The 44,974-nt window shown below is 56.0% G+C and carries 26 protein-coding genes; 8 read left to right on the top strand and 18 right to left on the bottom strand.

What is annotated here, in order from left to right; genetic code table 11:
• Nucleotides 1–676 precede the first annotated feature (676 nt).
• Both NB063_RS28840 and NB063_RS28835 read left to right on the top strand, forming a co-directional pair.
• Nucleotides 677–1,195, top strand: a complete 519-nt coding sequence (locus NB063_RS28840; RefSeq protein WP_250932627.1) for an EF-hand domain-containing protein — start codon at nucleotides 677–679, stop codon at nucleotides 1,193–1,195.
• Nucleotides 1,196–1,559: 364 nt separating this feature from the next.
• Nucleotides 1,560–2,735: a methyltransferase domain-containing protein gene (locus NB063_RS28835; RefSeq protein ID WP_250932625.1), complete on the top strand. Its 1,176-nt coding sequence runs from the start codon at nucleotides 1,560–1,562 to the stop codon at nucleotides 2,733–2,735.
• Nucleotides 2,736–2,795: 60 nt separating this feature from the next.
• Here the strand turns inward: NB063_RS28835 and NB063_RS28830 are convergent, their stop codons facing one another.
• Both NB063_RS28830 and NB063_RS28825 read right to left on the bottom strand, forming a co-directional pair.
• Nucleotides 2,796–3,920 (bottom strand): hypothetical protein, encoded by a 1,125-nt coding sequence (locus NB063_RS28830; protein WP_250932623.1) that lies wholly within the window; start codon nucleotides 3,918–3,920, stop codon nucleotides 2,796–2,798.
• A gap of 218 nt (nucleotides 3,921–4,138) precedes the next feature.
• Nucleotides 4,139–5,626: a PQQ-binding-like beta-propeller repeat protein gene (locus tag NB063_RS28825; protein WP_407652743.1), complete on the bottom strand. Its 1,488-nt coding sequence runs from the start codon at nucleotides 5,624–5,626 to the stop codon at nucleotides 4,139–4,141.
• A 217-nt stretch (nucleotides 5,627–5,843) separates the two neighbouring features.
• Between NB063_RS28825 and NB063_RS28820 the strand changes: the two genes are divergently transcribed.
• Together NB063_RS28820 and NB063_RS28815 are read left to right on the top strand one after the other, a co-directional pair.
• Nucleotides 5,844–6,731, top strand: a complete 888-nt coding sequence (locus NB063_RS28820; RefSeq protein WP_250932621.1) for a dienelactone hydrolase family protein — start codon at nucleotides 5,844–5,846, stop codon at nucleotides 6,729–6,731.
• A 606-nt stretch (nucleotides 6,732–7,337) separates the two neighbouring features.
• The gene (locus tag NB063_RS28815; RefSeq protein WP_250932619.1) at nucleotides 7,338–8,831 is read left to right on the top strand and encodes a sialate O-acetylesterase; all 1,494 of its coding nucleotides are present in this window, start codon (nucleotides 7,338–7,340) and stop codon (nucleotides 8,829–8,831) included.
• Between the two features lie 105 nt (nucleotides 8,832–8,936).
• On the opposite strand, the gene NB063_RS28810 is transcribed toward NB063_RS28815, so the two are convergent.
• The gene (locus NB063_RS28810) at nucleotides 8,937–11,177 is read right to left on the bottom strand and encodes a glycosyl hydrolase family 95 catalytic domain-containing protein (RefSeq protein ID WP_250932617.1); all 2,241 of its coding nucleotides are present in this window, start codon (nucleotides 11,175–11,177) and stop codon (nucleotides 8,937–8,939) included.
• A 432-nt stretch (nucleotides 11,178–11,609) separates the two neighbouring features.
• Here NB063_RS28810 and NB063_RS28805 point away from each other — a divergent pair, with 432 nt between their 5' ends.
• On the top strand, nucleotides 11,610–13,358 hold the full coding sequence (locus tag NB063_RS28805; protein WP_250932615.1) for a sulfatase: 1,749 nt from the start codon (nucleotides 11,610–11,612) through the stop codon (nucleotides 13,356–13,358).
• A gap of 62 nt (nucleotides 13,359–13,420) precedes the next feature.
• On the opposite strand, the gene NB063_RS28800 is transcribed toward NB063_RS28805, so the two are convergent.
• Together NB063_RS28800 and NB063_RS28795 are read right to left on the bottom strand one after the other, a co-directional pair.
• Complete coding sequence (locus tag NB063_RS28800; RefSeq protein ID WP_250932613.1) at nucleotides 13,421–14,794, bottom strand: outer membrane protein assembly factor BamB family protein; 1,374 nt, start codon at nucleotides 14,792–14,794, stop codon at nucleotides 13,421–13,423.
• The gene (locus NB063_RS28795; protein ID WP_250932611.1) at nucleotides 14,791–15,936 is read right to left on the bottom strand and encodes an FG-GAP repeat domain-containing protein; all 1,146 of its coding nucleotides are present in this window, start codon (nucleotides 15,934–15,936) and stop codon (nucleotides 14,791–14,793) included. The genes NB063_RS28800 and NB063_RS28795 overlap by 4 nt, the downstream gene beginning before the upstream one ends.
• Nucleotides 15,937–16,194: 258 nt before the next feature.
• Between NB063_RS28795 and NB063_RS28790 the strand changes: the two genes are divergently transcribed.
• Complete coding sequence (locus NB063_RS28790) at nucleotides 16,195–17,730, top strand: hypothetical protein (protein ID WP_250932609.1); 1,536 nt, start codon at nucleotides 16,195–16,197, stop codon at nucleotides 17,728–17,730.
• A gap of 112 nt (nucleotides 17,731–17,842) precedes the next feature.
• Here the strand turns inward: NB063_RS28790 and NB063_RS28785 are convergent, their stop codons facing one another.
• The 13 genes from NB063_RS28785 to NB063_RS28725 all read right to left on the bottom strand — a co-directional run bounded on the left by NB063_RS28785 (nucleotide 17,843) and on the right by NB063_RS28725 (nucleotide 40,840).
• The gene (locus tag NB063_RS28785; RefSeq protein WP_250932607.1) at nucleotides 17,843–20,086 is read right to left on the bottom strand and encodes an APC family permease; all 2,244 of its coding nucleotides are present in this window, start codon (nucleotides 20,084–20,086) and stop codon (nucleotides 17,843–17,845) included.
• Nucleotides 20,087–20,473: 387 nt separating this feature from the next.
• Nucleotides 20,474–21,829 (bottom strand): MFS transporter, encoded by a 1,356-nt coding sequence (locus NB063_RS28780; RefSeq protein WP_250932605.1) that lies wholly within the window; start codon nucleotides 21,827–21,829, stop codon nucleotides 20,474–20,476.
• Nucleotides 21,804–22,592 carry an N-formylglutamate amidohydrolase gene (locus NB063_RS28775; RefSeq protein WP_250932602.1) on the bottom strand — a complete coding sequence of 263 codons (789 nt, stop codon included), beginning with the start codon at nucleotides 22,590–22,592 and terminating at the stop codon, nucleotides 21,804–21,806. Before NB063_RS28775 ends, NB063_RS28780 begins: the two co-directional genes overlap by 26 nt.
• A complete protein-coding gene (locus NB063_RS28770) occupies nucleotides 22,559–23,791 on the bottom strand; it encodes a glutamate-cysteine ligase family protein (protein ID WP_250932600.1) in 1,233 nt (410 codons plus the stop codon). The genes NB063_RS28775 and NB063_RS28770 overlap by 34 nt, the downstream gene beginning before the upstream one ends.
• A gap of 20 nt (nucleotides 23,792–23,811) precedes the next feature.
• Complete coding sequence (locus NB063_RS28765) at nucleotides 23,812–25,287, bottom strand: RimK family protein (protein WP_250932598.1); 1,476 nt, start codon at nucleotides 25,285–25,287, stop codon at nucleotides 23,812–23,814.
• Nucleotides 25,288–25,291: 4 nt separating this feature from the next.
• The gene (locus tag NB063_RS28760) at nucleotides 25,292–26,122 is read right to left on the bottom strand and encodes a C39 family peptidase (RefSeq protein ID WP_250932595.1); all 831 of its coding nucleotides are present in this window, start codon (nucleotides 26,120–26,122) and stop codon (nucleotides 25,292–25,294) included.
• Between the two features lie 174 nt (nucleotides 26,123–26,296).
• Nucleotides 26,297–27,763: a sulfatase family protein gene (locus NB063_RS28755; RefSeq protein ID WP_250932594.1), complete on the bottom strand. Its 1,467-nt coding sequence runs from the start codon at nucleotides 27,761–27,763 to the stop codon at nucleotides 26,297–26,299.
• A gap of 236 nt (nucleotides 27,764–27,999) precedes the next feature.
• Nucleotides 28,000–31,500 (bottom strand): PVC-type heme-binding CxxCH protein, encoded by a 3,501-nt coding sequence (locus tag NB063_RS28750; RefSeq protein WP_250932593.1) that lies wholly within the window; start codon nucleotides 31,498–31,500, stop codon nucleotides 28,000–28,002.
• An 891-nt stretch (nucleotides 31,501–32,391) separates the two neighbouring features.
• Nucleotides 32,392–34,956: a cyclic nucleotide-binding domain-containing protein gene (locus NB063_RS28745; protein WP_250932590.1), complete on the bottom strand. Its 2,565-nt coding sequence runs from the start codon at nucleotides 34,954–34,956 to the stop codon at nucleotides 32,392–32,394.
• Nucleotides 34,957–34,968: 12 nt separating this feature from the next.
• Nucleotides 34,969–36,732, bottom strand: a complete 1,764-nt coding sequence (locus NB063_RS28740) for an NAD(P)H-dependent oxidoreductase subunit E (protein ID WP_250932588.1) — start codon at nucleotides 36,730–36,732, stop codon at nucleotides 34,969–34,971.
• Nucleotides 36,729–38,165, bottom strand: coding sequence for a cytochrome c family protein (locus tag NB063_RS28735; protein WP_250932586.1), 1,437 nt, complete (start codon nucleotides 38,163–38,165; stop codon nucleotides 36,729–36,731). The genes NB063_RS28740 and NB063_RS28735 overlap by 4 nt, the downstream gene beginning before the upstream one ends.
• Entirely contained in the window at nucleotides 38,165–39,829 is a 1,665-nt protein-coding gene (locus tag NB063_RS28730; RefSeq protein ID WP_250932629.1) for a cytochrome c3 family protein, read from the bottom strand. The genes NB063_RS28735 and NB063_RS28730 overlap by 1 nt, the downstream gene beginning before the upstream one ends.
• 33 nt (nucleotides 39,830–39,862) lie before the next feature.
• A complete protein-coding gene (locus tag NB063_RS28725) occupies nucleotides 39,863–40,840 on the bottom strand; it encodes a hypothetical protein (protein WP_250932584.1) in 978 nt (325 codons plus the stop codon).
• Nucleotides 40,841–41,114: 274 nt separating this feature from the next.
• On the opposite strand from NB063_RS28725, the gene NB063_RS28720 reads away from it, so the two are divergent.
• Nucleotides 41,115–42,947 (top strand): hypothetical protein, encoded by a 1,833-nt coding sequence (locus tag NB063_RS28720; RefSeq protein ID WP_250932582.1) that lies wholly within the window; start codon nucleotides 41,115–41,117, stop codon nucleotides 42,945–42,947.
• The gene (locus tag NB063_RS28715) at nucleotides 42,940–44,739 is read left to right on the top strand and encodes a cytochrome c family protein (protein ID WP_250932579.1); all 1,800 of its coding nucleotides are present in this window, start codon (nucleotides 42,940–42,942) and stop codon (nucleotides 44,737–44,739) included. The genes NB063_RS28720 and NB063_RS28715 overlap by 8 nt, the downstream gene beginning before the upstream one ends.
• The last annotated feature ends 235 nt before the right edge of the window (nucleotides 44,740–44,974 follow it).

Raw genomic sequence — 44,974 nt, 5'->3', positions numbered from 1 at the left:
CGATCCCACGTCGCCTCGACCTCGAATCCACCGTCCGCCCACGCGGAAGGCCCAGGTAAGCAGGTACATAGAAGTGATTCGGTATAACGACAATTCAGCGGATCGTGATCGGTTCGGCGTAGGCCGGACCAAGGAGCCTAAGCGACGCAGTTCCGGCACGACTGAGCAAGTGAATGCCGGAACTCGCAAAGCCTCGTTCCGGCCTACAGTTCGCGGCAGTTTCGCCAGATGATTCCTGCAGACCTGCTTAAAACAATCGACGTCCCATAGGAATGAGTTGTGGCACATCGCATCAAGTTGGGAGGTCCGAAAACCACGACGAGTTCCAATACCGGTTGTCTTTATCAATGAGTTCTGCAGTGCTCAAAACGCACCTTCAGCCGGCTTGTAGGTCGAGAGCCGGAGAGTTTGTCTGGGGCAATTCATTGGGGTGAAACATCCCGAAGACTTAAGCGGAATCGTAGGTGCGAGATCTAAGGTGAGTGTGCGGTTTTGACGCACGTCGTTTGCTTATGCGTTGAACGCCTCGTTGTCGGAGCATTTGTTGGGAAAATGGAGATTGAAGGCGAATCTTTCGAAACCTAAGGGCTTCCGCGGTGCTTAAGACGGCTAGCAGAAAAATCCTTCTGCTGCTTTTTCTGTCCGATTCTAGGACGATCCCTTAACGGAGCGAATTATGAAGAATGAAACAATCGATGCCCTTCAACTGGTTGATTCTCGACGACGTGGTTTCCTGAGCAAAATGCTGGTCGGTGGAGCGGCACTTGTTTCTTTGCCCGCGATGTCGACGGTCGTGCTGGGTGACGACGAGGACACGGGGGCCGCATCCGGTAAGGGTGGCAAAGGCAAAGGCGGTGGCCGGGGTGAACGCGGTGAAGGTGCCCGGGGCGAGGGTGGCCGAGGCCAAGGTGGCAGGGGCGAAGGCGGCCGAGGCGAAGGTAAAGGCACTGGTGGCGGCCGAATGGATCCGAAGGCATTGGCTGCTGAAATGATGGCTAATTTCGACAAAGACGGCGACAACAAGCTGAGCGAAGCTGAACTTGTCGCGGCCTTGACGGCATTCGCTCAACAACGTGCCGCTGGGCGGGGCGGAGCGGATGGTGAAGCACGTGGCCGAGGTGGAGCTGCCGGTGAAGGTAAAGGCAAGGGCGGCAACGCCGGTGGAGGCAAGGGGAAAGGCAAAGGTAATCAGTAGGCCTTTGGGGCATTCCCTGTCCATCGTTTTTGATAAACGAGGCTATTAGGTTCTTGAGCCCTGGATGTGAATTCAGGGCTCAAGTTGTTTTGGGGGTGCGTAGGCGAGGTTGCCGTTTGCCGCTGATCCAAAGTGCGAGCGACGTTCAGTTCTTTGCAATCAGACGGGTGGCCGCCATGTAAGACCCTCGCACTGTAGAATGTGTGCTCCCATTTCTGTGTCGCGTGTTTTCGGCCGATCGGTTTTTCATTGCAGTCGCCGAACTCGGCGCAGCGCGTCTCTTGCCATCCGTTGACCGTTCGCTCCCGCTTGTGGTAGGTGGGCGGTGACGTGTCTCCTCATCTACTCAGCACCTCGACGTCCAATGCCGTTTCTCTCAGTCAATCCCAATGTGCTGCTCTCGCCTGTCGCTGACGGATACATCGCGTATCACACCACAGCCAACCGGCTGCATGAGCTGAATCCGACGGCTGCGCTGTTGGTGGAACTTTGTGATGGAAGCAGAGACGCGGACGCTGTTCTCACAATCGCATCGCCTCTGTTGCCGCCGAACTCTGAAGCGGCTGTGCGAGGTTGGATTGATCAGGCGGTCGCGTCAGGAGTATTAGTCGAAGGGAACGAAGCAATTGTTGATGGCGAAGTTCGAGAATTGCCCGCCGATCAACTCAGTGAACTTGCGTGCCAGTTACGAAGTGAAGGCAAGGTGCAGGCAGCGTATTTGTGCCAGGACCGCGCCACGCAGTTGCTCCCCGACAACAACGCCTATTGGCGGGAACTGGGTGAGCTGGCGCACATTGTTGGCAAGCGGCCCGAAGCCAGAGAAGCGTACGAACATTACATGCAGTTTTGTCCTGATGACGCAGAAGTTCGGCATTTACTGACTTCGCTCCGTGACGATGAGGCACCGGCCCGCGTCCCCGATGAGTGCATCAAGCAGCTTTATGAACGCTTCTCGGCGTTTTACGACTCCAACATGTGTGACGAGCTTGGGTATTCGGGGCCCGAGCATCTCAACTCGGTGGTCGGCGAAGCTCTTGGTGAGCGTCGAGGGTTGTCGGTGCTCGATCTTGGCTGCGGGACTGGATTAGCCGGTCTGACCTTGAAGGATCGGGCGTCGCGGCTGATTGGTATCGATCTTTCCGCGGAGATGATTTCGCGGGCCGAAGAACGAGGCGTCTATGATCATCTGCAGGTCGCCGAGATCACTGAATTTTTGCGTAGCGTCACGGAGACATTTGATTTGATCATCGCTTGCGATGCTCTGATCTATTTCGGTGATCTGTCGCAGGTGATTGCACCAGCCGTCAAGCGTTTGAACGCCGGCGGTGTGATCGGCTTTTCCGTCGAAGCCGCATCTAAGCCGCCGTGGTCACTCACCGACTCGGGGCGGTACGTTCACCACGCCGATCATGTCAATGAAGTTGCACAGGCTCATGGCCTGGAGGCAACCTATCGCGAAGAATTCTTGAGAATGGAGTACGGCAAAGAAGTCACGGCGTTGTACGTCACGATGACAAGTGGCGATCCATCGGACTCTTAATTCGCGGGAATCGCTGAGAGCTACAATCGAGTCGGACTGTTTGCCGACAGATGCAAACAATCAACGACCGTCCGGCAACCCGCTTGTTACCTCTCGGACTTCCAACGGCCCAAATCCGCCGACCGCATGACGGTGCGTGTTGAGTTCGATTCGGGATACCTCTCCTGTTGACGAGGTGAGTGTTGATTTGACGATGCCGTTTTGGGTGATGTATGTGTCAATCTCATGCTCGCGATATCGCTCGCTCAAGCTGGTGAGTTCGGCCATGAGTTCAGCGAAGCGATCCGAGAACCCGGGGGTCTGGTTCCATACCTGTTGATTGAAGTCAAAGAAAGAAAGCGTCTCTGCTCCGGCAAGCATGGCTTGGTATGCCATTACCCGGAGTTCATCAATTTCGGGCAGTTTGCTTTTGGGAGGGTGAATCCACGTTTGCAGAATGACGACCAGCGGCAATTGACGATCGGCAAGCGTCATTATTTTGCGACTCCGCTGCATGATGAAAAAAACGTCATCAAGCGGCGCTTCATGAATGTCCGGATAAGGCATGATTCGCATCACGTCGGCTGCGTTGTAAAGCAGCGAGTAGTACTGAAGCTGCGCATCCGTTAACGCAGCCATCGGTCCCCAATGAGAGATCTCGATACGAGTGGTGGGGAACTCTTTGCGGAAGACCGGTTTCAGACGTTTGTATAAATCGACGTAGAAGTCGAAGTGCGTTTCGGGTGTATTGCGTTCAGGTTCGTCCTGCACACTGAAACCAACGAGGGTTTTCGGGTCGACCGCACGAGCCCATAAAAGCCCCCGTTCAATCTCGTCAGGCGTGGTTTGATGTGACCACCAATTTCCCAGCACAACTTTCAGGCCGATGCGGGTCGCCATTTCGTGCAGTTCCACGCGGTCCAAGATCACCTGCGTGAAGCCCATCGACTTGAGCTTCCGAAGTTCTTCTTCGGAATGCGGGCAGTACATTTCGAACCGCTGCGTCATGCGACAGGCGACATGAGCGTCGATAAACTGGGCAATGTTTCGCGCGCGTATCTCGTCGGGGTCTTTGGAGGACAGGGGCAGCTCGGAGCTGGGTGAGGCTGGCTCTTTGACGGTGTCCTGAGCGATCACGCACGGCGATGTCGAAAGGCAAAGTGTCGCGAAAACGAGAAGGTAGGTGAGAGTAGAAACGTTACGCATGCAAAAAGCCTTCGCCACGCGGGCAAGTGATCGCCGTGCGGGGATGAAATGGCGTTGTGGATTTCGCCAGAATTCTTGAGGTGCAGAATGATAGCGGATCCCACAAGCAAATCGTATCGAATTTTCTTGCTCGATACCTAGCCGTTTGGACGCTAGTCGTGGTGGTCGGTGAGAACCGCGAGTAACGCCGCTGGGCTAATTCGCTCGTCGCGAACTTGCTACTGGTTACGGATGCAGTACAGGTGTTCTTTGCCACGCAGGAAAATTTCGTCGCCGACAATCGCTGCGGAGGCGTCGATGGTATCGTCGAGTTTGTTGGTCGAGACGACTTCAAACGTTTTGCCGTGTCGAAGTACGACGGTCGTTCCATCGCGGCCGGTCAAGTAGATGTGGCCTGCGGCGGCGACGGGTGACGCGTAGACGGTTGAAATGTTGGGCAGACGAGTTTGATCGATCAGCAGCTCACCGGTTTTGGCATCTCGCGAAACCAGAACGCCGTTGTTGGCTTTGACGAAGTAGAGTTGGCCTTTGTAGAGAACTGGTGACGGAACATATGGAGCCGCGTCTTCTTCGATCCAGGTGATGGAATCGCTGTCGGTGATGTCGCCCTTCGAGCTCAGCGGAATGGAGTAGATCGCGTACCCACGGTAACCCGTCATCACGATCACGTTGTCTTCGAATCGGACCGGCGACGGGATCGGGTTGCTCGCCTGTCCGCCACATTCCCAAATGACTTCGCCGGTTGCCAAGTCGTAGCTGCGCACGCGATTGGATCCGTTCGCGATCACTTGGGTGCGTCCGTCGTATTGTGTGATCAGTGGCGTGGACCATGTGGTTTGTTCGTCGCGTTGTTGCCGCCATTTCTCAGATCCGGTTTCGGCGTCCAATGCAACGATGAAGGAATCGCCTTCGTGATCGAAGGGAACGACGAGGGTTCCATCGTGAACGGCCGGTGAGCTGCCTTCGCCGAACTGTGCCCGCGTTTGCATCTTACCGAGGTCTTTACTCCACAGCAGTTTGCCGTTGAGGTCGAGACAATGAACGCCTCGTGAGCCGAAGGAGACGTAGAGTCGTTTTCCGTCGGTTACAGGCGAAGACGACGCGAATGTGTTGGTATTGTGTCCGGCTTCGTGGGGGACTTGCTCGGTCGCGGTGGTTCGCCAGATCTCTTCGCCGGTCGCTTTGTCGTAGCACAGCACCATGAACGCGTAGTAATTGGTCGGCGCCGAACCGCCACCGCCACCTCCGCCACGTCGGCCGCGAGCACCACGTGATCCACCGCCGGGACCGCCGCGGTCTCCACCACGGTTTTCGGCACCCGGGCCGCCTTCGCGTGCTCCACCATCTCGTGGGCCGCGAGGGCGTTCATCGGTGTTGGATGGCGAGTTTTCAGCGGTATCGGTTGTGGACGCGCCCGCTGTCGCGTCTTCTTTCACGCGGTCAGTCTTCATGGCGGTCGACACGTAGACGCGGTCGCCCAAGACGATCGCCGTTGAGCTACCCGCGCCAGGGACGGCGACTTTCCATGCGACGTTTTCTGATTCGCTCCACGAAATCGGCGGGTTTGACGCGGTAGCCGTTCCCGACGCGTCAGGGCCACGCCACTGGGGCCAATCCGTTGTGCTTACTTCGGCCGATACGTTTGTGCAGGTTGCGTACATGCACAGCAGCAGGAGAGCGAATCGCGTGTTCACAATGAATTCCATTGGATAGGGGAAGGTGTAGGACGAGACGCGGATTGAACCCCGACGCGTTCAAGAAGTCTCGTTTTCAACAGCGGATTCGAAACCTTGTCCAACGGGTGGGGTTATTCTTTGCACGACGGTTCTCCCACGAAATGAAACGCTGGATCGTGAGATCGTTCCCGTCGATTTACAAACGAACACCAGCGGCTCATGCATTCTCCCCAACGGAATCAAGCACATGAAACGCGCCACCGCGAACGAGATCGATCAACGTCTGCTCGATATTTACGATGATTACGCGCACGGAAGATTGACGCGACGTGAGTACGTCAAACGATTGGCGGCGTTCGCTGTGGGTGGGCTGACCGTCGAAACGATCGAGCAAACCCTCGCCCCCAACTACGCATTGGCAGAGCAAGTCGCACCGGACGACGCTCGTATTCGAGCCGAAACGATCGAGTATGCATCGCCTCAGGGCGGCGGCACGATCAAAGGGTTGCTGGCGCGGCCCGCTGTCGGCGAGCGGTTTCCGGCAGTGTTGGTGATCCATGAAAACCGAGGTCTGAATCCCTACGTTGCTGACGTCGCACGGCGTCTCGCGGTGGACGGTTTTCTCGCTCTCGCGCCCGATGCCTTGTCGCCGCTCGGAGGTTATCCGGGGAATGACGACGATGGACGTGCGATGCAAGCGAAGCGGGACCGCGGTGAGATGTTGGAAGATTTCATCGCCGGTGCAAAACTGCTCGACACGCACCCGAATTCGACGGGCAAAGTTGGTGCGGTCGGATTTTGTTTTGGCGGCGGTATCGTCAACCAACTCGCCGTCAATCTTCCCGATGTGCTCGATGCCGGCGTGCCGTTCTACGGTAGCCAACCGAACGCGTCGGAGGTATCCAAAATTAAAACGCCGCTCCTGATTCAAAATGCCGGACTGGATCGTCGCATCCTGGCGGGGGCACCCGCGTTTGAAAAAGCTCTTCGTGATAACAATGTGCCTTTCGAGGCTCACGTTTATCCCAATGTGAATCACGGTTTCCACAACGACACAACGCCGCGATATGACGACGCTGCCGCGAAGCTCGCGTGGGAACGCACGATCGCGTGGTTTAAGAAGTACCTCGGCTAGCAGTCGTTCGCCGCGATTGCTTTGGTAATTGCGATGACGAACACCGGGTGTGTTGCGACTACCACAGGAATCACCCATCGGCGAAGGTGATTCCTGTTATGCGCCGATCGTCGCGCGAGCGGCAAGCGTGGCACATCAGGTTGTTTCTATGAGTGTGCCACCGGAAAATATCGATAGTCTTGCCCGGTTTCCGGTGCTGAAACTTGCTCAATAGTATGAGAAAGATTAGCTTCATCGACGATCGTTTTCTGGGAAACATCTTCCAATAAGCAGGTCGGTAGGAGTCTCTCGACGCGTCAACTGATTTGGCGTTGGCGGTAGGTTGCTCTCATCACCCTAAGCATGAATGGATCGTTAGCTCACGCATATTGACTAGCTCACCACGCTCGTCGGTACGGTTGCAACCTTCATGCCTGGGCTAGCATGCATGCAACGGAGAAGGGGTGACTCACTGAGTCTTGCGTAGCTGCGTAGTAACGACAACTTTGACGTTGCAATGATGTTTTCGGTAAGCGATTGAGTCAGCCATGACGAGGACCCACTCCGCCCGCGAGTGCGTGTCCGATGCAAACTTGAAGTTCGTCGATACTATTAAGGATCTAGCAGATGCATTTGTCCGTCCGAGTGGCCCAAACAACGATCACGTGTGTGATGTTGTGGGCATCCATGATTTCTGGCGTGGTCGCCGCTGAAGAAAAAACACTGCAAGTCGCAGGTATTTTCGGCGACCACATGGTCTTGCAACAACAGCGAGACAATCGCTTTTGGGGGACGGCAAAGCCGGGCGATGAAGTTTCGGTGACCGGATCATGGTCCGATGAGACCTCGACGAGCGTGGCCGATGAGCAAGGGAATTGGCACGTCTCGCTCATGACGCCTGCCGCGGGTGGTCCGTTTGTGGTCACGATCAAGACGGATGATGACTCCGTTGAACTGAACGATGTCTACGCCGGTGAAGTTTGGATTTGTTCCGGCCAATCGAATATGCAGTGGAGAATGCGTGGCTTCGGCGTGGATCATTTCAAAGAAGACGTGGAGAAAGCAAACTACCCACGTCTGCGCTACTGCGAAATCCCCGCCGTGGTGTCTTTGGAAGGACAGGACGACGTCAAGACGCAATGGACGAAGTGCGATCCGCAAACGGTGCTGAACCTGAGTGCCGTCGGATTCTTCTTCGGTTCACGATTGCATCAGGAGCTCGATGTGCCGATCGGATTGGTCTCGTCGAATTGGGGCGGTTCGAGTGCGGAAGCATGGGTGAGCCCTGAGGTTCTGCGTGAACAATTCCCTGAGTTCAACAAAGTGCTCGACGGATATCCCGCGATCGCGGAGGAGTCAGGCCTGACTTACACACGCAGCGAGAAGAAACCGAAAGGATTGAAGCAGACCAGTCCGGCGGTGTTGTACAACAGCATGATTCGCCCGCTGATCCCGTACGCGTTTCGCGGTGTGATTTGGTACCAAGGCGAATCAAACGTGCAGAATCCGAAACAGTATCAAACGCTGTTTCCAGCCATGATCCGCGATTGGCGGACACGGTGGGGGCAGGGCGATTTCCCATTCTACTACGTTCAAATCGCTCCCTTCGCGTACAAGACGAACCCGATGAGCGCCGCGTTCCTGCGTGAGGCCCAAGTGATGGCTCTGTCGGAACCCAACACCGGGATGGTGGTGACGATGGATATCGGTGATGCCACCAACATTCACCCGAAGCAAAAGAAACCGGTCGGTGAACGTCTCGCTCGCCTCGCGTTGGCACGCGACTATGGACGTGAAGGTTTGGTCGATTCAGGACCGCTCTACAAGAGCCATGCTGTCGAAGACGGTGCGATTCGCTTGACCTTCACCGACATCGGTAGCGGCCTCGTTGGTATGGATGGAAAGGAACTGACCCATTTCACCATCGCGGGGGCAGACAAGCAGTTCGTCGACGCGGAAGCGGTGATCGACGGCGACACGATTGTCGTCCGCAGTGATGCGGTTGCCGAACCCGTTGCCGTGCGATACGGATGGGGCAGTGGCGACATTCCAAACTTGGCAAACCAAGAAGGTTTGCCTGCGTCTTCGTTCCGCACTGATGATTGGCCGATCACTGAATAAGGCGATCACTGAATAAGGCGATCCCTGTTTAAGTCAGATCCCAGAGTTTGGGGTCTGACCGAAGTCTGCAAGACGATGGCGTTTGATTCGTTGAACGCTGTCAACCTAACGCGACGTGAGCCCGAACGGATTCGGGTTTGTGTCGTTGGGCGAGGTTTCGATTCGCGGTGTCGGTTTGGTTTGTCCTTTCGGCCAGAACAATACCGTGGCGCCTTTGGACAACGAAACCTGATAAACACCGTCACGCTTTGATTCGACGGTGCTGTTATCCGAGGTCGCCCACTCGGCGTCGACCAGTTGAGGTTCCACCTCGACACTCCCGCCGACTTCCGCGGTGACTTCAACCCAGCTCGTTTTACCGGCCTCGCGTCGGGCGCTGACCAAGAACGCTCCTTCGCATCGGAACTGGTCGAACTGTGCGCCAAACCAGGGTTTCGGCATTGCTGGGAAAACACGGATCCTTCCACCCCAGCTTTGAAGCAGCATTTCCTGCATCGTGGTGGCGCCATGGAGCGGTGTTTCGATTACCGGTAACACACTCAGTTCCGTGTAAAACGTATTGGGGTGAAGAAACGACTTGAGGCGGTTGAGGAAATCGTAAGCTCGATCGCCATCTCCTAACAATGCGGAAATGCAAGCTCCGCCGGTGACCGAATATCCCGCCATGGGGCGTCCGTGATCGTGCCAGTTCGAAAGGCTCAACTTGATGAGGTCGCGATCACTCTGCGACTCAGGCGTCAACGTGTGGAGCGGGTAGATCGCGAGTAAATGCGACCAGTGACGGTGGCCGCCTACGAGTGATACGTCTCGACCGATCATTCGCCCGGTTTCATTGATGTGTACCGGGACGAGCTTTTCTTGCACCGTTTTCCAGTACGCGATGAGTGGTTCAGTCGACTCGTCGAGATTCTTTTCTGAAGCAAGCTCCAGAAGTCTCCCCGTTGCCCATCGCAGCAAGTCGAGATCGTAACTGCAGTCTTCGGCGATCCGATATTCGGGGCTATATGTTTTCGGCAAATGCAGAAGTCCATCGGATTCTTCGACCAAAAAATATCGGTAGTAGTTCACCGCACGAACCAATAACGGATACAGAGTCTCATCACGCAGTTCTTCGTCCTGCCAATAAAGATATTCGAGATCCACATTGTGGAGTGCCCACAACAGGTTGCCGCATTCGAGGCCGATGTTGGCGTCTTTGGGCGGACGTCCCGTTCCGGGTTGCCCGGCGTGTCCGGCCAAATCCCATCCTGAAGTGGAGCGGCTGATCGCGTAAGAATCACTGCGGTATTCTTCGGCGACGTTCAGTGCCAACTGATCGCGGCACTCGCTCAACCGACGCGAGAGGGCGGAGCCCATGCCGCGACGATTGGCGGTCGCAAATCCACTGTGCGAGAGCTGCGCGTTCAGGTTCCACCAAATCGCATTCCATGCCGTCGGCTCCAACCAGGGGCCTTGATTGTCGATGATCCATTTTTCGGCTCGAGTGGCACAGGCGAGCTTGTATTGCTGGATCCAGTAAAACGCATCCCAAAAGGGATCGCCTGTCGAGAGATAGCTGAGTTGGTAATAGTCATGCCACCACTGTCGGTGCTCAGCGAGCCACTCGTCCTGATCCGCCGCAGCGGCTGCGCGAACGGCTGCCACGGCGAGACTTTCGGCATCGTTGCCGGGAAACGAGTGCATGACGCTGAGCCAAAGCCGCGTTTGTCCCGACGATTGCGACTGGTACCACGCAACGGCGGTTTGGCCACCGGCGTAGAGATTGTGCACTGAAGTCTGGACGCCATCGTCTAACGTTTTGTGTACGGCAGGAGGGTTGGACGGGGTACGTGGTAGTTTTGCTCGAAGAGCTCGCGGGTTTTGTGCCTCTTCCGCAACGTAGACAAACTTGGTCGCCTCGAGGTCACCGGTTGCCGCCATCTCGAACCGCATCACGGGGGAGTTTGCGTGAACGACCGTTCTCCATTGGGCCTTGCCCGACTTCGATTGATATTCGCCGGTTGCTTGGGCGTCCCACAGCGAGAGTCGTGAGGTGCTGCCGACTAGCTTTTCGGGGCACTCGACCCGCACATGTCCAATGAAGAGTCGGCCGCGATTGAGCACTTCGACGTTCTTTTCGCTGAGGTCGTCCTCACTCGCCGGGCGGTGATCATGAGCCGCGGAATTGCCGACCGTCCATCGTACCGCTTGGTCGTCCTCCCGGTACATCATCGTTCCCTGTTCGCCGTTGCCGAGAAATGGAGATTCCATCCAAGTTTTCGGCAGTCGCTCCCAAATCAAATCGTATGCGGCCAGTTCGTCAGCCCATGCGATCTTGTTTTCTGCAGCAAAGCTTGGAGATGCCAAACATAAGATTCCTGCGCAGACAAACGTAGAAGCAAGTAGCCGCGCATAAACAATGTGGTTTGTTAGCGATGCGATGGTATTAGTCACACGTGTCGAGAGTGTATCGTTCTTCATAGGGAGTGTTCAGTTGATACGATCGGAGCGGTTGGAAGTCTCCGTTCTAGTCAGACACGGGACGATTTTCTAGGAGTGGCTTCATCATGCCCCAGGGCGGTGCATCCCTTATCAAGCCAGGAAGGTGACGCAACTGTCATTGATTTCGGATTGATAGAATGATTGTTCGGAACGATTCATTTTGTTGTTTCATGGGATCGCTGGGGATTGATTCTTTGGAGTATGCTGGCTCGAGTCTGCCTGTTTGAGCGGACTCGATTCGACGTCGTTGTTGACGTTCGGTGTTTCACTCTCATGTAATTTGCGATGCGTCCTGCCATGCAAAGATTCTGTTTTCAAAACGTCGTGTTGATTGCCCTGCTGGCTATCGTCCACGGTTCAAGTCACGCCGAGCAACGTCCGAACGTGCTGTTCATCGCCGTCGATGACTTGCGGCCGTCGATCGGGTGTTATGGGGACCCGCACGCGATCACGCCGAACATTGATCGTTTGGCGTCGAAGGGTGTGCAGTTCAACCGGGCGTATTGCCAAGTCGCAGTGTGCAACCCGTCGCGAGCGACGTTGATGACGGGGCTTCGTCCCGACAAGCTTGGCGTGTGGACGTTACCGATTCACTTTCGCGAAGCCATGCCGGATGCCGTGACGATGCCGCAGTGGTTCCGAAAGTTTGGTTACACGGCTGTGAGCCACGGCAAAATCTATCACAACCCGACGCCAGATCCGCAGTCGTGGAGCGAACCGATTCGCAATCTTCCGCCGCTGCCATACGTTTATCCGGAAGGCACCAAGACGCAAATTAAGAAGGCACAGGATGCGTTGCCCCCCAACGATTGGAGAAAGAACAATCTCCGCGGGCCGAGCACAGCCTCTCCGGAGCTGCCCGACGATCAAATGCTCGACGGCGCTCGAACAAACATGGCGATCGAAGATCTGCGACGATTGGCGAAACAGTCCGAGCCGTTCTTTCTGGCGATGGGTTTTATCCGTCCTCACTTGGCATGGGTTTCGCCGAAGAAGTACTGGGACATGCACGACCCGAGCAAACTGCCGGTGCTCACCAACCAACAGATCACTCCCAATACACCACCCTACGCACTGCATAACAACAGTGAGCTGACGCACTATGTCGATCTAATTGATCTCCCGCGTCCTTGGGATGACCGTGAAGTATCAAGCGACAATGCCCGGCATCTGATGCACGCGTATTACGCTTGTGTCAGTTACATCGACGCACAAATCGGCAGGTTGCTAAACGTTCTGGAGGAGGAAGGTTTGGCCGGCAATACGATCGTGGTGCTGTGGAGCGACCACGGTTGGAAGCTCGGAGAGTATCGAGGTTGGGGCAAGATGACCAATTACGAAATCGATGCTCTTGTCCCATTGATTGTGGCTGGACCGGGAGTGGACGAGGCTGGAAAGCAAAGCGACCAGTTAGCGGAACTGCTGGACCTGTATCCGACGCTGTGCGAATTGGCTGGCATCGAAGTTCCTGAATTCATCGACGGTGTGAGCCTCGTTCCTAACTTGAAAGACGTTTCCGCGAAGGTTCACGACGGTGCGGTCAATCAGTACTACCGCAATTTCGAGGGGAAACAGTATATGGGGTATTCGGTTCGCACGGATGACTATCGTTTGGTCGAGTGGCGAGACTTTTCCACCGGTGAGGTGACCGATCGAGAGATGTACGATCACCGTACTGAACATTCTGAGACCGAAAACATCATTGCGACTGCGGACGCGGAACTCATCGATGAACTCACCGAATTGCTGTTAAAAACGCATCCGCGAATCGGATTGGTGATGACGCCAGCGATTCATTCGAAAGCGACCGGCGAGCAAGGGCGTACGGAGATCGCGTTTGAGAACCAGAGCGACACATTGATCCACGTGTACCCGATCACTCAAGGCGGACGACGTGGCAAGGTTCGTAGAATTCCGCCAAGTGGTCAGGGGAAATTTAATACCAACGTTGGCAGCGTTTACGTCGTCGAGAGTCACGACGGCACGATCCACGAGATCCACACGACGACGGAATCGGTGGAAAAAATTGTGATCAAACGCGACTGAGGACCGAGCGGAAACGATTTAGCGAATCCCGCTAGGGGAAAACCCCCCGTCCAACTCCTGTATCAGTTCGTTGGTTCGGAGTTTCCGATCGCGATCAAACGTTTGGTGGTGCGGAGGTATAGGACGCCGTCGGAGATTGCCGGGGTTGCGAAACAGGGTTCGCCGACGGGATTTTCAGCCACTAATTCATACTCGGGACCAGTCGCCAAGACATAAACGGTGGCGTTTTCGGATGCGCAAAGAACGTTTCCATCGACGGCGACGAGTGATGCGATGATGCCCGCGTCTTTACCCAAGCGTTTCTCAAACATCTTTTCGCCGGTCTTGGCGTGAAAACATCGCACGACTCCGTTGGAGTTGCCAAGGTAGAGGTAATCGCCTGAGACGACGGGCGTCGACATGTACGACCCTCCACGCTCGGTGTTCCAGACGATGGCCTCGGATGGTTCCTCTTCATCGAGTGACAACGTCCCACGGGCGTCAGGGCGAACGACGTAGATCGGAGCTTTGCCGCCGTGGGCGTTGGTGATGTAAATCCATCCGTTGGCTACAAACGGAGTCGGGATTGGATTGTCACCGCCGCCCTCGAGTCGCCAAATTTCTTCGCCGGTTTCGAAGTGATAGGAAACGATCCAAGGCCAACCGTTAACGATCATTTGAGTAACACCATCGCTTTCGTAAACCAGCGGCGTGCCCCAGCTGCGTTCGCACTCGTCGGCTCGATCGACCTTCCAGACTTCCTCTCCATCGGCCAGACGTAGGACCGTTACGAAAGGATGGTCGGGATCGTCACAGATCAATGCGACGCGATCGCCGTGAATGACCGGTGAACTCGCGTAGCCCCATCCGATACCGTATTTGCTGACATCGATCACGCCGAGGTCGCGTTTCCAGATCAGATTTCCGTCGAGGTCGTAGCAATACACACCTTCTGAACCGAAGCAAGCCACCAGTCGATTGCCACTGACGGCGACGCTCGTGTTGGCGTGTGTCGCTTTGCTGTGTCGGGTCGCCCGAGGCATTCCTTGGTGAGCCGTTTGTCGCCATATCTCTTTGCCGGTCGTCTTGTCGTAGCAGAGCACGATCCAGCTTTGCGAGCCGTCGTCTTCGGCGGCATCGATGTTTCCTCCGGCGGCGATGTTGAGTTCCAAGTCGCCCTTATCGGCAACCGCCGTCAGCAGAAAGATGCGGTCGCCTTGAATGATTGGGCTCGAATGACCAAGGCCTGGTACTTCGGTATCCCACAGCATACCTTGGGTGGGTCCGTTTTCGGTATCGGCGTTCCAAGTCGTAGGAATCGAACCACCCTCGGAAACGCCGCGAGCACGGGGGCCCCGAAAAGACGGCCAATCCGTTGTTGATTGTGCGTGTGCGGACGATGTCAGCGTGAAAGCGCATGCAAACAGAACGGAAAGTTTCACGGTCAACGTCTTCATGGATTCAATCGTGGTTTAGCGGGGCGGTTGAGAAAGATACGGTTCATGGCATCCGAATTTGCCACGGCGATGTCGGCGTACCCATCCCCATCGAGGTCGCCAACGCTCAGCCCGTAAGTGGCTGACGGTTGTCCGAAGGGGACTTCGTCGAAGTCGGTTGGGTCACCTCGGCGAAGGAATACCGAACACGGTTGATTCAGATTGCCAGCGATAATGTCGAGTACGCCGTCGTTGTTCATGTCGGCAACCGCGATCGCGTATGTTTGACTGTCCGAGCTTCCAAACGGAATCGATTGTGAGACGCCGCCGGCACCATCACCAAGATAGAGTTGGTTCACTTGGCCGATGTTTCCGATCACCCAATCCAATTTTCCATCTGCGTTGAAGTCAGCGATCGCAACGGCTCGCGATTGGTCGTTGCCGCTGCCAAACGGAACGCGTTTCGAAAAGTCCAGGTTGGCAGCGCCGAGCAATACTTCGTTGGGTTGGCGATCCCGATTGGCGAGAACCAAATCGAGATATCCGTCGTGATTGACATCGCCCGCGGCGACATCGATTGTCGAATCGTTATCGCGTCCGAACGACGAGGCGAGTTGAAAGTTGGCGTTGCCGTCGTTGACGTAAATGCGATTGGGACGCCCGCGACAGGTTGTGATGATGTCGACATCGCCGTCGCGGTCGAGGTCAACCACCGTCAAGCTGCGAAGACTCGAGACGTCGCCGAACTCGGTGTGCTCGGCGTAATTACCCGCGCCGTCGTTTAAGAAGATTTGGCCGCGAGCCATGTCATTTCCAACGGCAATGTCCAAATCGCCGTCACCGTCGAAGTCAGCGAGTTCGCACGCATAGGTGGTTCGCATGTCGCTACCGAGTGGGCGGACGACCGAGTATTTAGCGTTGCCTTGATTGATGAACAGATAATTGCGTTGCGGCCAGTGGCGACCGTTCGCGACGACGATGTCCAAATCTCCGTCGGCATCTATGTCGCCGATCCGAGCGGAGGCGGAACGAAGACTTTCCGTACCCAGCGTCATGCGTTCACTGGTTACAAAAATACGGTCTTGCGCGACGACGGATTGCCCGACCAGGATAGCGACCGTGGTCGCCATCAACCAACGTGCGTGTCGACCGGTTGCTTGCATGCTGTTTGTCCGTGTTCGTAGCGAACAATTGGAAATCAATGGATTGGCGTTCGGCGTAGTCTAGTCGTACTTCTTTGACTTGACCACGCAATCGACGCCGCGAAGCGACTTCGCGAATCATTTCATGGCGAACGGGCGTTCATCCGCCGTTTTGCAAAACGTTATGTAAGTCCAAGATTCCTTAGTAGGCGGAGTCAGCCGCGCGTTAGGATAGACTTCGGTTGAACGAACCTGATTCGAATCGAAAGGGGATACAAAATGGACGGTCGGTCGGACAAACAAGGACGGCGAACGTTCTTGCAATTGGCGGGTGCTGCTGGGGCCACGTTGACGCTCAATGAATTCGGGTTTCTCGGAAGTCTTCCAAAGGTGTCGGCGGCCGAGTCACGGTTGCCAGCGGACGCGGTTCAGTTTTCATCCGACATTGAACCGTTGGTGAGGTTGTTGGAGGAAACGCCTCGCGAAAAAGTGATTCAGACATTTGCAGCGAAAATTCAAACCGGAACCAGCTACCGAGAAGTTTTGGCAGCCCTGCTGTTGGCGGGGGTTCGAAATGTCCAGCCTCGGCCGAGCGTTGGCTTCAAGTTTCATGCCGTCTTGGTGGTGAACTCGGCGCACCTCGCGAGTCTCGCGGCTCCCGATACCGATCGTTGGCTGCCGATCTTTTGGGCGTTGGATTATTTCAAATCGTCTCAAGCTCGCGACGTCAGGGAAGGCGATTGGACGATGGCGGCGGTGGACGAGTCGAAGGTTCCTCCGTCGCATCAAGCCGAGCAGGCGTTCCGTGATGCGATGGACGCGTGGGACGTTGAGGCGGCCGATGTGGCGGTGGCGGCGTTATGTCGATCGGCATCGGCAGACAAGATTTTTGATTTGATGTCTCATTACGGATGTCGGGACTTTCGCAGTATCGGGCACAAAGCAATCTACGTCGCGAATTCCTATCGAACGCTCCAGTGCATCGGTTGGCAGTACGCCGAACCCGTGCTGCGGTCGCTCGCCTACGCGATCCTCAACCACACCGGCGATCCGAATCCGTCGACGAGTGAACTCGCCGCGGACGCGGCCTGGCGGGTGACGATGGAAAAACGCGGCGAGCTTGGTGAAAAGTGGAATCACGGTCGACACGACCCAGCGGCCACGTTGTCGCTGTTAAACACGCTACGTGGATCAACTCCTGGTGAAGCGGTGGAAGCGACCGCCGAAATGCTGGCCCGCGGAGTGTCGCCACAATCGGTAAGTGATGCGTTGTTCTTGTCCGCCGCCGAAATGCTTGGGCAGCAACCTGGGATCATCTCGTTGCATTCCGCGACGGCGACGAATGCGATGCAGTATTCATTCCGAACGGCCTATCGCGATGAAACCCGCCGCGAGTTGTTGCTGCAAAACGCAGCCTTCATCCCGTACTTTCGAGATTCGATGCGTTCACGAGGAAAGGTCGGATCTCAGAAGATTGACGGCGAAATGGCGGTCGATGAATCGGCCGGATCAATGAACGTAGACGAAATGTTTCGCACCGTTTCCGAGGATCGGCAAAAGGCCGCAGGCGCGATGAGGGCGTTTTTGAGCAGTGGCGGTCGCCCCGAGTTGCTTATCAATGCCGCCCGGCGACTGGTGTTTCTCAAAGGAAACGATTCGCATGACTACAAATTCAGCTCCGCGGCGTTGGAAGATTTTTACGCGATCTCGCCCGAGTTTCGATCCGCGTACCTCGCCAATGCGGCTTACCTGCTGCCGGGCAGCAAAGATCGCGACAACGGGTTGGTCAATCGGGTACAGGAGGCGTTGGCCTGAAGCGTTTCACGCGGCGAAACGCAATGCCTTCCCGTGGGGAGACGGAGGCGATCCTCCTGCCTCCCTTTATTGTCTTGGAAGCGAAACGGTCTGCTGACCGCGGTGACCTGTCCTACGATTCCAACGCCATGCCGCCGGCGCTGTCGATGAAGAGTACCCGGGGGAGGTCGCCGGCGATGGATTCCATGCGGAGGTAAAGTTCCATCTCGTGCCCCTCTTCGGGAGTTTGAAAGCCGAGTAGCACGATCGCGGCGTCGGCGGATTCTTTGGGGATGACTTCTTGTGGGGGACGATCGGTAATGACGACGGTGGGAGTGAACGTGATCCGCGACGCGGCCCCCAGTTCGGCCATGCTGCGTTCGACTTCGGGTTTGGCTTCGGGAGCCGAGACGACACGCATCACACGGATCTTGTTGTTTCGCCAGCCCGGATTTTTTTGTAACAGGTGAGCCAGCAACAACATCAATGCTCCGTTGGCCATCCCACGCCACCAGACGTCGATCGTTCCTTCGGGGACGCTCCAGTGTTCTTCGAGTTCGGAAGACTCGTCTGCGGTTTCGGACCTCTGGCGATGGCTCATGAAACGTGCCGCCAGAATGCTGCGTCTCATCTGGGCGATAACGCGAATGTTGGCCCCGAACGATTCGGCACGTTCTTCACGTGGCCAACCTAACAACACAGTGTTGGGGCGGATGCCGCCGATTCCGTGGCATTGGATCAGAGACTCGATACCATCGGAGAGCATTTGATTGCATGTGACCACCGGGAACGCTTCGAGCTGTTCTTTGGCGATGAAGTTGCGAAGCGTTTTTTCATATTGCTCGCGTCGCTCCGCGTGGACTTCGATGTCCCCGCAAACGACGTGCGCGAGTGTCAGAATGCCTTGCCCCGAAGTCAACCAATAACCGTAGATTGGAATGTGCGGGCGGGTCCAACCCGTGCCACTGAGGGCCATGATGACCGGTCGCCAGTTCTTGGGGTGGTAAACTTCGGCCTCTAATCTCAACAATGATTTGCGTGCCCGCTCAAACATCACGCCGCTCTGCAAATCGCCCCAGCGGGATTCGATTTCCTTGGAGCGGATGTACCAGTGCAACGCGGCTATGAACGCAATCGAAACGCTGGCCCAGATCCAATTGATGAGGAACATGACACCAAGACAACCGATCGTCCCGGCGAGTGACGTGATCCAGTGGCAATAGCGAAACGTGGGGCGATAGCTCGGGTTTTTGGTGATCGCTTCGTAGAAGGTTGCCAGGTTGAGCAACCCATACGTGATCATGAAGAACATGGTGATGATGGGCGCGATTGCATCGAGATCGCCCAGCAAAATGCACGCTTGGGCGACGACGAATGTGAGCACGGTCGCTCGACGAGGTTCGTTTGTCGGGCCGCTGCCGGAGCCGAAGAACTCGAGCGATTTAAAGATTTTGTCATGCGCGAACGCTTGCAAGATTCGCGGCGCGCCCATCATGCTGCCCAGCGCAGACGACAGAGTCGCCGCGAATACGCCCGCTGTTATCGCCAGTGGCCACACCGCGATGTCACGGATCACCATGTTGTTGCTGATCAGCTCATCTGCCGGGCGGGCACATCCGAGCAAGATGGCTTGCGAGAGGTAAACCAATGCTGTGACCAGGATGGCGAGCAGCGTTCCTTTGGGGATTGATTTGGACGGATTTGCCAAGTCGCCCGACATATTCGCGCCTGCCATGATCCCGGTCACAGCGGGGAAAAACAACGCGAACATCGTGTACAGATTTTCGCCCTCGGCGAATTTTGGTGTCAGGTTCGCTCGCAAGTAGTCAGGATTAAAATCCGTGATCGCGCCAGCATAAAACGATCCCAGTGCCATCACCAAAATGGCGAGGATGAAATACTGCACCCGGATCGTCCAACCGGCACCGATGTAGACGCAAACGAACGTGCCGAGGTTGACCGCCGTGGCGACCTCGGTGAAGTATGGATCCCACTTGGGGAAGGTGAACGAGAATGCTTCGGTGAAACCGATCACATACATCGCCACCGAAATCGCTTGAGCCGAAAAGAACAGCACTCCGATCGCTCCGCCGAACTCGACGCCAAGACTGCGGCTGATCAGAAAATATGCCCCGCCGCCTTTGACACGCGTGTTGGTCGCGATCGATGAAAGCGACAACGTAGTCAAGGTCGTGATCGTTTTGGCGGCGAGCACGATCAGGATGGCGTCGAGGATTCCCGATTGTCCGACCACTTGGCCGAACCGCAGGAACATGATCACGCCCAGGATCGTGAGCGTGCATGGCGTGAAGACGCCACCAAACGTCCCGAATTTCGTAGCTTGCGATCCTTGCTGGGTCGTGACTTGCGTGTACAACGGTTGGACTTAGTTGATGGGAATTCAGTACGCGATCGGTATTGGTATTCGCCTTGATTCATGCCGCCGGCGGGGCGGTCGCTGTGCGGTAGCGAAATTCGGCAAGCGTTTCGACGGAAGCGATATTTGCTGAACGTCTTGACGGATTGTTGATTCAATCAAGTCGTGCGAATGATCGAGCCGATCGTGGCCGGACGTGTCATTGACCGGATAGCTCGATCTATCGCTGACACATTTGGTGGTGGAATCAATACTCCGCTTGTGGACTTCCGCTACGGAGGGCCCGTGAAATCAGATCGACCGATGTGGTGCTACCAGCTTTCGTACAGAAAGGCAGGATTGTAACGCAGGATGCCGTATGGATGATTCGTAATCTGATGCGATCTTTCATGTCTCTTCGGCGCTCGCGACAATCGGTGCCGAGACACTGCCGGCTCCCAATCGGACCGAAAGGATGCGCATGCGGATGGATTTCAGCGAGACGTTCGGCAACACGATACTGGCCAGCAAGGCGACGCAGCACATTCGACCGATCGACGAGATGCCGAAGAGGTAGTAGTAGGTTTGCGATTCGCATCCGAGTTGCGAAAGAATTGCCGCACCGGTTAACGCACCGGCCGTCATCGCCAACGCGTTGGCAAAGTTGTAGTAGGTCAGCAATCGGGTTCGCTGACTGGCGGGCAACATTTCAAAAAACAGCAGGAAGAAGCCGAGTTCGTAGGCTGCCCACATGAAACCGCTGGTGATCTGAACCACAGCGAGCCAATAGACGTTGGTGGAGATGATCCAGAGCGACGATAACGGAACGAGACCGATGCCGCCAAACCAGAGTACTTTCGTGGCGCCGGCCTTTTCGGCAATCCGCCCCCAAAACGCGAGCGAGGTGACTTTGCTTAGGAACGCGAGGGACACCAAGCTGACGTAAGCTCCGTAACCCAGTTCCAATTGCCCAAGCATGTAGGGCACGAAGTACGGGCCGCTGAGTTGAATGAAAATCTGCATCGCGACCAAGTACGCGAGCAAGCGAATGGCAGGCTTGGTGTCGGTGTTTGCGAGATCGATTTTCGCCTTTTCGGTCTGTCTCGCAAACTTGGCCACGGTATTCGTCGGTTCACGTGTCAGGTGCAGGAATGCAGCCGAGAACAGTCGCAGCACCGCGGCGAGGCAGAACAGGCCCGCAAATCCGAGCAACGCGATTCCTCGCTCGGATGTCCAGTGCAGGACCACGCCGGCGATCATCAACGCGGAGAACGTGCAGGTTTGTTGTAAACGCGAGCGTTTTGCAAAGAACCTCGCACGCCGCTGCGTTGGGACAATTTGTTCGATCCAAGTGTTCCACGCCGGACCCGTGGAGAGACCGGCGGCCCAGTAAACCGAAGCGATGAGTAGCATCATCGGAAGCGTCAGGGTGCCATTCCACGCGGCGAACGCCAGCGGCAAGAATGCGAGTGCCTGCAAGGCGGCCCCCGTAGCAATCCAGCGCCGGTATCCGCCGATGAGTTTGATCGCCATCGGCGAAACGAGCTGCAGCACACCACCGACCAACAGCGGAACGCTCGCGACGATGCCAGATGCCGTTTCGCTTAATCCGATCGCCAGGGCAAATGCCGCAAAGTAGCTCTCACCGCAGCCCACCATGCCGCCGAAGCACGCCGCGTCCGCCATGCTGCGACCCAAGTTGGGGTCGCTTTTCGCTTCCCTTTTCAGGTCCGCGAGTTCATGACGGGTGAGTATCCGATCCATCTAAAAAATGTGTCCGGTGTGGGAGGGTTTGTAAGAGAGCTTTTACCCGTTTGGCTTGAGCATCAACAGATCGTTTTGCAAATCGATTGTTGATCTCGACTTCCACTCCAACGTAATCATGGTCGGCGAATTGTCGACGCAGAACGGTCGTAAAACCGTCGTCGACACCCTTATAGGGTTCGTTGGGACGCACACGCAGCGAAGGGAATTGGCAAGCCAGTTCTTGCTGCCACCGTTCGCAGAATTCGGCTTCCGATTTTCTCGCAGGATCAAAAAGTAAACCCACGTCGATGTCCCGCCAGACACCCCTGATTCGCGGCGTGAAGGTGTGGATTGAGAGGTGAAACACCTGGTGGTGATCCGTGATTCCTTTTTCGATCGCCGCCGTCACGCGGTGGCGGTACGGGAAATAGTGTCGTTCCAACAAAACCGCGGTTTCAGACGGGCTGAGATTTTGGGTGAATTTGGAGAGCAGTTCGGGATTGTCGGTCGAGCGATTTAGATCAACGAGCAACCGGCTGGTCGTCGAGGAAATCGGTTCCACGCCGAGCGACCTTGAAAACTGCAACGCTGCTTCAAACGCCCCCGGGTCGTATCCGCGATGACTCTGAATCGCCGCTCTTGCCCCGGCACTCGCAAACCTCGACGCGTACTCGGCGGGCACCGCGTTTCCGCCGTGCTCGCATGTGATCACGAAGATTGGCGGCATTCTTCTCGCGTGCTCACCCGTCACGGCTTGAACGGTTCCCAGGTGTCGAGGCAATCGGCGAGTTCATCGTACAAATCGTGCAGGGATTGGCGGTCGAATGTGGGGCCGAGGCTCGTGATGATTCGCGTCGCGAGTGTCCCGTGTTCCATAATGATGTCGATCGGTGCGAATAGGCTCGCGAGCATCTGGTCGCTTCGTCGAACTCGATCGAGCAACGTCGCCCAGAGTTCCTTCGCCGTCAGAGATGGTTTGTTGATGTTGAAGAGTTGCAAATAGTCGCGGTCGACGATCAGGCTGAACTCGGCTTTCACCGTGGTGCGGTCGAGCATGTCTCGCAGCCTCCGCGTGGAAAACGGTTGTTGATCGGACGTCCGAGACCAATCTTCGCTGACCAGCGACTTGATCACTCCGATCGCGGCAGCGCAGATCGCCACGTCCGCTCCGGCGTATTCCTGCACGTCCATTACCCGCAGTTCGACGGAGCCGCGGTCAAAGCGAGCGATCGCACCTCTCGCGTTCAAAAAATCGACCTCGAACACCCCGTCGACGTCATGCGGTTGAACGTCGCTGGCAATGGGAGCGAACACTTCGCGTCGGTAGGTCGCTTCGTCGTAGATCGGTTCCGGGATCAGATCGCCTGTCAACGAGGGCATCGCGTGACAGTGGCCGGCATAGTGATGCATGCGGTTGTCATGCAGCCCAGACCGGCGACCCTCCAGCAACGGAGAGCTCGCTGCCAGCGCAGGCAACAACGGCAACACCAACCGCACGGCCGCGTGGAGGCGTGCGAATTCGGCATCCCCGTCAAACGGCAAATTCAAGTGAACGCTCTGCACGTTCGCCCAGCCATGCGTTCTGCAGTCAAAGATGCGGTCGAAGGCATTATAGATCTCGGCGTTTTCGTGCGGCCACAATTGCGTTTCGGTCGTGGGATCCATCCACGGATGCATCGCCGTGGGAAGCAAGCGTACGTTCAATTGTTCTAAGACCGGACGCAGTTCGCCGATCGCGATTTCGAACTGCGACGGCAGCGATCGCAGGTTGGACGCAGGCAACGTCGTCTTCAGTTCGATCACATGTCGGGCGAGTTCGTTGGACCAAGTGATGGGGCCGGACTCGTAGTCGCTCGCCGCTTCTCGGCCAGACAAACGCGACAGCATCTCGTCGGCGATCGGACGCACGTCGAGCGTGTCGCGGTCGACGATCATGTATTCCATTTCGATGCCAAAGGCGTCGAACAATTTCAGTGTCATGGGAGGCGGATGCCAGACGATTAAGAGGAGGAGTTTTGTTTGGTGGCTTCGATTCGGCGAACGAAAGATTCCATGATCCGTCGATAAAGTTCGTCGCGGAGCACGGCGTCTTCCACGCCGGAGTCCAAGTTCGGGTTGTCGTTGACTTCGATGACATAGAATTGCCCGTCGACCTCCTTCACGTCGACGCCATAGAGCCCGTTGCCGATCAAATTGGCTGCTTTGACAGCGGTGGCGACTGCCTTCCGTGGGGCGGTCTCGACTGGCAGCGTATCTGCTTTTCCGAATCTTGGATTCGCTGGAGAAGCCGAGTCGTGTTTGGCGATTTGCCAGTGTCCGCGTGCCATGTGGTACTTGCACGCAAACAGCGCACGCCCATCCATCACGCCGATTCGCCAATCGAAATCGGTCCGCATGTATGTCTGCGCGATCACGAGTTCAGAGTCTTCAAAAAATTCCGCCAATCTCGCACGAAACTCATCCGAGTTGGCCGCTTTGACGACTCCCTGCGAAAACGCGCTGTCAGGACGTTTGAGCACACAGGGATACGAGATCGTTTCCGCGAGTTCTTCGACGTTGCGGCGGTGAACGATCGTGGTTTCGGGAGTCGGAACCTTGGCCCTGGTCAGCAACTCGGCGAGGTACACTTTGTTGCTGCAACGGAGAATCGACACCGGATCATCGATCACGACCATGCCGGCTGCTTGGGCACGGCGGGCAAGGCGATAGGTGTGGTGACTGACGGCGGTGGTTTCGCGAATGAATAACGCGTCAAATTCCAACAAACGGCTCGAGTCGGTACGCATGATTAGTTCGGCGTTGATGCCTTCACTGGCTGCGGCTTTGATGAGTTTTTTGAGTGCGGTTTCGTCAGAAGGAGCCAATTGACCTTCGGCGGGGTTGTGCAGAATCGCCATGTCGTAACGCATCGATTTGCGTTTGGGACGGCTCGACCTTCCCCGAGCAAAATGTCGCTTCGCCGCTTGAGCGACGAACATGCGGTGGGTCGTGGGCACGGCGCTGAGCGAAATCGCGGAGGCCCGACGGAGTCTCCACTCGCTACGGCGGGAAAACGTGAACCGCAGCAACGGTGCTTGGAAGACGTTGTACAACTCGCGTGAGAGACGGTCGTATCGCTTGGCCAAATTCTCGCCAAAGTAGACGCTCAATACGAACTCGTCGCTCGTCAATCCTTTCAACGAGGTGCGAATCAGTTCCTCTAGATATTGAGGAATCAAACGAACGGCTGCCGATCCCGATAGGTCTTGAATGGTCGTGACGTCGGGCACCGGACGTTCGCCGCGTGCTTCCGCCAAGAGGGAAACGTAGTATCCCATGCTCTGATACGCGTACGAGCGACTGAGGTTGTAAACCCGAGTCCGTCCGCGTGTTTTGGTGTCCGGCGATGCTAGGTAATCGCGAGGATCAACGATTTTGACGTCTTCAAATTCGCCAATCCAATCGTCGTTGGACTCCGCAACCAAAATGGTTTTCATGGAATTAGGATTTCTCGTCCGGAAAGATGGTGAGCAGATTTGCATCGAAGGTGACGATTCCAAGCAAGATCGCGGAGGTAACACGTGCCAACGGGGCGACGTATTTGTTAGTCGGAGCCATCGGATTGGGGTGGAGCGGATCGGCGATCAACACGGTTCGATTCTTGGGGGAAAAACCATGCATCACGACGAAGTGACCCGTCGGGGAACCGCCAATGTCATCTGGCTTGCCCCATTTCGTTTCCCGCGATTCGCGGTACAGGTACGTGGCACTGAGGCCACATAAAATCGGCGTCTCCCTCGCCAACATCGAGACCAGCAGGATTTCATCGAGCGGTTGCATGCGGACCTGACCGCCGAGAGCCAGGTAGGTGAGGTACGACTGGGTGGATGCCCTCAATCGATCGATGTCGATGTTGCTGTGGTTTTTTTTGGAGTGGAGCTGCCGTTCCAATCGATCCGCCAGAACGGTCGCAGACTCGATTTCTCCGTCTTCGTTGAACCAAGTCGGGTCAAACAGTTGCAGGTTGTATGTGACAATTGACGCGGAGTAACCACGCTCGAGGGCATCGCAGGCGAGGTCAACGGCTAACGTTCCGCCGCCATCGAGTTCGCCGATCTTGCCGAGCAATTCCTTCAAGTCGACCGGGCGATTCCAATAGTCGTAAACGGCGGCCAAACAGGTGGGGCCGCAAGACGTGTCGTTGGGCTGGGACTGGATCTCAAGGGTGAGTTCGTGCGTCAAGATCCGCACCGAGCAAACTTCGAGAGACAATGCGACGGCACCACACCAATGGGGCGTCTCTTTGCTATCACCACCAACAATCCCTTCCAATGAGCAATCGTTACCGGATTCTAACCGCGTTCCCTGTGGGAACCGATTCGCGAGAGAATGCGCAGACTCTCGCGAACGAAGTCGTCTTAATAGCGAACCGGATGCCAGCCCACAATCCCATACCGAAACGTTCCCTCACCAAACTTGGTTTCCCGGTAGGGGGCTGACCTGAGTCTATTCGTGGCGACCCGAGGGAGATTGTTCGCGAATCGCCATGCAGCCTGCTTCCAATCTCGCGGCGACTTCGGGGTAATCGTCGATTACGTTGTTCTTTTCGGCGATGTCCGTCGAAAGATCGAACAACTGGTAGGGCCGCTGGTCGGCAACGCCTCTTGGCTGTTCGCGACCACCGGATCCGTTACCAAGGACGAGTTTCCATTTGCCGTCGCGGATCGCAAACATGCCGGCGACCGAGTGATGGATGACCGGCGGACGCGTAATCGGTTGACCAGACAAAGCATCTAGAAAACTGTAGCTATCGTCGGCGCTCTTGGGACCGATTTCGGCCTGGATCACGTCGGCGAGCGTCGCGAAGACGTCGGTCAAACAGATCGTTTGGTCCGACACCGACCCAGGGTTCGCGTGACCTGGCCAACGCACGAAGAACGGAACCCGGTGTCCCGCTTCCCAAATGTCAGCCTTCGTCCCGCGGTAGACACCGTTGGCGCGGTGATGATCGGCTCGGTACTCTTGTTGCGTTTCGTCCTCAACGTGGTCGACGAATTTGGGATTATCCGTGCAACGCATGAACGATCCGTTGTCGCTGGTGAAAATCACGATTGTGTTTTCTCGAACCTTGGCGTCATCGATCGATTGAAGAATTTGACCGACGGTCTCGTCCACCTGAGCGACAAAGTCTCCGTACGGTCCGAGTTCAGTCGTGCCGCGAAAGCGAGGGTGAGGCAGAACGGGTTTGTGCGGACCGGTAAGAGGCACATAGAGAAAGAACGGCTTATCTTCTGTGACTCGAGAGTCGATGTAGCGGTCTGCCTCGCGAGCGATGTCGTCGAGCACGTTTTCCATCACCAAATCAGGTGAACGTTCTCCTTTACGAAGGTACGCAGGGAAATCGTTCGCCGGCTGAGCCAGGGACGGAAACGCGGTCAGTTCGCCGTCGCGGATGTAAACGTACGGTGGAAAGTCCAGCGATGCGGGAATGATGATCGACGAATCAAAACCGTGCGTGTGGGGGCCGTCGCTTACCGGTTTGCTAAAGTCGAACTGCTTGCCATCCTTTGCAAATCCAAGACCGAGGTGCCATTTGCCGACGATCCCGGTGTGGTAGCCGTTTGCACGCAGCATTCCGGCGATCGTTTCGCGGTCGGCTTTCATCAGCGGCTCGCCGTAACCGTTGAGCACGCCCTTCTTGAGGTTCGTCCGCCAACAATACCTGCCGGTCAACAATCCGTACCGCGTCGGCGTGCAAACCGAGCTCGGCGTGTGTGCGTCCGTGAACGTCATCCCGTCACCGGCAAGTCCGTCCAAGTTCGGCGTCGGTATTTTTGATTCCGCATTCAACGCATGAACGTCGCCCGATCCCATGTCGTCCGCGAGAATCACAACAACGTTCGGCCGAGCATCCTCAGCGACGATCTGCGTCGCAAGAAATAACGCACAAAACAAGCTTAGCAGGTGTTTCATTGGAAAATCCTTCAATAGAAATGGTCGACTAATTTGAGTGAGAACGCAGATCCATGTTCTCGTTCACAAGACGAATCTGCCGCGACGCCACGATCCAACGGAAAAGAACGCTTCCAGACCCGATGGGCGGCCGACCGGTTTCATTTTGCTGATACCGGTCGGCGGGAAGTGTCATGCGATCTCGCGTGGCATTTCACACCGCGTCTTCGCAACGTGCAAACGCACGATGACATCGTCTAGCGTTTTCTGACTTCGATGAGGTATTTCATCAGGTCGTCGAACTCTTGCCGGTCGCGAAGTTGTCTCGCCAAGTTTTCTGGCATCAATGAAACTTTCGACTCGATGACTTCTTCGACGTCGTCTTGGTCGATTTTGATCGGTTCGGTCGCAGCCAGATTCCGCAGAACGATTTCATCGTCACTCGTTGAGACACGCACGCCGGTCAAGATCTCACCGTCGATGGTCAGCACGCTGACTTGTGCGAACTCTTTTTCGATCAGCTTCGAGGGGCGAAGGATCGAGTCGACGAGATCTTCGGGTGAGATTTTCCCTGGCATTTTCACCAAGTCTGGCCCCAATCGCGAGGCCCCCGATGGTGGATCGTGACACGCAAAACAGGCGGCTGATGATTCATAGAAAATCTTCTTGCCGCGTTGTGCATTGCCACGCTCGATCGCGAGTTTGGCGAGTTCGACGGGCGAGGCGGCCAGCAGTTCATCCTCAAGTGCTTGGTTGGAGAACTCCTCGACCGCGATGGCAGCGTTCGCTCCGGCGTATTCAGCTTCGAGCGGGTGCTCAGCCAGCAATTCTTCGGGTTTGTAGAACGTCGTGCGGCTGATCGTTTCTTCGCGAACCTTGGTGACGCTCGCCGCACTGACGGGCGACGATTCATTGCCCCAAGTGTTGCGGACGAACGTGAGCACCGCGGCCAATTCCTCGTCTTTGAGCAAGGATCGGAACGCGGTCATCGGTGGGACGCCGCGAGCCGGATCGAAGGTCTTGCCGTGAACAGAGAGTTTGCCCCACAGTCCGTGCAAGGTCAGCTTGATCAAACGTTCTTCGCTGCCGTTGATCCAGGGGCTGTCAACCAGCGACGGATAAACATTCGCGTTGCCTTGTCCGTTCGTCAAGTGACACGTCGCGCAGTGCGATTCACGTTGGTAGATCTCGGCTCCGAGTTGATAGGCTTTGCGGTCGGACCGTTTGAGATGTTTCGGCGCCTTGAACTTAACAAACTCCGATTCTGCAGCGGACGCAAAACTTTGCGCCCCGGTCGCGTCGACGTTCTCCCAGAAATGCTTGACTGTCTTCGCTGCAACCACGGCGTGCTTGACGTCGGAACTCAAGAGCGAGTTGAGCAACTCTTCGTTGCGAGCGCCGTGCTGTTGATGCAACCACAGGGCTTCGAGGAGATGGTGAGCTTCGGTTTCATCGTTCGGGTTGAAATCCTTCATCCACTCGCAAGTCGCGGCGATGACGGCGTCGGAATCACGTGCGCTGAGTTCCACACGCGTGCGGTGGCGAACCCCGTTAACGGGATGTTTGAGGTTGTCGAGCAACGCTTCGATCGGCTCCCCGGCAATTTTGACGGGTTCCTGCAGCGGACGGTCTTTCACGGTCAGACGCACGATGCGGCCGTGAGCGTGATCTCGGTTGGGATCACGAATGTTGTGCTGCATGTGCCCGATGATGGCGTTGTGCCAGTCGGAAACGTATAACGCACCGTCTTCTCCGACGACCGCGTCGGTGGGACGGAAATTACGGTCATCGCTGTTGATCAATTCAAGGCCAGGTGTCCCCCAGACTTCGCCAAACTGCCGCGTTTTGCCATCGCCTTCGCGGTCGAGCGAATATTGCTTGACGCCGAGGAATCCGATCGTGTTGCAGATCAGGAAGTCGTTTTGGATTTCGTCGGGAAAGTGTTGTGAGGACAAAATGGCGTTTGCTGCGACCGGACGAAATTCCTTGGTCAACAGCGTGTGCATTTTAAAACCTTTGCCCTCGGGACGAACCTGATACGACCGGCCGCCAGTGCCGTCGTTGGCATAGCAATAACCCCAGTAGTCAAAACTGGTGCCGTGCGGGTTCGGGCTGTTTGCAGCGTGGGGCGTGATCGCGAACGTGCGAGGGTCGAATCGATACATCCCCGATTCACCGATCGTCAGGTTTTGTTTCCAAGGGGTCTCATGGTTGTGGACCAAGAAAATACCGCTTTGCCAATAGATCCCACCGTCGGGGCCATAGATCAAATTGTTGGCCGCGTGGTGCGTGTCGGAGGTTCCGAGACCTTGCAGCAACGGGTATCGCAGGTCGGCGACGTCGTCACCATCGGTGTCTTTGAGGAACAACAGGTCCGGCCCTGAGGTGACGATCACGCCACCGCCCCAAAATTCAAAACCGAGCGGGTTGTGAACGTGTGCAAAGATTTTTCGTGAATCGGCTTTGCCGTCTTTGTCGGTGTCCTCAAGAATCATGAGGCTGTCTTTGAGTTCCGTACCCGGTTCCCATTTGGGATACGAGTTCCAACTGGCAACCCACAGCCGACCTTTGGCGTCGACTTGCATCTGAACAGGGTTGGCCAAGTCGGGGAACTGAACTTCCGATGCGAATACGTTGAGTTGGTAACCGTCGGGAACATTCATCAACGCGATCGACTCTTCGGGCGACAGATAATCGATGTTGCCCTCTTTTTGGGCGTTCGAACTTCTGCTGCCACCGCCGATATTCGAGATGACTTTCACCGGTGGCGGAACGTTACTGTCGTCGACGACATGTTCTTTGCCTTCGGCGGCTGCCCAAATCGCTTCGTCGCGGTTTGCCGTCATCACGTCGAGCATGACGAGTTCGTGTTTGAGCACGTCCGCATTGCTTTGCCCGTCGACAAAGGTAAGCGTCGAGCGGCTGCCCCAGATGTCGTTTCCATCGGTCGCGTGGTAGCGGTTGTGCCAGTGCCAATTCTTATCTTTGACGGCTGCATAGATGTCCGCCATCGTGTCGTCGACCTGTGTCGGTTTGCCGAGCAAGGCGGCAGCGATGATTTCGGCGAGCTTCTCGTAGCCCTTGGCGTTGAGGTGGATCCCGTTGATGGTCAGCCGTTCGTTGGTGGACGCGAACAGTTGTAGCGTCGGTGTGAACAGATCGACAAACGTCATGCCAGTGTCTTCTGCCGCTTGGCGGGTCGCCTCGGTGTAGATCGCGAGGTTCGCGTTGAGTTCCAAACCATCGGGCAAGTGCCGGTCGCCGGTGTTTTGGTAAGCGATCGGGCTAAAGAGCACAAAGCGAACGTCTTCGCCTTGCTCGCGTCGCAGGACGGTGTAGCGATCGACTAACTTCACCAGCTCAGCTCGATAGGCGTCAGCGCCATTGGGGCCGGCGAATGATTCGTTGTATCCGTAGAAGCTGAACACCACGCTCGGGGCGACGTGTTGCAGGTACTCGTCGTCGTTAGTGAACCCTTTGCTGCGTGGTTTCTTGTTGACCATGTCTCCCGAAAAACTCATGTTTCGGAATCGGACATTCATTCCTTCCAATTCGCTTTGCAGCACCGTTTCGACCCACGGATCGTGCTGCATTCGATCGGCGAGTCCGTTGCCGTACACGGCGACGACATCGTTTTTCTCAAAACGGAACGGTTCGGCCGCAAAGGCAAACGGAGAAACAACGAATACAGAGAGAACAGAAGCGATCCAAAGCAGAGGGGACCGTTCCTGAAGTAAAACGCGAGAAATGCGAGTCATATTCCGAACTGTAGGTAGGTGGGGTGGCGGCGGCCGAATCACGCGATCAATGTCGCAGACTGGCGCCAGAAGGTGGGAGGGCAGGCGTGACGAGCGTCACCACCTGAAAGTCGGTTTGCATGAGTATAGACGAAAAAAAACGCAACACACTGCCCGTCCCAGCCCTAAACACGCATAACCGCAAATTGACCAACGCTACCTCACTACCGCCAGGAACCCGCAACCGTGAAATCAGCGATACGCTATCGCCTAGTCAGTATTCAAAAACGGCGTAGGATCGGACGGCTTGTGGTATTCCGCTTAGTCTTTTAGCGGCAGTACGCGAGCCCTCCGGTCCAGCCAACCCTTAAGTTCTGGTTCGAAGAAGCTCTCGCTGGACAACGCGAGTTTCTGGCCGATATATTGGGTTTTCGCCTCTCACGTAGCTGAGCCTCTTCGACGATCTGAAAGCGTATAACGCCCGCAAATCTCGGTCTCGGGGGACGTCGATTGTATTACTGAAGGATTTCAAATGTAGCGGAACGGCGCGAGCCGTCCGGTGACTCGGGACCGGACGGCTTGCGCCGTTCCGCTAAAAAAGGCACTAAAACAATCAGCGTCTCGGAGAGACCGAACTACGTGAAAGGTGACGCTGGCCAGCTAACCCATTCCTAACGCCAAACGCTGATGCCGATTTCTCGATTATGGCAGGCGAGTAGTTAACAGACGCGGTGACGTATGTTTATTCACAGGGTCGGTGTTGGCTCGGAAGTTTGCCCGGATCGGTTAAATGTTAACGATCATACGTATCGCGATCATGTTTTGGCCATCGCTACGAGTTGTGCCCGCGGTTGCCCATTCATCGACAAGGTGAGCGTTGACAACAGCTGTTCCGGAAAAATTCCCTGCGACCTACTTCGTCTGAGATTGACGTGAGGTGATTTCGTAAAGTTCTGGGCCTGTCATTCGGAAGGCGGCATCGTGGGGGCAGGCGTAGACGCAGCTCGGTGTTCCATCAATGCTCCTGCACAGATCGCATGTCGTCGCACGTTGTTGGACGACCGCCTTTTTGCTGCCGTCACGTCGTGTTTGATACACGGTTTGTAATCGGCCTTTTTCATCGACTTCCTGTTTGGGGAACCCGTGCATGTTGATGTTGCCGTAGGGACAGTTGTCGGCGCACAGCCCGCAGCCGATACAGTAGTCTTCGATCGCAATTTCGAGGGAGTCACCATTACGGTGAATGGCGTCGACGGGACAGCCGACGAGACAATACGGATCCATGCACGAGCGACAACTGCTCGCGACCAAAAACTTGTCAAATCGCAAGCCGTCACGAACGAGACGCGTCACTCCATCGTGGGTATCCGCGCAGGCTTTGGTGCACTCATCACAACGGGTGCATCGTTCGAGGTCGAGCACGAGCAGGCTTTGCGCTAAATACAGTCCCTGCTCCAAGAAGTCTTCCGCTTGAACTTCCTGAAGTTGTCGCCGTGACTGGACATCTCGTTTGAGAAGTTCTCCAACGGTTTGAATCATCGACGCTCGGATTGTCGGAAATTTGCGAACGAGCTCACGGAAATGCTTTCCGCGGATTCGAATCAGTTCAACGTGATCGAGCGCTGTGCAAGTCGCGGTGCGGGCGCCCGGTTGGATGTCGGTACCCAGTTCTTCGGCGAACATGCGACCGAGGTCACCCAGCAAACCGATTTCACCAAAGGCGTTGCCCGGCGCAAGGTAGTTCAGGACGCGCTCGTCTCCTTTGAACTGTTGGGTGATTTTGACAAAACCGAGCCGCGTGACGTAATAATTGTCCGCCGGATCACCCTGACGGAAGATTACCTGACCGGGATCGACCGAGATCAGGTCGACGCGGTCACGAAGCGCTTCGGCAACACGTTTGCGATCTTCCTGGCTCAACGATTCCAGAATCGGCAACGACATCAATTGGTTTTGTAGCGAGCGTTTTCGATAAACGTGGTCGAGTATCTCGCGACTGACCTCGTTTCGCTGGAGCATGTAGAGGACATTGCGTTTGATCTCGAGAACTTCGGCAGGCTTGGTTGCGACCACGGTCGCTGAGCGTGGGTAGCGATTCAAGCATGTCATCTCGCCCAGGATCACGTCTTCGGCGTTGACGAGAATCCGTTGGTCTTCATCGATCGCGACTCCTGAAAGATCGGACAAGTGGGCCCGTCCACCAACGGCTTCGACGACCGTTTTGAGACCACCGAGCCAGCCCCAGATTCCGTCGGCGCGTCGATTACGTACGGCCCCGCGTGCGGTGCTGAGAAAGACTTCGAATTCGCCTCTCAAGATCACGAACGCTGTCGAGCCATATTCGCCTTCGGTGCAGAGCGTCTGACCAGGGGTCAACGTGCGGCGAACGACAGCGGCCCCGTTGAACTGAAGAAACTTGTATGGAATGCCTTGGAACAGAGGATACTGGACGAGGTCGTCTGCGGTAACGATCTCGCCGTCGCTGCCATCTTCCAGCAGGTCGTCTTTGACACGTTTGATTTGCGTTTCAATAAACGAGGGTTGAAACTGCAACGCGCCGGTCGGGCAACTGACAGCACATTCCCCGCACGAAACACATGAGCTTTGTCCCATCGGATCGTTCAAGTCGAAGGCTATCTGGGTTTCATAGCCTTTGCCGGATTTACCAATGACGTGATTGAGTTTAATACCGCTGCATCCTCGGATACAGCGGCTGCAAAGGATGCACTCGTCATGATTGACGGCGATCATTTGGCTACTGAGATCTTTCCCTCGCGAGCTCTTGGATGGTTCGAAACGCGATTGCTTAACGCCTAAGCGATTGGCGACGTCCACCAGCTCATTATTGATTTTCGCCGATTCCGAGGCAGCGTCCTTGCTGGGGGCGTGATCGGCAATCAACAGCTCCACGATTGTCGAGGCGGCCCGACGGACCCGTTCGGCCGCGTCGGTGTCGTTGCGGCTGCTTACCGTATTGACGATCATCCCATCGGTGACACGCTGGACACAGGATGGAACCAATTTGCTGCGTGAGCCCCGGCGTGTCATCTCCGTGACCTCGACCATGCAGACGCGGCACACTCCGACTGGAGGCAAGTGTTCTTTGTGACAGAGGGTTGGGATCGGGTGAGCTTGGCCCGGGCGAGTTACAAATGCCGTTGAGGTCGCGTCATAAATCGTCGTCGGTCGGGGGATGGGAGTGCCGTCGTTGTCTCGCAGTACTTTGCCCTGGGAGTCTCTTTTGGGGACCGCAACCGGAACCGTTACGGGCGTACCATCAATCGTCAAAGTGACCGTTTCATCGAGCTCCGCCGCGGTGACCTTCTCGACTCGAACGAGGTGCCCGTCAAAGTCGCGCGCAAAAAGAGCCTCGTCGTCAATCCGCACTTCCGTGTTGAGCAGCGACGGCAACGCCATGGAAAGATCGATGCCGGTTGACGAAAAAGGATCCGGTTTCGGTGTGTCTGATGAATTCATCGCGAGGACCTTTTATCGTTTGCGGCAAGCATCTTCAGCCAGATGTGGAAAGTATTTTAAGAAGGATTGCAGCGGATTGCTTGCGACTTGACCGAGCCCACAAATACTGGTGGCTTGCATGACAGCGGACAGTTCCATGATAACGGGGTACATCGTCGTGAGTTCATTCGCATCGACATCGGCCGCCAATAACCGTTCGCCCATGTCGGTGATCTTTTTCGAACCGAGGCGGCAGGGAACACACTTGCCGCAGGACTCGTTGCGGTAGAAACGGCTGTTCGCGACCGCTTCGGCCAGTAAGTCGCACTTATCACCGTAAACGACGATTCCTGCTCCGAGCATGTAACCCAAGACCCGTGAGACTTGGATGTCGAGAGGCAGGTCACGGATATCGATGTGGGTGACGGAACTGTCGATGCAGTTTTCCAGGCCACGCCTGTTGAGGTGCTCGATGGGAATCTTTGCTGGTAGAAGCCCGCCTGAAGGACCGCTGAGCGCCACCGCGGCGATTGCTTGGCCATCCAACATGCCCTGGCAGTGCGTGTCGATTAACTCACCCAGCGTGATGCCCGTCGCGACTTCGTACACTCCCGGTCTTTTCACATCACCGCTGATCGAAAACAGCCGTTTGCCTTTGATGGATTCGCCCAGGTCTCGCGTCATCGGCCCCGTTCGCTCTCCTTGGCTCGCGAACCAATCTCCGGAGTCCTTAAGAATAGCTGGCACCCAGGCGAACGTTTCAACATTCGAGAGCAGCGTTGGTTGATCATGCAATCCGTTGGTCATCAATTCAGGAGGCCGGTTTCTAGGTTCGGCTCGCTTGTTTTCCATCGCTTCGATCAACGCGGTTTGCTCACCACAGATGTACCCGCCAGGGCTGGGGAACACCTCGAGCTTCATGCTCGACTTGGAGTTAAAGATACCGGTGCCTAGAGCACCGAGTTCTTCGGCACGCTTGATCTCGGCGCGGCATCGTTCGATTTGTTCGGGATATTCGTGGCGGACGTAGATCCATCCTTGGTTCGCCCCGACAACCAACCCCGCCAGAATCATTCCCTCGATGACGGTGTGGGGCGCCGCCAGCAGAATGTCACGGTCTTTAAAGGTGCCCGGTTCACTTTCGTCCGCGTTGCAGACAACATATTTTTGGTTGTTCGAGGCTTTCGCTTCGCGAACGTCAGACCATTTGAGGTAGGCACGTCCACCCGCTCCACCCATGCCGAGCAAGCCGGCTTTTTCGAGAGCCGCGATGACTTCGTCGGGGGTTCCGCCCTTGGTCACGTATCGACGAACGATGTCATATTTGCCTTCGCCGCCATAGGGATCGATGTCCCACTTCCCTTGATTGGGCTTGGCAGTGTCCCAGTCACTATCGGAAGGCGTTTTGCGATCGTTGATACCCGCAAGGACGGCATCCTCGATACGACGACCGTTGACGCACGCGTACAACTTTTCGTTGATCATCGCGGCGGGGGCGCGATCACATCGTCCCAGGCACGAGACGCCGCGGACTTCGACGTGGTCTCCGAACTGGTTCTTCGCCCATGCCGACAATTGTTCGACCATTGGAACGGAGCCGCGTAGATGGCACGCCATGTCTCGGCAGACATCCACGACGACCTTGGGTGGTGGCGATGTCCGAAAGTGCGGGAAAAACGAAACAACCTCATTGACTCGATAAAGTGGGACGTTGCACTCTTGAGCAATTTCCACAAGATCAGAACGCGTCAGGTAACCACGCTGATGTTGTCGTTCGTGCAATGCAGGGATAATCATGGTGAAGGACTAGTTGGCGGGGCTGGTTGTTTGGCACTGGGTGACGACCCAAACATCGCGAGGACCTCGCGTTGAAAGGCTTTGGTGTCGAATTTGTAGGGGGAATTTGCTGAGCCCGCGTCGGACGACGGGACATTGGCGTCAAACCGCAATAGCTTTTGCAGTTGAGGTAATTTGGCGGCGAATTGTTTGGCTAAAGCCACGGTTTGCCGGCGACGAGAGAGATCGTCGACGACGGCTTCGATTTGGAGATAGGCGATTGCCGCTTCGTGCCAGTCGACAGGTGGCCGGCGCCGCAATAAATCGGTGATCTCGCCGAGCGACGCGGTGGGCGAAGGTGGTTGTTTGCCCGCTTGCTCGGCTTTGGCTAAGTAATAGCGAGCCACCTTACGTCCAGCGGTTTCCAATTTCTTGGGATCGTTGCGATGGGGAGACAGCGCAATGAGGTATTCGGGGGAGTCTCGGAAATCGAGTTGTGAAATAGAGTACCACGCATTCCAGACAGGCAACCCATCGCTGATGTGCAAAGGGGAACGATTGAGATCACGGGCGGGTAAATTGTAGGACGCCGTGGTGAGGGCTTGATGACATGCAAAACAGTCGTAGTCTGCGAGTTCTGGCCACGGAACCGAACGGGAGTTGCGAAGGTGTGCGCTCGCACGCTCCGCGGACAGCGCCGCCGCGGCGGCCAATCCGATCGCACGTCCGACATTGCGAACCCGAACGGACGAAGCGTCAAATTCTCGTTCGGAGACAGTGTTGGCATCCCAGTGCTTGGGGAGGTTTTGATGATAGATCAACAGGTCGAAACGGAGGGCGGGGTGACCCGCCGCAATCAAATCATGATTCATGTCGCGCACCAATCCGTCTTTTGTTCTTGAACCGATATGACAGCGAACACAGTTTTGCGCCCGATCCAGAATCGATTTGGTTTCTCGGAACCCGGTTTGAGTGCGATTCGTCCGAGTCGACCATGAAGTTTGAACATGTTGATCGAGCCAACCGCTGGCTGCCCCGTGACACGTTTCGCACGAGACCCCATTACCGATGATCGCAGGAGGAATTTCCCCGATCGGGTCGCACTCTTCCGCTTGGACGGTTGCATGACAGGAGATGCATCGGGTACGCAAGACGTTGTGATACGCCGTCTCTGAGGTTTGAGATTTCGGATCGAGTCTGGCGACGATTCGTCGTGAGTCGTCATCGAGCAGCAGCAGACCGGCCATCGCGTGGGGATCGTTGACACGATGCATCGAGAGCGACTTGGTCCACGCAGGTGCGTTGACGGTCGTGCCGCCGTGACATGTGGACGTGGCACAGGACTCGGCGCCAACTGCGGTAAAGCCTCGATCGCGAGGGAGTTCGTTCTCGTCACCATACGAAAGCGGTGAGAGAAGAGTCGCAACGATCGGGAGGACTAGCCAGCGACGCACTAGAAGGCCTCCGATTGCGAAGTTACCGGCGGTGAAACGGTGTGAGACTTTGGCGTCGGCGAGTGATAGCGGTGACACAAAATGCATTCGTCCGAAGCCCACGTCGGCATCATCCCGATCAAGTCCGCTGCACTTTGTTCGCTTAAAACTGTCGTTGTGCCAGCGAGTTCTAACGTCCGCGTGATCAACTCCTCTGGCGTGGGAGTATCGGCAGGACGGTGACAACCCTGGCAACTTTCGATGCCCGCGATGAGTACTTTTTCGTGATCGTCGGTGACGAGTTCCGACTGTGGCAACGTGCGAGATTTGGGATAGGCGTCCGCGTGGCAAAACCGACAATCAATCAAGCGATGGGCTGCGTGATCGTACAAGCCCCGCCGAAGCCAGCGTGTCGGAATCATTGCGGTGGTATTGGACGAAGTGGATGCCAAAATCGCGTCGTCGGCGAGCGATTCGCTGAAGTGACACGTTAGGCATTGCTTTCGAACGAGTTCCTCGGCTGCAGCAATTTCTTCGTCGGTGACCCGCCATTCCGATTGATGCGAAGATGGTTCGCCGATCCCTGGAGGAAGCGTTTTCTTGGAATTGTCTCGTCGCTGGCGGGACGTGCCGGTTGCTCTCGATCCGTCGATCGTTGCGGCAATCTGGGTTCGCATCGCCGTTGGTGACACGGCATGGGGAAGTCGCAGCGGATCGTCTGTCGAGCTGATAACGCCGGGCGAGATGGCATGACAGGCAACGCAGTGCTTTTCAAAGTCGATCGGCGTCATCGAGCGACCGAGCAGCTCGATATCGACCGATTTCAAATTCGTCCCCAGCCCATCGATCACGGTTTGGCCGACGATTTCGTGACAACTTTGACAATTCAGTTGGACCAAGTCGGTCGGTTTTTGATTCTCTAACGAGTAGCGGACGCGGTCGCTCGGTGAGAGACGATCGAGAGTCATTCCGCCCTTGGCGTCGATACCGACCTGTCCGGGCATCATGTGCAGGTCATGACTGAATCGGATTCGTCCCGCATCACCTGTTTTCAACGAAGCGAAATCGCCGTGATCGACCTCGTTAAACGCGGTCACCGATTTGTTAATCGTCGGGGCGTTGTTGGTGACTGATGTCAGATCGTCATGACAGGTTGCACAGCGTTTTCGTGATATGCGAGTCAAATCAAAATCGCGGCCCTGGTGCGGTTGGTGGCACCAAGAACAATTTTGGTCTTTCGCGGCGAACTGGGCCGTCATTTGGTCACGGTTGTGATTGCCGGCGAAGTGACACTTCTGACAGGCATCTTCCAAGTGTTTCCGCGACACATCCGAATTGACACCGATCAGCGGAAGCCAATCCGACGGAGCGTTCGCATCCATCGGTGTGAAGTCAGAGTGGCAAACATGACAATCACGTTCGAACGACGCGTGGGATAGCGACAGGGGGCCGGTATTGAAGTGTCGTTGAAGTACCTGTCCCAGCGTCTGGCTACCGGCAGAAACCTTGATCGGCGAAGCACTCGAAGCCGCTAACAGGAAATAAACGAGGTAGATCGCATACGTGCCGGCAAACAGAAGACTCAGCAAGATGCAAAGTCGTCTCCATCGATCCAATCCGGTTCGACGCTTGTAATAGTCGATTTGAATCCGTTGCGAGCGTTGTTTGCCCGTGGGACTTTGCACCGAATTCAAGGGTCATCTCCGCGAAAAGAAGGACTACCAGTACTTTAACGCCGTCCAGATGTGGACGACTAAAAGAACTGAGACGGAAACGGACAGCCCGATATGTAAAGGTAGCCACGCATGAAGCCAGCGGTGAACGACGGCCTGCGTGTCAAACTGCCGTCGTTGGTCACAAAGTTCTTCCAGTGCATCGATCACGCCGTGGCTGTCTGCGCCGCAATCCTTTCGTAGCCGGTTGAACCAAATCGACGCCTCACGGCGATCCGTTACGGGACTGGTCACCGTGCCCCCTTCGATGAGGAAATCCTCAATGTTGTCAAAGGCCGTCCAGAGTCGGTCTCGGTCGTCTCGACTGTCGTTCACCAGTTTGGTCTGCAGGGTTCGACCCGACGTTCTGCCTTTTCCGGCTTGGCGAACGGCACCAATCACGATCGTTTGCGTTAGCGAAAGATCCATCTCTTCCATGTCGAGTTGCGATACGTCGAGCATGGTGCGGCGCTGTCCACACGATGCGATCAGCATCCGTTTGGCATCTTCGGCGGCGAGCTCGGCGACATGATCGATTTGGCTGTAGATCGTCTCGGCAGGTAAGTTTCGCAGCAGCCATTTGGGCAAGATATTTTGTATCGCCCAACCGTAGACACCACTGAAAATGGTGAGCGCGAACAGGATCATCAGCGTCGCGGGTAGAAAGCCACCTAAATGAAATCCCGAGTGAAGGATGGCAAGTGGAAAGGATGCCAAACCGATCCAAAGGTGCGCGGCTAACCAATATTTCGTTGGGAAAAGCCGCAGCCGTCGCAGAAGTTTGCGGGGCCACAGCAGCATTTCGAAAGCGATGATCGCAGCGGCAATCACGCCGCATGCCAACCCGACCGTGCTTCCGCCGCCGAGCCACTGTTCGGCGTTCCTGGAATCGACGACGTACCAGACGGCACAACCTATCACCAAAACTAATGCGAGAAACGCAAACGGCAGGTGAAGTCGAATTTGATTTCGTTGCAGTAACAACTGAGTGAGCCAGATAAATCTTGGGATAAGAACGCGGCGATGCTCGATTCAACTATTCTGAGTTGAGCGTCCGTCCCTGAATAGACATTTGTATCTTGAAAAGGAGGGCGTTCCAACACCCTGGACGAGGTAATTGGCGCGATTGTGCGAATTCTGGTGTCTTTGCGGCAACCAGATAGCGGGTTCGAACTACCTTAGCAGGAGTTCATCAGAACGTTTTGCCGATGCGACAAAAACCTCCTGAGCGTCGGGAATTCTCCTAGGAACTATGGCGATGGCATTTTCTCTAAACACGTTTTGGCGACTGTTGCTGATTTCGGTAGCTTCGTTGAATGCGATTTTCGTAATTGGCATGGGAGGAGGACGGTGTTCGGCGCAAGATCACTTCATCGCTCGCAATTTGGATCATCTGAACAGCCCGCTGCTCCGCAAAGATTTAAAAATCGTGGGGGCGCAGTCTTGTGCCTCGGCGAGTTGTCATGGCGGCCCACGACCCGCCGTCGTTCAGCCGCGAGTGTCGCGCGGGAACGAGTATCCCTTGTGGGTCGAGAACGATCCTCATTCGCAAAGTTGGCGAACATTCTGTAGCGATGAGAGCGTCGCTATGATGCGGCGATTGAGAATCCTGGACGACTCAGGAGCGGTCATTGACCAGGCCGGGTATGACAATTGTCTTGCCTGCCATAATTCGACGCCACGGTATCACGACCCACATCAAGGTAGCGAATTCGCTGCTTCGTATGCGAGTCGCCATTACGAATCCGCATCGTTCAAGCGTGAAGGCGTCGGCTGTTCGGCGTGTCATGGTCCGTCTGAGCGGTGGATAGGAACTCACTTTCAAGACCATTTTGATCCGGAGTACGCAGTAGCCGACGGGTTCGTGAACGCACAAGATTTGCTGACGCGAGCAAGAATGTGTGCGACGTGTCATGTCGGTGATCGAGATCGTGACATGAATCATGATTTGATCGCGGCAGGACATCCGGCGCTGCGGTATGAGTTCACCACGTACCACAATCGCCAGCCCAAGCATTGGCGGGACACCGAAGCAAGAGCGGCTTGGCGGTACGAAGCCCAGCTGTGGCTCGCCGGGCAGATTGCAGCCATGGACGCTTCGCTTTCGCTGCTCGTCGAACGCGCCCAGTCGGAAGTTCGCGACAACAGCATGAAAGTGAGTCAGTGGCCTGAATTGGCTGTCTACGACTGTGCCGCCTGCCATCACACGTTGGGTTTCGCCAATGAACGACGTCCTGACCGACCCGAGGGGCGATTCCCGGGCGGACCGATGGTTTCGTCGTGGAATGATATCGGGATACGGTGGATGCTCAATTACCGGATGCGGACCGGAGCCGCGGTTGATGACGATTTCAGTTTGTTGGCGTCCATCGATCAACTCCGGTCCACATTGCATTCCGAATCGGTTGCTGATGCCGATGTTGTCGCTGCGACTGCTGTCGGCGCACGAGCCGCGCTGGCCAAATGGGTGGATCAAGTTTATGCGGTCGAACGTTTTGAATTTGAGGCAAGCGAACTGGCTCAACTGGTCACGATGGCCGCCGGTAATGAGGAAACCTACAGCAGTTGGGAATCGACTGCCCAGTATTATTTAGCTGCCGCAGCCGCTCGCAATGCATGGCCAAGCGGAGCATCGGGGCCCGCGTTTTTAGTTGCCAATCGATTGAGATCCGGATTACGCTATGCGGAGCGGACCACCACCCCTCATTTTGCGGAACGCGTTCCTGAGATTGGTGACGAGCCCAAATCAACAATGAGTCGGTCGGAAGCCGCCATGGTTGCGGTTGAACTCGCTGCTTGGCTCGGACCTGTCGAACGGCCGGACCTGAGTGAATGGGAAACCGATCGTGATCAAATCAATCTGATACATAGCGAACTCCAGTCGGTGATCAGACGCGTCAACGAAAACATCGCGAAACGGCGTGCTGAACGATCGGAAGAGTCAGAGAAAAACGTAACTCCGCAACCGGACAATCGGCCGCAACGTGATGACGAACCCGCCCCGAAACCACGCGTTAAATCACGTCAAGAACTGCTCGAAGAGCTCCGTCTCAGAAGGGCGAACGAAGCGGATCCGTTTAACGATGATTGATCCGCGTCAATGTTCGAAGTTTGCTGGCCGATGGCGTTCGGTAAACGTTGCCGTTTGCGGCGGACTCCTGCTCGGCGGGATCTTGCTGAGTTCGGTTCCGGTTGTGAACGCCCAGGACGCGCCTTCGATCGAGCAGCGACTGAGCGATCCTGTGTACATGACGTGGGTGTCGGAGCCGGCGGTAGCTGCCTGCATCCAATGTCATTTCGACGGCCCTGGACTAGCGGAAATTGCGTCGGGCCAATCCGGTCAACTCAACGCGTTCAGTCGTCGACAAGAAATGGACGCTTGGGTCAGTCAAGACAAACACACCATCGCCCGTCGCCGCGTGGAACCTTTGGCCGAGAAAGATCTCGAGACCGACCTGTTAGATCTGTACGATCGCATGCAAACCCGCACCGATGAGGTCGTTGCCGCTTACCGCCGGAAAGGGATTCGGCTCGACGCCAATCAAATCGGTTTGACTGAGGTGCCCAAGGAGTGGATCGGAACGAGTAATGTTCTCAGTCGACGTATCTGTGACAAGTTGTGGGGCGAGGGGGCTGTGGAATCGCCGGAAGGATATGCCCAATTTCGAGAGGCTTGTTTGACGTGTCATGGGGGCGTGACCGGTGAAGAAACCCGAGGCGAAGGCGTGTTGACCAAGAACGCGATTGGCATCGATTGCTTGTATTGCCACCAGGAAGGTACGCAAGTCGCTTGGCAGAAAAAGCATTTCGATAGTGACTCGTGGCGTCTTTCCTCACCCGAGGCAAAACGTTCGTCGGGCATGACCGATTTGGTCAACACGGCCAATCAAGCGTCACTGTGTCTCGATTGTCATGTGGGCAATCGTGAGCGAGGTATGTTTGTGACGCACCAGATGTACGCGGCGGGACACCCGCCATTGCCATCGGTTGAGGTGCAAACGTTTTGCGAACAAATGCCGCAACACTGGCAATCGCCGTCGACGTTGTATGAAAACCTCGGCGAAGACTCTTCGCGTGAGCCGTACTTCGAGATCAACTATCCCGGTGTCGTTGGTCGCGATGCCGAGTTGGCCGGAAAGACTCACTGGGATACCCGCAAAGTGTTCATCGGGGCTCTCGTGGCCCGCCGAAAAGCGGTGCAGTTGATGGTTCAATTGGCGCAGACGGATGATTGGGGTGACTATGCACTCTATGATTGCGCCGCCTGTCATCATGAGCTGCAAACCGAAAGCAGGCGACAACAACGCTACTTGACTTCGTCGCAGCCAAGCACTCCTGGACGCCCTCGCCAGCACGAATGGCAGAATGTGCTGCTGGACGTCGCCTACCGGCTCGGAGGAAAGGTGAGCTATGAGAAGATCGAGCGTTTGGAAAGAGCATTAGAACGATCGTTCGATGAGCAACCTCTTGGAGCGGCGGATTCCGTTTCCCAAGTGGGAAGTCAGCTCATTGACGAGATCGACAAATTGATTGATGTCGTTCAGACCCGCGCGTTCAACGAATCATTGACTCGCGTGGCGTTGAAAGTGATCGCGGAAACCGACGGTTCACGCCTGTTGACCTACGACGCGGCTCGGCAGGCTGTATGGGCCGTGGACGTGATGACGCAGGAGCTGCAACGTGTCAACGGATCCGTATCCGATTCGGTCAAGGCCACCGTTAGTCAATTGCACGAAACTGAATTGACCGGTTTGGACACGGACCTTCCTTCGGGGCGAAAGCAATTCATCTATCCCGACTACCTCGGGGTGGAGCTCAAGCGGCGAGCCCAGTTTAATCCCGACGCGCTGGTCGATTTGCTGCATCGTTTGGGAAACGAATAGGCCCACGCTAACGTTTGAGTATTCAAGCTATCCAAACGTGAATAGTGGATTGTCGACACTAAAACATGATGCGACACCGGACGGCTCGCGGGCTGTTGTTTTTGTGAGCCGACGGCGCTAGCCGCGGGCCTAACGGCTAGTACGTGCCCATTGGAGGCCCGCAGCTAGCGCTGTCGGCTCACTCATTTTTGCGAAACGCCTAAAACAACAGCCCGCTCGCGCCGTTCCGCTAAAA

This window comes from Aporhodopirellula aestuarii, from assembly GCF_023701485.1.
GTDB classification, from domain to species: domain Bacteria; phylum Planctomycetota; class Planctomycetia; order Pirellulales; family Pirellulaceae; genus Rhodopirellula; species Rhodopirellula aestuarii.
This window is presented reverse-complemented; position numbering and strand designations above follow the sequence as displayed.

Excerpts from the sequence above, each read along its gene's own strand:
- NB063_RS28835 (WP_250932625.1), top strand. The coding sequence starts at position 1,560 with ATGCCGTTTCTCTCAGTCAATCCCAATGTGCTGCTCTCGCCTGTCGCT.
- NB063_RS28780 (WP_250932605.1), bottom strand. The coding sequence starts at position 21,829 with ATGGATCGGATACTCACCCGTCATGAACTCGCGGACCTGAAAAGGGAA.
- NB063_RS28715 (WP_250932579.1), top strand. The coding sequence starts at position 42,940 with ATGATTGATCCGCGTCAATGTTCGAAGTTTGCTGGCCGATGGCGTTCG.
- NB063_RS28790 (WP_250932609.1), top strand. The coding sequence starts at position 16,195 with ATGGACGGTCGGTCGGACAAACAAGGACGGCGAACGTTCTTGCAATTG.
- NB063_RS28800 (WP_250932613.1), bottom strand. The coding sequence starts at position 14,794 with ATGAAGACGTTGACCGTGAAACTTTCCGTTCTGTTTGCATGCGCTTTC.
- NB063_RS28750 (WP_250932593.1), bottom strand. The coding sequence starts at position 31,500 with ATGACTCGCATTTCTCGCGTTTTACTTCAGGAACGGTCCCCTCTGCTT.
- NB063_RS28795 (WP_250932611.1), bottom strand. The coding sequence starts at position 15,936 with ATGCAAGCAACCGGTCGACACGCACGTTGGTTGATGGCGACCACGGTC.
- NB063_RS28740 (WP_250932588.1), bottom strand. The coding sequence starts at position 36,732 with ATGATTATCCCTGCATTGCACGAACGACAACATCAGCGTGGTTACCTG.
- NB063_RS28720 (WP_250932582.1), top strand. The coding sequence starts at position 41,115 with ATGGCATTTTCTCTAAACACGTTTTGGCGACTGTTGCTGATTTCGGTA.
- NB063_RS28765 (WP_250932598.1), bottom strand. The coding sequence starts at position 25,287 with ATGAAAACCATTTTGGTTGCGGAGTCCAACGACGATTGGATTGGCGAA.
- NB063_RS28755 (WP_250932594.1), bottom strand. The coding sequence starts at position 27,763 with ATGAAACACCTGCTAAGCTTGTTTTGTGCGTTATTTCTTGCGACGCAG.
- NB063_RS28770 (WP_250932600.1), bottom strand. The coding sequence starts at position 23,791 with ATGACACTGAAATTGTTCGACGCCTTTGGCATCGAAATGGAATACATG.
- NB063_RS28825 (WP_407652743.1), bottom strand. The coding sequence starts at position 5,626 with ATGGAATTCATTGTGAACACGCGATTCGCTCTCCTGCTGCTGTGCATG.
- NB063_RS28805 (WP_250932615.1), top strand. The coding sequence starts at position 11,610 with ATGCAAAGATTCTGTTTTCAAAACGTCGTGTTGATTGCCCTGCTGGCT.
- NB063_RS28830 (WP_250932623.1), bottom strand. The coding sequence starts at position 3,920 with ATGCGTAACGTTTCTACTCTCACCTACCTTCTCGTTTTCGCGACACTT.
- NB063_RS28815 (WP_250932619.1), top strand. The coding sequence starts at position 7,338 with ATGCATTTGTCCGTCCGAGTGGCCCAAACAACGATCACGTGTGTGATG.
- NB063_RS28745 (WP_250932590.1), bottom strand. The coding sequence starts at position 34,956 with ATGAATTCATCAGACACACCGAAACCGGATCCTTTTTCGTCAACCGGC.
- NB063_RS28840 (WP_250932627.1), top strand. The coding sequence starts at position 677 with ATGAAGAATGAAACAATCGATGCCCTTCAACTGGTTGATTCTCGACGA.
- NB063_RS28820 (WP_250932621.1), top strand. The coding sequence starts at position 5,844 with ATGAAACGCGCCACCGCGAACGAGATCGATCAACGTCTGCTCGATATT.